At 66.9% G+C, this 54,458-nt stretch carries 57 protein-coding genes and 4 tRNA genes (2 of these 61 running past the window's edge); 26 read left to right on the top strand and 35 right to left on the bottom strand.

Features of this window, described 5'->3' with window-relative positions:
* Together U9J33_RS17385 and U9J33_RS17380 are read left to right on the top strand one after the other, a co-directional pair.
* A protein-coding gene (locus tag U9J33_RS17385) for a murein transglycosylase A (protein ID WP_324697001.1) crosses the window boundary here: on the top strand, positions 1-1,061 show its 3' portion. The gene continues 190 nt to the left of window position 1, outside the view; the window shows 1,061 of its 1,251 coding nt (coding positions 191-1,251); the start codon falls outside the window, past its left edge; the stop codon is at positions 1,059-1,061.
* Between the two features lie 7 nt (positions 1,062-1,068).
* Positions 1,069-1,644, top strand: a complete 576-nt coding sequence (locus U9J33_RS17380) for a Smr/MutS family protein (protein WP_324696999.1) — start codon at positions 1,069-1,071, stop codon at positions 1,642-1,644.
* A 125-nt stretch (positions 1,645-1,769) separates the two neighbouring features.
* On the opposite strand, the gene ahpF is transcribed toward U9J33_RS17380, so the two are convergent.
* Both ahpF and ahpC read right to left on the bottom strand, forming a co-directional pair.
* Positions 1,770-3,359, bottom strand: a complete 1,590-nt coding sequence (gene ahpF, locus U9J33_RS17375; protein WP_324696997.1) for an alkyl hydroperoxide reductase subunit F — start codon at positions 3,357-3,359, stop codon at positions 1,770-1,772.
* A gap of 147 nt (positions 3,360-3,506) precedes the next feature.
* Entirely contained in the window at positions 3,507-4,073 is a 567-nt protein-coding gene (gene ahpC, locus U9J33_RS17370; RefSeq protein ID WP_054439453.1) for an alkyl hydroperoxide reductase subunit C, read from the bottom strand.
* 198 nt (positions 4,074-4,271) lie between these two features.
* Here ahpC and U9J33_RS17365 point away from each other — a divergent pair, with 198 nt between their 5' ends.
* Positions 4,272-4,646 (top strand): hypothetical protein, encoded by a 375-nt coding sequence (locus tag U9J33_RS17365; protein WP_185998549.1) that lies wholly within the window; start codon positions 4,272-4,274, stop codon positions 4,644-4,646.
* Between the two features lie 245 nt (positions 4,647-4,891).
* Complete coding sequence (locus tag U9J33_RS17360) at positions 4,892-6,457, top strand: sulfatase-like hydrolase/transferase (protein ID WP_324696994.1); 1,566 nt, start codon at positions 4,892-4,894, stop codon at positions 6,455-6,457.
* Between the two features lie 18 nt (positions 6,458-6,475).
* On the opposite strand, the gene aroC is transcribed toward U9J33_RS17360, so the two are convergent.
* Entirely contained in the window at positions 6,476-7,543 is a 1,068-nt protein-coding gene (gene aroC, locus U9J33_RS17355) for a chorismate synthase (RefSeq protein ID WP_054439460.1), read from the bottom strand.
* 181 nt (positions 7,544-7,724) lie between these two features.
* On the opposite strand from aroC, the gene U9J33_RS17350 reads away from it, so the two are divergent.
* Genes U9J33_RS17350 through U9J33_RS17335 form a run of 4 tightly spaced genes read left to right on the top strand, consistent with a single transcriptional unit; the run spans position 7,725 to position 9,508 of the window.
* Complete coding sequence (locus U9J33_RS17350; protein ID WP_054439462.1) at positions 7,725-8,030, top strand: antibiotic biosynthesis monooxygenase family protein; 306 nt, start codon at positions 7,725-7,727, stop codon at positions 8,028-8,030.
* Positions 8,031-8,034: 4 nt separating this feature from the next.
* Positions 8,035-8,382, top strand: a complete 348-nt coding sequence (locus tag U9J33_RS17345; protein WP_324696991.1) for an ArsC family reductase — start codon at positions 8,035-8,037, stop codon at positions 8,380-8,382.
* 47 nt (positions 8,383-8,429) lie between these two features.
* Complete coding sequence (gene pnuC, locus U9J33_RS17340; RefSeq protein WP_054439466.1) at positions 8,430-8,996, top strand: nicotinamide riboside transporter PnuC; 567 nt, start codon at positions 8,430-8,432, stop codon at positions 8,994-8,996.
* Positions 8,993-9,508, top strand: coding sequence for an ATP-binding protein (locus U9J33_RS17335; protein ID WP_324696988.1), 516 nt, complete (start codon positions 8,993-8,995; stop codon positions 9,506-9,508). The genes pnuC and U9J33_RS17335 overlap by 4 nt, the downstream gene beginning before the upstream one ends.
* Positions 9,509-9,545: 37 nt before the next feature.
* Here the strand turns inward: U9J33_RS17335 and ubiG are convergent, their stop codons facing one another.
* The gene (gene ubiG, locus U9J33_RS17330) at positions 9,546-10,295 is read right to left on the bottom strand and encodes a bifunctional 2-polyprenyl-6-hydroxyphenol methylase/3-demethylubiquinol 3-O-methyltransferase UbiG (RefSeq protein ID WP_054439467.1); all 750 of its coding nucleotides are present in this window, start codon (positions 10,293-10,295) and stop codon (positions 9,546-9,548) included.
* An 83-nt stretch (positions 10,296-10,378) separates the two neighbouring features.
* Between ubiG and U9J33_RS17325 the strand changes: the two genes are divergently transcribed.
* Positions 10,379-11,638: an aspartate kinase gene (locus tag U9J33_RS17325; protein ID WP_054439468.1), complete on the top strand. Its 1,260-nt coding sequence runs from the start codon at positions 10,379-10,381 to the stop codon at positions 11,636-11,638.
* Between the two features lie 56 nt (positions 11,639-11,694).
* Here U9J33_RS17325 and U9J33_RS17320 read toward each other — a convergent pair whose 3' ends face one another.
* The 5 genes from U9J33_RS17320 to U9J33_RS17300 all read right to left on the bottom strand — a co-directional run bounded on the left by U9J33_RS17320 (position 11,695) and on the right by U9J33_RS17300 (position 15,815).
* A complete protein-coding gene (locus U9J33_RS17320; RefSeq protein ID WP_324699082.1) occupies positions 11,695-11,784 on the bottom strand; it encodes a hypothetical protein in 90 nt (29 codons plus the stop codon).
* 53 nt (positions 11,785-11,837) lie between these two features.
* Complete coding sequence (locus U9J33_RS17315) at positions 11,838-13,133, bottom strand: acetyl-CoA hydrolase/transferase family protein (protein WP_324696986.1); 1,296 nt, start codon at positions 13,131-13,133, stop codon at positions 11,838-11,840.
* A 131-nt stretch (positions 13,134-13,264) separates the two neighbouring features.
* Positions 13,265-15,490, bottom strand: a complete 2,226-nt coding sequence (locus U9J33_RS17310; protein ID WP_324696984.1) for a tetratricopeptide repeat protein — start codon at positions 15,488-15,490, stop codon at positions 13,265-13,267.
* Between the two features lie 129 nt (positions 15,491-15,619).
* A tRNA-Gly gene (locus tag U9J33_RS17305) sits at positions 15,620-15,694 on the bottom strand.
* Positions 15,695-15,740: 46 nt separating this feature from the next.
* Positions 15,741-15,815, bottom strand: a tRNA-Gly gene (locus U9J33_RS17300).
* 224 nt (positions 15,816-16,039) lie between these two features.
* Between U9J33_RS17300 and U9J33_RS17295 the strand changes: the two genes are divergently transcribed.
* Complete coding sequence (locus U9J33_RS17295) at positions 16,040-16,942, top strand: tetratricopeptide repeat protein (RefSeq protein ID WP_324699081.1); 903 nt, start codon at positions 16,040-16,042, stop codon at positions 16,940-16,942.
* Positions 16,943-16,944: 2 nt separating this feature from the next.
* Positions 16,945-17,559, top strand: coding sequence for an LON peptidase substrate-binding domain-containing protein (locus U9J33_RS17290; RefSeq protein WP_054439473.1), 615 nt, complete (start codon positions 16,945-16,947; stop codon positions 17,557-17,559).
* A 91-nt stretch (positions 17,560-17,650) separates the two neighbouring features.
* On the opposite strand, the gene U9J33_RS17285 is transcribed toward U9J33_RS17290, so the two are convergent.
* The 5 genes from U9J33_RS17285 to U9J33_RS17265 all read right to left on the bottom strand — a co-directional run bounded on the left by U9J33_RS17285 (position 17,651) and on the right by U9J33_RS17265 (position 23,333).
* Positions 17,651-19,891, bottom strand: coding sequence for a PBP1A family penicillin-binding protein (locus U9J33_RS17285; protein WP_054439475.1), 2,241 nt, complete (start codon positions 19,889-19,891; stop codon positions 17,651-17,653).
* A gap of 116 nt (positions 19,892-20,007) precedes the next feature.
* Positions 20,008-20,892 carry a dienelactone hydrolase family protein gene (locus tag U9J33_RS17280; protein WP_324696980.1) on the bottom strand — a complete coding sequence of 295 codons (885 nt, stop codon included), beginning with the start codon at positions 20,890-20,892 and terminating at the stop codon, positions 20,008-20,010.
* 95 nt (positions 20,893-20,987) lie between these two features.
* Entirely contained in the window at positions 20,988-21,389 is a 402-nt protein-coding gene (locus U9J33_RS17275) for a VOC family protein (RefSeq protein WP_324696978.1), read from the bottom strand.
* A 58-nt stretch (positions 21,390-21,447) separates the two neighbouring features.
* A complete protein-coding gene (gene purU, locus U9J33_RS17270; protein WP_054439481.1) occupies positions 21,448-22,302 on the bottom strand; it encodes a formyltetrahydrofolate deformylase in 855 nt (284 codons plus the stop codon).
* Positions 22,303-22,313: 11 nt separating this feature from the next.
* On the bottom strand, positions 22,314-23,333 hold the full coding sequence (locus tag U9J33_RS17265) for an NAD(P)H-dependent flavin oxidoreductase (RefSeq protein WP_054439482.1): 1,020 nt from the start codon (positions 23,331-23,333) through the stop codon (positions 22,314-22,316).
* Between the two features lie 142 nt (positions 23,334-23,475).
* Here U9J33_RS17265 and U9J33_RS17260 point away from each other — a divergent pair, with 142 nt between their 5' ends.
* Positions 23,476-23,952: a hypothetical protein gene (locus U9J33_RS17260; protein WP_324696975.1), complete on the top strand. Its 477-nt coding sequence runs from the start codon at positions 23,476-23,478 to the stop codon at positions 23,950-23,952.
* A gap of 142 nt (positions 23,953-24,094) precedes the next feature.
* Positions 24,095-25,630, top strand: coding sequence for a catalase (locus U9J33_RS17255; RefSeq protein ID WP_054439486.1), 1,536 nt, complete (start codon positions 24,095-24,097; stop codon positions 25,628-25,630).
* Between the two features lie 99 nt (positions 25,631-25,729).
* On the opposite strand, the gene U9J33_RS17250 is transcribed toward U9J33_RS17255, so the two are convergent.
* The 5 genes from U9J33_RS17250 to U9J33_RS17230 are packed head-to-tail and all read right to left on the bottom strand — an operon-like array spanning position 25,730 to position 30,179.
* A complete protein-coding gene (locus U9J33_RS17250) occupies positions 25,730-26,983 on the bottom strand; it encodes an adenosylmethionine--8-amino-7-oxononanoate transaminase (RefSeq protein WP_324696973.1) in 1,254 nt (417 codons plus the stop codon).
* On the bottom strand, positions 26,980-27,624 hold the full coding sequence (gene bioD, locus U9J33_RS17245; protein ID WP_324696971.1) for a dethiobiotin synthase: 645 nt from the start codon (positions 27,622-27,624) through the stop codon (positions 26,980-26,982). Before bioD ends, U9J33_RS17250 begins: the two co-directional genes overlap by 4 nt.
* A gap of 7 nt (positions 27,625-27,631) precedes the next feature.
* Positions 27,632-28,372, bottom strand: coding sequence for a methyltransferase (locus tag U9J33_RS17240; RefSeq protein WP_324696969.1), 741 nt, complete (start codon positions 28,370-28,372; stop codon positions 27,632-27,634).
* Positions 28,369-28,989: an alpha/beta fold hydrolase gene (locus U9J33_RS17235; RefSeq protein ID WP_324696967.1), complete on the bottom strand. Its 621-nt coding sequence runs from the start codon at positions 28,987-28,989 to the stop codon at positions 28,369-28,371. Before U9J33_RS17235 ends, U9J33_RS17240 begins: the two co-directional genes overlap by 4 nt.
* Positions 28,986-30,179: an 8-amino-7-oxononanoate synthase gene (locus tag U9J33_RS17230; protein ID WP_324696966.1), complete on the bottom strand. Its 1,194-nt coding sequence runs from the start codon at positions 30,177-30,179 to the stop codon at positions 28,986-28,988. Before U9J33_RS17230 ends, U9J33_RS17235 begins: the two co-directional genes overlap by 4 nt.
* Positions 30,180-30,384: 205 nt before the next feature.
* Between U9J33_RS17230 and U9J33_RS17225 the strand changes: the two genes are divergently transcribed.
* Positions 30,385-31,455 carry a L,D-transpeptidase family protein gene (locus U9J33_RS17225; protein WP_324696964.1) on the top strand — a complete coding sequence of 357 codons (1,071 nt, stop codon included), beginning with the start codon at positions 30,385-30,387 and terminating at the stop codon, positions 31,453-31,455.
* Here the strand turns inward: U9J33_RS17225 and U9J33_RS17220 are convergent.
* Positions 31,446-32,480 carry an MBL fold metallo-hydrolase gene (locus U9J33_RS17220; RefSeq protein ID WP_054439493.1) on the bottom strand — a complete coding sequence of 345 codons (1,035 nt, stop codon included), beginning with the start codon at positions 32,478-32,480 and terminating at the stop codon, positions 31,446-31,448. The two genes, U9J33_RS17225 and U9J33_RS17220, sit on opposite strands and share 10 nt — an antisense overlap.
* 233 nt (positions 32,481-32,713) lie before the next feature.
* On the opposite strand from U9J33_RS17220, the gene U9J33_RS17215 reads away from it, so the two are divergent.
* Positions 32,714-33,205 (top strand): hypothetical protein, encoded by a 492-nt coding sequence (locus U9J33_RS17215; RefSeq protein ID WP_132469162.1) that lies wholly within the window; start codon positions 32,714-32,716, stop codon positions 33,203-33,205.
* Between the two features lie 4 nt (positions 33,206-33,209).
* Here U9J33_RS17215 and U9J33_RS17210 read toward each other — a convergent pair whose 3' ends face one another.
* Genes U9J33_RS17210 through U9J33_RS17200 form a run of 3 tightly spaced genes read right to left on the bottom strand, consistent with a single transcriptional unit; the run spans position 33,210 to position 35,095 of the window.
* On the bottom strand, positions 33,210-33,416 hold the full coding sequence (locus U9J33_RS17210; protein WP_324696961.1) for a hypothetical protein: 207 nt from the start codon (positions 33,414-33,416) through the stop codon (positions 33,210-33,212).
* Positions 33,416-33,607 (bottom strand): DUF4169 family protein, encoded by a 192-nt coding sequence (locus U9J33_RS17205; RefSeq protein ID WP_324696959.1) that lies wholly within the window; start codon positions 33,605-33,607, stop codon positions 33,416-33,418. The genes U9J33_RS17210 and U9J33_RS17205 overlap by 1 nt, the downstream gene beginning before the upstream one ends.
* A gap of 9 nt (positions 33,608-33,616) precedes the next feature.
* Entirely contained in the window at positions 33,617-35,095 is a 1,479-nt protein-coding gene (locus U9J33_RS17200; RefSeq protein WP_054439586.1) for an ATP-binding protein, read from the bottom strand.
* A 157-nt stretch (positions 35,096-35,252) separates the two neighbouring features.
* Between U9J33_RS17200 and U9J33_RS17195 the strand changes: the two genes are divergently transcribed.
* The gene (locus U9J33_RS17195) at positions 35,253-36,125 is read left to right on the top strand and encodes an NTP transferase domain-containing protein (RefSeq protein WP_324696956.1); all 873 of its coding nucleotides are present in this window, start codon (positions 35,253-35,255) and stop codon (positions 36,123-36,125) included.
* A gap of 198 nt (positions 36,126-36,323) precedes the next feature.
* Here the strand turns inward: U9J33_RS17195 and U9J33_RS17190 are convergent.
* Positions 36,324-36,410, bottom strand: a tRNA-Leu gene (locus tag U9J33_RS17190).
* A 312-nt stretch (positions 36,411-36,722) separates the two neighbouring features.
* A complete protein-coding gene (locus U9J33_RS17185; RefSeq protein ID WP_324696954.1) occupies positions 36,723-37,703 on the bottom strand; it encodes an MJ0042-type zinc finger domain-containing protein in 981 nt (326 codons plus the stop codon).
* A gap of 156 nt (positions 37,704-37,859) precedes the next feature.
* Here U9J33_RS17185 and ftsE point away from each other — a divergent pair, with 156 nt between their 5' ends.
* Genes ftsE through U9J33_RS17165 form a run of 4 tightly spaced genes read left to right on the top strand, consistent with a single transcriptional unit; the run spans position 37,860 to position 40,784 of the window.
* The gene (gene ftsE / locus U9J33_RS17180) at positions 37,860-38,573 is read left to right on the top strand and encodes a cell division ATP-binding protein FtsE (protein WP_054439499.1); all 714 of its coding nucleotides are present in this window, start codon (positions 37,860-37,862) and stop codon (positions 38,571-38,573) included.
* Positions 38,574-38,593: 20 nt separating this feature from the next.
* On the top strand, positions 38,594-39,496 hold the full coding sequence (locus U9J33_RS17175) for a cell division protein FtsX (RefSeq protein WP_132469160.1): 903 nt from the start codon (positions 38,594-38,596) through the stop codon (positions 39,494-39,496).
* Positions 39,497-39,522: 26 nt separating this feature from the next.
* Positions 39,523-40,089 (top strand): YdcF family protein, encoded by a 567-nt coding sequence (locus tag U9J33_RS17170; RefSeq protein WP_054439500.1) that lies wholly within the window; start codon positions 39,523-39,525, stop codon positions 40,087-40,089.
* The gene (locus U9J33_RS17165; protein ID WP_054439502.1) at positions 40,089-40,784 is read left to right on the top strand and encodes a lysophospholipid acyltransferase family protein; all 696 of its coding nucleotides are present in this window, start codon (positions 40,089-40,091) and stop codon (positions 40,782-40,784) included. Before U9J33_RS17170 ends, U9J33_RS17165 begins: the two co-directional genes overlap by 1 nt.
* Positions 40,785-40,786: 2 nt before the next feature.
* Here the strand turns inward: U9J33_RS17165 and U9J33_RS17160 are convergent, their stop codons facing one another.
* From U9J33_RS17160 to U9J33_RS17150, 3 genes are all read right to left on the bottom strand, one after another.
* Complete coding sequence (locus U9J33_RS17160; RefSeq protein ID WP_324696950.1) at positions 40,787-41,566, bottom strand: transglutaminase family protein; 780 nt, start codon at positions 41,564-41,566, stop codon at positions 40,787-40,789.
* 95 nt (positions 41,567-41,661) lie between these two features.
* On the bottom strand, positions 41,662-42,588 hold the full coding sequence (locus U9J33_RS17155; RefSeq protein ID WP_132469159.1) for a prephenate/arogenate dehydrogenase family protein: 927 nt from the start codon (positions 42,586-42,588) through the stop codon (positions 41,662-41,664).
* Complete coding sequence (locus U9J33_RS17150) at positions 42,585-43,703, bottom strand: histidinol-phosphate transaminase (protein ID WP_324696947.1); 1,119 nt, start codon at positions 43,701-43,703, stop codon at positions 42,585-42,587. Before U9J33_RS17150 ends, U9J33_RS17155 begins: the two co-directional genes overlap by 4 nt.
* Positions 43,704-43,914: 211 nt before the next feature.
* Here U9J33_RS17150 and metX point away from each other — a divergent pair, with 211 nt between their 5' ends.
* From metX to metW, 3 genes are read left to right on the top strand one after another with little or no spacing between them, the layout of a single operon-like run.
* A complete protein-coding gene (gene metX / locus U9J33_RS17145) occupies positions 43,915-45,030 on the top strand; it encodes a homoserine O-acetyltransferase MetX (RefSeq protein WP_132469179.1) in 1,116 nt (371 codons plus the stop codon).
* Positions 45,027-45,473, top strand: coding sequence for a GNAT family N-acetyltransferase (locus U9J33_RS17140; RefSeq protein WP_324696945.1), 447 nt, complete (start codon positions 45,027-45,029; stop codon positions 45,471-45,473). The genes metX and U9J33_RS17140 overlap by 4 nt, the downstream gene beginning before the upstream one ends.
* Complete coding sequence (gene metW / locus U9J33_RS17135) at positions 45,470-46,063, top strand: methionine biosynthesis protein MetW (RefSeq protein WP_185998570.1); 594 nt, start codon at positions 45,470-45,472, stop codon at positions 46,061-46,063. Before U9J33_RS17140 ends, metW begins: the two co-directional genes overlap by 4 nt.
* Before the next feature lie 10 nt (positions 46,064-46,073).
* Here the strand turns inward: metW and U9J33_RS17130 are convergent, their stop codons facing one another.
* Both U9J33_RS17130 and U9J33_RS17125 read right to left on the bottom strand, forming a co-directional pair.
* The gene (locus tag U9J33_RS17130) at positions 46,074-46,463 is read right to left on the bottom strand and encodes a VOC family protein (protein ID WP_054439508.1); all 390 of its coding nucleotides are present in this window, start codon (positions 46,461-46,463) and stop codon (positions 46,074-46,076) included.
* 93 nt (positions 46,464-46,556) lie between these two features.
* Positions 46,557-46,943: a VOC family protein gene (locus U9J33_RS17125; protein ID WP_054439509.1), complete on the bottom strand. Its 387-nt coding sequence runs from the start codon at positions 46,941-46,943 to the stop codon at positions 46,557-46,559.
* A gap of 198 nt (positions 46,944-47,141) precedes the next feature.
* On the opposite strand from U9J33_RS17125, the gene U9J33_RS17120 reads away from it, so the two are divergent.
* Entirely contained in the window at positions 47,142-47,813 is a 672-nt protein-coding gene (locus tag U9J33_RS17120) for a glutathione S-transferase family protein (protein ID WP_054439511.1), read from the top strand.
* Between the two features lie 47 nt (positions 47,814-47,860).
* Here the strand turns inward: U9J33_RS17120 and U9J33_RS17115 are convergent, their stop codons facing one another.
* Positions 47,861-48,811 (bottom strand): complex I NDUFA9 subunit family protein, encoded by a 951-nt coding sequence (locus U9J33_RS17115; RefSeq protein ID WP_324696941.1) that lies wholly within the window; start codon positions 48,809-48,811, stop codon positions 47,861-47,863.
* A 247-nt stretch (positions 48,812-49,058) separates the two neighbouring features.
* Here U9J33_RS17115 and U9J33_RS17110 point away from each other — a divergent pair.
* A tRNA-Leu gene (locus tag U9J33_RS17110) sits at positions 49,059-49,145 on the top strand.
* Positions 49,146-49,259: 114 nt separating this feature from the next.
* On the opposite strand, the gene U9J33_RS17105 is transcribed toward U9J33_RS17110, so the two are convergent.
* From U9J33_RS17105 to U9J33_RS17095, 3 genes are all read right to left on the bottom strand, one after another.
* On the bottom strand, positions 49,260-51,686 hold the full coding sequence (locus tag U9J33_RS17105) for a PQQ-dependent dehydrogenase, methanol/ethanol family (protein WP_324696939.1): 2,427 nt from the start codon (positions 51,684-51,686) through the stop codon (positions 49,260-49,262).
* Positions 51,687-51,946: 260 nt separating this feature from the next.
* A complete protein-coding gene (locus U9J33_RS17100; protein WP_054439513.1) occupies positions 51,947-52,174 on the bottom strand; it encodes a DUF2171 domain-containing protein in 228 nt (75 codons plus the stop codon).
* A 118-nt stretch (positions 52,175-52,292) separates the two neighbouring features.
* Entirely contained in the window at positions 52,293-52,553 is a 261-nt protein-coding gene (locus tag U9J33_RS17095; protein ID WP_185998630.1) for a DUF2171 domain-containing protein, read from the bottom strand.
* A gap of 333 nt (positions 52,554-52,886) precedes the next feature.
* Here U9J33_RS17095 and U9J33_RS17090 point away from each other — a divergent pair, with 333 nt between their 5' ends.
* Positions 52,887-53,939 (top strand): ribonucleotide-diphosphate reductase subunit beta, encoded by a 1,053-nt coding sequence (locus tag U9J33_RS17090; protein ID WP_054439516.1) that lies wholly within the window; start codon positions 52,887-52,889, stop codon positions 53,937-53,939.
* 96 nt (positions 53,940-54,035) lie between these two features.
* Here U9J33_RS17090 and U9J33_RS17085 read toward each other — a convergent pair whose 3' ends face one another.
* On the bottom strand, positions 54,036-54,458 hold the 3' portion of the coding sequence (locus U9J33_RS17085) for a thermonuclease family protein (protein WP_324696935.1). Its footprint extends 87 nt past the window's final position; 423 of the gene's 510 nt are visible here — the last part of the coding sequence; the start codon falls outside the window, past its right edge; its stop codon occupies positions 54,036-54,038.

Raw genomic sequence — 54,458 nt, 5'->3', positions numbered from 1 at the left:
TGGCCGGGGTGAAGGCAGGCCCTTCGGTCTCCTCGCTGCCGCTCGGCGCTGCCGATGCCGCCGCCGCGCTTGCCTCGTTCCGTGAAAGCTGCCCGCGCGTCACCGTGCGTCAGGATGCCAGCGGGCTGACCCGCCCGGCCGACTGGCGGCAGGCCTGCGCCGCCGCCGCAAGCTGGGGCGCGAAGCCCGCCGCGCAGTTCTTCGCGAGCTATTTCGAAACCGCGCGCATCGGAGACGGCAAAAGCTTCGCCACCGGTTATTACGAACCCGAAATCGCCGGATCGCGGCTGCCGGTTCCGGGATATGCGGTGCCTGTCTATGCGATGCCGGGCGATCTCGTGCGGGCCAAGGCGGGTGACGCGGCGCCGACGTCAAACGGGCGCATGCCGCTGGGGCGCTACGACGGGAACGGACTGTTCGTGCCCTATTACGAACGCGCGGCGATCGAGCAGGGCGTGCTGGCGGGCAAGGGGCTGGAGATTGCCTGGGTCGCCGATCCGGTCGAATTCTTCTTCCTCCAGGTTCAGGGTTCCGGCCGATTGCGCGCGCCTGACGGCAGCGTGATGCGCATCGGCTATGCGGGGCAGAACGGCCTCCCCTACACCGGGATCGGCGGCGTCATGCGTGACCGGGGGCTGGTCGGCTCCGCGCCGGGGCAGTATTCCGGTTCGATGCAGGGCATCATCCAGTACATCCATGACAACCCGCGCGACGGTCAGGCGCTGATGCGCGAGAACAAATCCTGGGTGTTCTTCAAGGAGCTCAAGGGCGATGGACCGCTCGGCGCGCTGGGCGTGCCGGTTCGGGCCCATGCCTCGGTGGCCACCGATCCGCGATTCGTGCCGCTGGGTGCGCCTGTGTGGCTGCGGCTTGACCGGCGCGAGGCGACGGGATTGTGGGTCGCGCAGGATACCGGCGGCGCAATCAAGGGCGCCAATCGCTTCGATACCTTCTGGGGATCGGGTGAGCAGGCGCGCCTGACCGCCGGCGGCATGAGCGGACGTGGGGAGGCCCTGATCCTCGTTCCCAATGGCACGCTGGCGAGGCTCGGCGCGCGGTGACACCGGCATGAGACGGCCGGGACGGCGCCTCACGGCGGAAGAAGCGGAAATCTGGGCGCAAGTCGCGCGGACGGTGACGCCGCTCGAAAAACGCAGGCCCGTGCCCGTGGTGCCCGTTTCCGTGCCCAAGCCGGTCGTCGCGGTGACGGTGGGGGCGCCTGCGAAGAAGGTGAAGGGCCGTATTCCCGCGCCATTGCCGCCGCGCCCCGCGCCGGTGAAGGCGAAACCCGATGTACCCGTCAATCTGGACGGTTCGTGGGAAAAGCGCATTTCCAAGGGCACGCTTGCGCCTGATTTCAGCCTCGACCTTCACGGATCGAACCTCGATCAGGCCTATGTGCGGCTGATGCACGGCCTCATCCAGGCCAAGGCGATGGGCGCGCGGGTGGTGCTGATCGTCACCGGCAAGCCGCGTCCGGTGGATGCGGCGGATCGCGGCACCGCGCGGGGTGCCATCCGTGCCAAGATCACCGACTGGCTGGCCGCATGCGAACACGCGCACGACATCGTGGCGATCCGGGGGGCGCATCGCCGGCACGGCGGGCAGGGTGCGATCTACGTGGTGCTGAAGAAGCGCAAGTAGCGGCGATCCATCGATTCGCGGGTTCATCTCCGCGCCGATGCCGACTGCTCGGGACGCCGGGCACATGAAAACGGGCGGAAGTCCTGCGACTTTCCGCCCGTTTCATTTTTCGCGCTCGGGAAAGCTCAGGCAGCCTGGGCGATCTCTGCGGGAGCCTCGTTGCGGATCAGATAGTCGAACGCGGAAAGCGCCGCCTTCGAACCTTCGCCCATGGCGATGATGATCTGCTTGTAGGGCACCGTGGTCACGTCACCCGCCGCGAAGATACCGGGCAGGTTGGTGGCCGCCTTGTCGTCGATCACGATCTCGCCGCGGCTCGTGAGTTCGACACCGGAGTCCTTGAGCCATTCGGTGTTGGGCACCAGTCCGATCTGGACGAACACGCCCTCCAGCTCGACCTTGTGCTCCTCGCCGGTTTCGCGATCCTTGTAGACCAGCGCATTGACCTTGTCCCCGTCGCCTTCGACCTCGATGGTCTGGGCGCTGGTGAGGATCACCACGTTCTTCATCGACCTGAGCTTGTCGACCAGGACCTGGTCGGCGCGCAGCTTGCTGTCGAATTCGATCAGGGTGACGTGGCCGACGATGTTGGCCAGGTCGATCGCCGCTTCGACGCCGGAGTTGCCGCCGCCGATCACCGCCACGCGCTTGCCCTTGAACAGCGGGCCGTCGCAGTGCGGGCAATAGGCCACGCCCTTGTTCTTGTACTCGGCCTCACCCGGCACGCCCAGGTTCCGCCAGCGGGCGCCGGTGGTCAGCACGAGGCTGCGGGCCTTGAGCGAGGCGCCATTGGCGAAGACGACCTCGTGATAGCCGCCCAGTTCCTTCGCGGGGATCAGCTTTTCGGCGCGCTGGAGGTTCATCACGTCGATGTCGTATTCGGCGACGTGCGATTCCAGTGCGGCCGCCAGCTTGGGGCCCTCGGTATAGGGAACCGAGATGAAGTTCTCGATGCCCATGGTGTCCTGCACCTGACCGCCGAAACGTTCGGCGACCACGCCGGTCGAGAAGCCCTTGCGCGCGGTGTAGATCGCGGCCGAGGCTCCGGCGGGGCCGCCTCCGACGACCAGCACTTCGAAAGGCTTCTTGCCCGCGAGCACGGCAGCGGCCTTGGCATCGGCGCCGGTGTCGAGCTTGGCGAGGATTTCCTCGATGCTCATCTTGCCCGAACCCCACATCTTCCCGTTCAGGAAGACGGCGGGAACGGCCATGACGCCGCGTTCCTCGACTTCCGCCTGGAACGTGCCGCCCTCGATCAGGGTGGCGTTCACATGCGGGTTGTTGAGCGCGAGCAGGGTCAGCGCCTGCACGACGTCGGGGCAGTTGTGACAGGAGAGCGAGAAGTACATCTCGAACTCGTGCTCGCCCTCGATGGCGCGGGCGATTTCGAGCGCCTCGTCGGAAACCTTGGGCGGATGGCCGCCGGCCCAGAGCAGGGCCAGGACCAGCGAGGTGAATTCATGGCCGAGCGGGAGCCCTGCGAAGCGCACCCAGGCGCTGGCGTCGCTCGCGCGGCGGATGATGAAGCTGGGGCGACGCTTGTCGTCGCCGTCGAAAGTGGCGGTGACCTTGTCCGAGAGCGAGGCGATCACGGTCAGCAGCTCGCGGGTCTCGGTGGATTTCGCATCGTCGCCCAAAGAGGCGACGAGCTCGATCGGCTCGCGCAGCATGGCGAGATATTGCGAGAGCTGTTGCTTCAGGTTGGCGTCGAGCATGGTCTTTGCGTCCTTTGGAAATGCGTTGGGAAAAGGGGCGGCCGGGGCTTCGGTTCCGCGAGGCCGCGCCGTGAGGGCGCGGCACCGGGAGAGGGAAAGCCCCGGGCCGCGCACCTTCACGCGACCCTAAGGGTGTCGCGGGGTGTCTTAGAGCTTGCCGACGAGGTCGAGCGAGGGAGCAAGCGTTTCAGCGCCTTCTTCCCACTTGGCCGGGCAGACCTGGCCGGGGTGCTCGCGCCAGTACTTGGCAGCCTTGATCTTGCGGACGAGTTCGACCGCGTTGCGGCCCACGCCCTCGGGGGTGATTTCGACCAGCTGGATCACGCCGTCCGGATCGACGACGAAGGTGGCGCGGTCGGCCAGGCCAACGCCTTCGCGCAGAACGCCGAAGTTGTTGGTCAGCGCGTGGTTCTGGTCACCGAGGAACGCGTACTTGATCTTGCCGATCTTGTCCGAGGTGTCGTGCCAGGCCTTGTGGCTGAAGTGCGTGTCGGTCGAAACGCCGTAGACTTCGACGCCGAGGCCCTGGAGGGTTTCGTACTGCTCGCCGAGGTCTTCCAGTTCGGTGGGGCAGACGAAGGTGAAGTCAGCGGGGTAGAAGAAGAACACAGCCCACTTGCCGGCGATGTCTGCTTCGGTGACGTCGAAGAAGTCCTTGCCTGCCTGGAAAGCGGTGTTCTTGAACGGCTTGATCTGGCTGCCGACGATACCCATGGATATGATCTCCCTCGATTGGGTGTTGAAGTTCGAGGAGGGAGATAGGCTGCCCGTGTGACGTTGTGTAGGGCGTTGATCCGATTGCCTTGATCGGAATGACCGATCAGTTGCGGTGGACTGAACGTTTCTGCCGATAAAGCGCGCGGCACTGCGAAAACCCGTGCGGCGCTGCGGCAAATCGGGCAACAGCAGGCCATGAAAACGATACGACTTGCGCTGCTCCTGGCGGCCTGCGCGTCGCTGGGCGCCTGCGACTCATGGCCCACTTCGCTGGATAACCGCGCGCCCGAGGATGTGACGTTCCGCTATCACCATCGCCTTTACGATCAGTGGTCGGTCTGGGCGCCCGTCTCGCATGACCGCGCGGTGCTGCTCGCCCGCGAGCACCGCATGCGCGACATTTCCGGTCTGGAAATCACGCAAGGCGGGCTGACCTATCGCTACGCCGAAAACGCGCTGGCCCCGGTACACCGGTTCTGTGCCGGATCTGCGAGCTGTTCGCTCGTCTATCGGGGCGAAGGCAGGCTGGAAGCGCGGACAAAACCGCTGACGGACAGCCAGTTCCAGTAAACGGTGGGTCGCCGGGCGTTCGCAAAGGCGATATTCAGGGATTTTGCGCGAAAAGTCCGGAGTTTACCAATTCCACAACTTTGAACAGGATGTTACGAACCCCCAAGTGGGGGAATACGTAGGGCGGAATGTTCAAGGTCTTTCTTATAATCGTCTATCTGCTCTGCGATTATGAGTCTGTGGTAGAGCGTTTCAGTTCCGCGCCCGGGGCCGCGTTGCTGTTCGTTTTTGCGGCGCTCTATGCAATGCTTGCGGTGGGCCTGCTGGCTTCGGCTTTCATCGGACGGCACTCGGTGCGGATAGCGCTGGCGGCGCTGTTTGCAGCGGCATCGCACTTCCAGCTTTCGTTCGAATGGACGACGGCGGGGCCGATGACCTACCAGTCCTTCGTCAACCTCTACAACGCCGCCGGACAGATCGACCACGCCGTTGCCCAGCACAGTGCGACGATGGCGCGGGCGATGGGGGCGGCCTTGCTGCTGTTCCTGGGCGTGGCCCTGCCGCCCAGGCGGTGGCGGGTGCCGCTGCGCTGGGGCGTTCCGGTTCCGCTGCTGGCGCTCTGCGTGCTGGCGACCTTGCTGTTCGTTCGCGGCGGCGAGGGTTCCAGGGCCTTGCCGCCTGCCTATCCCTCGATCGCGTTCGCGGGGCTGATGGCCGGGGAAGCGATCGCTTCCGTGCCCAAGCCCCGCGCGGCGCCGGCCTTGCCGCGTCCCGATGCGCCGCTTGCGCAGGACATCGTGCTGATCGTGGACGAGAGCATCGCGGGCAATTACCTCGATATCGACAACCCGTCAGGCGTGCGCAGCGGCCTTGCCGAGGAGCGGGCGGGCCTGCGCATCACCAATTTCGGCTATGCCGCCGCGATCCACAAGTGCAGCGCCAATTCCAATGCCGTGCTGCGCTTCGGGGGAACGCCCGACACCTACCGGGAAGCGCTGGCCAGCTGGCCCTCGATCTGGAGCTATGCGAAAGCGGCCGGTCTTCGCACCGTCTACATCGACGGCCAGTCGAACGGCGGCCACCTCCAGAACATGATGACGGCGAAGGAGCGGCGGGAAATTGCCGAATTCGTGCAGTTCGACGGGGTGCCGGCGGCGGACCGGGACATGCGGATAGCCCAGGTTCTGGCCGCTCACGTCAATAACGGGCTCCGGGAATTCATCTATGTGAACAAGGTCGGCGCGCATTTCCCGATTGCCGACAAGTTTCCGGCGGGGAAAGCCCGATACCGTCCGATCCTGCCGCAAGGAGGCGGGACGCTGCTGTCCTGGACCAGCGACCGTGCAGGGTTCGGCGGCACGCCCGGCGAATGGGTCCGCTACCGCAATTCCTATCGCAACACCGTGGACTGGAACGTGGGCACATTCTTCGACCGGCTGCTGGCGGCGCCGGGGGTGGGGAATGCCGCGATCGTCTATACGTCCGACCATGGGCAGGACCTGCACGAACGGGGCAACCCCGGAAACAACACCCATTGCGGCGCCGAAAATGCAGCGCAGGAAGAGGGGCTGGTGCCGCTCGTGATTATCGGAAAGTCCGGGCCTTCCCGGCTGGACTGGTCACGCCATCTGGCCGCCAACCGCAACCGGTCGAGCGCGTTCCGCATCTTTCCCACGCTGCTCGTGCTGATGGGCTACGATCGCGATGCGCTTCGCCCCCGCTATGGCCTGCCGCTGGACGAGGCCGGGCACGACCGCTTCGCCTACAATGTCGACTTCGCCCCGCTGCTGGGAAAGCCGCCCGGCTTTCGCGACATGGACGTGGCCAGCGTGATTGCGCCGCCGCAGTCCGACTACACGGCGGCGAAGTGACGGGCGGACAGCCCGGCTTCAGCCACACTGTCCGCGGTGCAGAAGCTTGTGGTCCGCCAGCACCAGCGCCATCATCGCCTCGACCACGGGAACCCCGCGAATGCCGACGCAGGGGTCGTGACGCCCCTTGGTGAACAGCTCGGTCGCTTCGCCTTCGCGGTTGATCGTGGGCTGCGGCGTCAGGATCGAACTGGTCGGCTTGAAGGCCACGCGCACCAGCACCGGCTGGCCGGTGGAAATCCCGCCGGCAATGCCGCCCGCGTGATTGGCGCTGAATTCGGGGCCATTCGCGCCGGGGTGCATCGGGTCGGCGTTCTGCTCGCCGGTGAGGCGCGCGGCGGCGAAACCGTCGCCGATTTCCACGCCCTTTACCGCGTTGATGCCCATCATGGCGGCGGCAAGGTCTGCATCGAGCTTGCCGTAGAGCGGCGCGCCCCAGCCGGCGGGAACGCCGGTGGCGACACATTCCACCACCGCGCCCACCGAGGAACCGGCAAGGCGCGCATCGTCGACGATCTTCTCCCAGCGCTTCGCAGCCTCCGCGTCGGGGCAGAAGAACGGGTTGTTGCCGATCTCGGCCGCGTCGAAGTTCGCCATATCGATGGCATCGCCGCCGATCTCGGAGACATAGGCAAGGATCGTCGCTTCCGGGATCACCAGCCGTGCCACGCCGCCCGCCGCCACGCGGCTGGCGGTTTCGCGCGCGGAGCTGCGGCCGCCGCCGCGATAATCGCGGAAACCGTACTTGGCGTCATAGGCGTAGTCGGCATGGCCGGGGCGATAGGCCTTGGCGACCTCGGAATAGTCCTTCGAGCGCTGGTCCACGTTCTCGATCATCAGCGAGATCGGAGTGCCGGTGGTCTTGCCTTCGAACACGCCGGAAAGGATGCGGACCTGGTCCGGCTCCTGTCGCTGCGTGGTGAATTTCGACTGGCCGGGGCGCCGCGCGTCGAGGAAGGGCTGGATCACGCTCTCGTCGATGGCGAGGCCCGGCGGGCACCCGTCGACGACGGCGCCGATGGCCGGCCCATGGCTTTCGCCCCAGGTGGTGAAACGCAGCAGGCGTCCGAAGGTGTTCACGCTCATCCGGGCGCTTTGTCGCGCAAGCATCGGTTTGTCCAGCCTCGCGCGCGCGACAGAAGCATGCGCGCGGATCGTCCCGTTATGGGTGCATGACCGGAATTTCAGCGGAAGCGGTTGTTCCTGCGCTTGTCCGGCGCGAACGGTCGGCGCTAGGAGCGGTCAAAATTGAACAACAGGGTCTGCCATGTTTCTTGTCGTTTTCCGTAACCGCAAACGCACCGACATCGACGCGGAGGCCTATGTGGCCGACGCCGACCATATGGAAGTGCTTGCACGGCAGCAGCCGGGCTTCATCTCCTTCAAGAGCTACGTGAGCGACGACGGCGAAGTGATCGCGATGTCCGAATGGGATGACGAACCTTCCGCGCGCGGCTGGGCCCGCCATGCCGAACATATCGTCGTGCAAAAGCGCGGGCGGGAAGGCTACTACGAGAGCTACACCCTGTTCACCTGCGATTCGCCGCGGGTATCCCACTTCCGAAGGACGTGACGACGTGAGCCTCGAATTCTACGGCATCCCCAACTGCGACACCGTCAAGAAAGCGCGGAAGTGGCTTGAGGCACGAGGCGCAGACTACACCTTCCATGACTACAAGAAGGAAGGCGCGGATGCGGCCCTGCTTCAGAAGTGGGTGGCTCAGGTCGGTTGGGAAAAGCTGCTGAATCGGGCCGGGACTACTTTCCGGAAGCTGCCTGATGCCGACAAGGCCGATATCGATGCGGCCAGGGCGGTTGCGATCATGGCCGCCAATCCCAGCTGCATCAAGCGGCCGGTGGTCGAGCTTTCCGGCGGGTTGCTGGTCGGCTTCAAGGAATCCGAATGGGAAGCGGCGCTCGGCTGACGGCGCCGGCGCTCATGACCATCAGGCAGAACGGCTGAAGCATCGCGATGAATCCGATCGAATGGGCGGCGGCGGCACTGGGCCTTGCCAATATCGCGCTCCTCGTGCGGCGCAGCGTGTGGAATTACCCGTTCGGCATGGCCATGGTCGCGCTCTACTTCCTGGTGTTCTGGGATGCGAAACTTTACGGCGAGGCAGGGCTGCAGGTCTTCTTCTTTGCCGCGCAGATCTGGGGCTGGGTGCTGTGGGTGCGCGCGGGCGGCGGTGAAAGCCGGGTGCCGGTGCGCCGCCTGGGGAATTTTGCGCGGCTGCTCTGGGTGATGGGAACGGCCGCGCTCGCGCTCAACCTCGGCTGGGTGATGCACAAGTTCACCGACGCCTCGCTGCCTTATGCGGATTCCGCCATTGCCGGAGCCAGCATCGCCGCGCAGATCCTGCTCGGTTTCCGCCGTATCGAGAACTGGGTGCTGTGGATCGCGATCGACGTGGCTTCGATCGGGGTCTACCTCTACAAGGAATTGTGGCCGACAGCCGCGCTCTACGTGGTGTTGCTGGCGATGTCGGTGCTGGGCCTGCGCGAATGGATCGCGGCGGAGAAAGCCGAAGCCGCATGATCACCGTTTGCCTCCACGGCGCGGAAAGCACCGGCAAGTCGGTGCTGGCCGAGCGGCTGGGCTATCCCTGGGTGCCGGAATACGGCCGCATGTATTGCGAGGAAAACGGCACGGACCTGACGATGGCGGACCTTTTCGCCATTGCCGAGGGACAGGCCGAGGCAAACCGAAAGGCCATGGCGGCCCGCCCTCCTGTGCTCCTGTTCGACACCGATCAGCTCATGACCGCCGCATGGGCGCAGATGTTGTTCGGGGAAGTGCCGGATGTGCTTTTTCGCTATCCCAAGGCGGACCATTACCTTCTGTTCGCGCCGGACGTTCCGTGGCGGGACGATGGCACGCGGTTCTTCGGCTCGGACGAGAGGCGCGCGCATTTTGCCGCCCTGGCGGAGGAGATGCTGGTGCGGGCCGGGGTGCCGTTCTCGCGGATCGGCGGTTCGTGGCAGGAGCGCGAGGCGCAGGCCCGGGCGGTTATCGAGGGCATAGGAAAGCCTGACGCGCGCCCTTGGTAGCAACAGGGTGCAGGGGCGATGGCCCCTGCCTGATTCCTTATTTCTTCCGCGCCGTGGCAATGAAATTCAGCGACAGATCGTCCGACAGGTGCAGCCCCGCCGTCGGCGACCAGGCGATGCCTCTCGGCTCGCCGAGCACCAGCCCGGCGCCATCCGCAAGATCGCGCAATTCGTCGGGCGTGGCGAATTCCTTCCAGTCGTGCGTGCCGCGCGGGACTTTGCCCAGCCGTTCCGCCGCCTCGACCAGCAGCAGGCGCGAGGCCGGGGTGCGGTTGGGGCAGGAAAGGAACATCAGCCCGTCGTCCGCCAGCGCATCTGCGAGCTGGCCGATGAACAGTGCCTTGTCGGTAACGTGCTCGATCACTTCCAGCGAGCAGACGAGGTCGAAGCCGGAGAGGCCGAGCGCGCCCAGTTCACCGTGGCGATAATCGATGGGAAGCCCCATCGCCGCGGCGTGGGCGCTGGCCGCCGCGATGTTTTCGGCGGCCGCATCCACACCCGTCACCGCCGCGCCCAGACGGGCAAGGGGTTCGCACAGCAGGCCCGCGCCGCAGCCCGCGTCGAGCGCGCGTTTGCCCGAAAGCGGGCGCAGCATGCGCGAGTCGGTGGAGAAGTGCCGGTCGATCTCGGCGCGGATAAAGCCAAGGCGCACCGGGTTCAGCTTGTGCAGCATGGCCGAGGAACCCTTGGGATCCCACCATTCCGCCGCCAGCGAACCGAAGTGAGCAGCCTCTTTCGGATCGATTGTTGCGCGAGAAGGCGTGTTCGAAGCAGTTGCATTGTTCATCGCTCCCTCCTAACAGCGCGCCCGACTCTTATCCACACGCGCATCCTTTCTCTGCGCACAAACCGACGGGGAGCAGTGGCACCTTGGCACGTATCGTGATGAAATTCGGCGGCACTTCGATGGCCGGAACCGAGCGAATCCGGCGCGTGGCGGGCATTGTAAAACGCCAGCAGGAAGCGGGCCACGAAGTCGCCGTCGTCGTATCGGCCATGGCCGGCGAGACCGACCGCCTCGTGAACTTCTGCCGCGAAGCCAATGCCCTCTACGATCCGGCGGAATATGACGTGGTCGTCGCCGCGGGTGAACAGGTCACTTCGGGCCTGTTGGCGCTCACGCTTCAGGCGATGGGCTGCAAGGCGCGTTCGTGGCTCGGCTGGCAACTGCCGATCAAGACCGACGATGCCCACGCCAAGGCGCGCATCGAGGACTTCGATTCCGACGCCCTGCTGGCCTCGATGGCTGCCGGCGAGATTGCGGTGATCCCCGGTTTCCAGGGCGTTTCGCCCGATGGCCGCATCACCACGCTCGGCCGCGGCGGTTCGGATACCTCGGCGGTTGCCGTGGCGGCGGCGGTCAAGGCCGACCGCTGCGACATCTACACCGATGTCGACGGCGTCTACACCACCGACCCGCGTATCGTGGCCAAGGCGCGCAAGCTGCCGCTGGTCACTTATGAAGAAATGCTCGAACTGGCCTCTGTCGGTTCGAAGGTCCTGCAGACCCGCTCCGTCTCGCTGGCCATGAAGGAAAAGGTGCGCGTCCAGGTGCTGTCCTCGTTCATCGACGAGAACGCGCCCGCCGCCGATACCCTGCCCGGCACGATGATCGTGAGCGACGAAGAACTGGAAGGAAGCGACATGGAACGCCAGCTGATCACCGGCATCGCCGCCGACAAGAACGAAGCCAAGGTCACGCTGACCCGCGTGCCCGACCGTCCCGGCGCCGTGGCGGCAATCTTCGCGCCGCTCGCGGAATCGAACATCAACGTCGACATGATCATCCAGAACGTCGCCAAGGACAAGGGCGAGACCGACGTCACCTTCACGGTGCCGCAGGCCGACCTCGTTCGTGCGCAGGCGCTGCTGGAAGAGCGCAAGGAGACGATCGGCTACTACCGCATGATCGCCGACAGCAATGTCGCGAAGATCAGCGTCGTCGGTGTAGGCATGCGCAGCCACGCCGGTGTCGCCTCGACCATGTTCAAGACGCTGGCCGATCGCGGGATCAACATCATCGCCATCTCGACCAGCGAGATCAAGGTTTCGGTCCTGATCGACACGGACGAGACCGAACTGGCGGTGCGCGTGCTGCACACCGCATACGGGCTCGACGCTGCCGCCTGACCGGCCGCACAGATCGAACAGGAAAAGGCGGCGCGGCGAGCGCCGCCTTTTTCGTATCAGTCCTCGGCGCGGAGCTGGGCCAGCTCCAGCAGATGATCGCGCAAGTCGGCTGGCCATGGGGCGAGCGCTGCGGCCAGTTCCGCCAGCTTGCCAGCAAAGAGCAGCCGCGAGGCTTCCTCGAAACCGGGAAGATCGCCGCCTAGAGTCCTCTCGCCAATTCGTCGCGGAACTTCGGGTCCGCCAGTCCGATCAGCAATTCCGCCCGTTCGCGCAGGGTCTTGCCCCGCAAGTTGGCGGCGCCGTGTTCGGTGACGATCCAGTGCACATCGTTGCGCGGTGTCGTGACAGGGCCGTCCAGCTTCGGCACGATGCGGCTGACCGTGCCGCCTTGGGCGGTGGAGCGGCAGGCGATGATCGAGACGCCGCCTTTCGATGCGCTTGCACCGCGCACGAAGTCCAGCTGGCCACCTGCGGCGGAATATTGGCGGCCGCCCATGAATTCCGAATTGCAGGCGCCGTGCAGGTCGACCTGGATCGTTGCATTGACGGAGACGACATTGTCGTTGCGGGCGATCTCCGAAGCGTCGTTCACCACGTCCACCGGCAGCGAGTAGACTTGCGGATTGCCGTCCATCCAGCGGTAGAACGGCTCGTCGCCCATCGCGAAGGAATAGACGCTGCGGCCCGGATGCGTCGTCTTGAGGCGGTTGGAGACCGCGCCGGAGTGGACCAGTCCGGCCATGGCGGGGGTGAGCAGCTCGGTGTGGATGCCAAGATCGCGGCGGTCCTCGATACGGCGACAGACGGCGGCGGGGAGATTGCCGATGCCCATCTGCAGGCAGGCACCGTCGTCGATCATCTCGGCGATCAGGGCGGCGATGGCCTCGTCTTCGGGGGAGCCGGCCGCCGCGCCGAACGAAAGCAGCGGCACGTGATTCTCGACGATGGCCGAGACTTGCGAGACATGGAGCGGGGTCGAGCAGGCGACGCGCGGCATCGCCGGGTTCACCTCCACGATCACCGTCCTGGCGCAATGCGCGGCGACCGAGGTGTAATCGTTCGCGGCGCCGAAGCTGAAGAAGCCGTTCTCGTCCATCGGCGATACGGCAAGCACGCAGGCATCGAGTTCGATCTCGTCACGCAGCAGCCGGGGCGAGCCGCTGAAGGCGCATGGCACGAAGTCTATCAGCGCTTCGGCGGCGGGATCGGCCTTGATCAGCGCCCGCTCGACACCGCTCATGAACAGGCACCGGGGGCGGATGCGGGCAAGCAGTTCGCGGCGCAGGATCGTCGATCCGGAATGGACCTGCGAAAGCAGATACCAGACGCGCAAGTCGCTCAGCTTTCCCGCCTCGGCCCGGCGTGCAAGGGCGGCGAGGATCGCGGGTGGTTCGCCCACCGCCATGCCCATCGCCAGGTCGCTGTCGCTTTCGATGGCCATGACTGCCCGGTCGGCCGTCGTCAGCTTCGCCGCGTAGATTTGCCCAGCGTCCATGATCCCACTCTTTTTTGATATTATGCTTGCAGGATCGGGTGTGCCATTCGGCTCGCCGAAGGGGAAGGGGGGAGCTTGGCGCGCGCGCCAGGCGGAGATTTTCCGAAATGGCCGAAGCGCGGGCCTTCCCTTCACGGCACTTCGAAATGATCCGGTGCAAGCCCTGCCAGTCTTCGCCTGTGCATCTCCTCGAAGGCCGCCTCCACCCGCCGGGTATAGGAAACGGTGCGGAACAGCGGACTTGTGAGCCGGTTCGCGGCAAGGCGCTGGCGCAAGTGCCGCATCCCGCGCGGATCGTGCGCGAGCGCGAGGGCCGTGGCTTCGTAGGCGTCGCGGTCCGGCACGGCCAGTTCGGGCAGGCCCACCGCCCGCACGAGGCTTCCGGCAACCCGCGCGGCGAACTGGCGGCCGGGCATCGTCAGCACCGGCAATCCGCCCCAGAGCGCATCGCTTGCGGTCGTATGGGCGTTGACGGCGAAGGTATCGAGGAACAGGTCGGCCAGGGCGAGGCGGCCCAGATGTTCGCCATGCGGCACTCCGGCGGAGAACACCAGCCGCGTCGCATCGATGCCGCGCAGCCCGGCTTCGCGGCGCAGGTTTTCCTCGGCCCAGCGGTTGGAGCGCAGCAGCCAGAGCACGCTGCCTTCGACCTGATCGAGAAGGCGCATCCAGATATCGAACTCGCCCGGCCCGATCTTGTAGGTGTGGTTGAAGCAGCAGAACACGAAGCCGCGCTCCGGCAGGCCCCAGCCGGCGCGGCCTCTGCTGTCCGCCACGATCGAGCGGCGCTCGTCGTTGGCTTGATAGCAATGGGCCAGGCGCACGATCTTCTCCGTGAACCACGCTTCGCCGCCCGGAGGCACGGTTGCGGCATCGGCGATGAAGTAGTCCATGCAAGGGTGGCCGATGGTGCCGGGATAGCCCATGTAGCTGACCTGCACAGGGGCGAGGCGCCCGCCGAACATCGCGGTGCGGGTGCCGCGCGTGTAGCCCTTGAGGTCGACGGCGATGTCCAGCCCGTCCGCTCTTGCCAGCGCCGTGACCTCGGCGTCGGTCAGGTCGCCGATCTCGGTGAAGGCGTCGGCATGGCCGCGCAGGGCTATCCGCGAGGCGTCGCCATCGCAGCGGGGGCCGTAGCTGTAGAGGCGGATATCGAAGCGCGCCCGGTCATGCTCGCGGAACAGGCCGCTCATCAGGTACATCGTTGCATGGTCGTGAAAGTCCGCGGAGAAGTAGCCGACGCGGATTCGGCCGTCCGCCGCAGGGGGCGGTTCGGGCAGTGTCGCCGGGGGCGGTGCGAACTTCACGGCCGCGCAGGCGAGCGAGCGGCGGTACTGGTGCGCGGGGTCGTCCACGAAGGGCAGTGCCGCGAACGGCTGGACGGCTGCGGCCGAGGGGGCGTCGGTCAGCGCGAATTCGGTGCGGTTGCTCCAGTCGCAGATGTGGGCTTCCTCGAACAGGGCCTGGAGCAGCGCGGAGCGGTCGGCAGGATCGAGGTCCCAGCCCTTGCGGAAGGCGGCGATGGCGGCAGGCAGGTCGCCTTTCAGCACGAGCGCCTTGCCGCGATTGACGATGGCCTGCGTATTGCCGGGGTCGGCCTCCAGCGCGCTGTCATAGGCGCCCAGGGCATCGTCCAGGCGGCCCAGCAGCAGGAGTTCGCCGCCCATGTTGTTATAGGCTAGGGCATGGCCGGGCCGCAGCGCCACGGCGCGCCGGTAGGCCGAGACGGCCTCGGCGCGGGCGCCGCGCTTTGCGAGCAGGTTGCCGAGGTTGTAATGGGCCTCGGTATAGCCCGGATCGAGGGCGACGGTTTCGGCGAACTCCGCTTCGGCTTCCGCCGGGCGTTCCTGCGCGTCCAGCAGGTTCGCGAGATTGAAGCGCGCGTCGGCATAGCGGGGGTGGCGGGCGATCAGCTTGCGGTAGATGTCCTCGGCTTCGGAGAACCGGTTCTGGCGGCGCAAGGTGATGGCAAGGTTGTTCCAGCAGGCTGCCGCTTCGGGATCGGCCGCGATGGCGCGGCGGAATGCGGCTTCGGCGGCCGGAAGCACGCCGAGCGCGAGCAGCGCCGCGCCTTGCAGGTTGTGGACGGTGAAGCTCTGCGGAAAGGCCGCGGCGAGCCGGGCACCCTCACGCACCGCATCTTCGAGGCGGCCGGAGCGATAGGCGGATACCATCTGGTCGATTTCGGCGGGCGGCGGATCGGTGTTGGCAGCTTCGAGCGCAAGGAGCGCCGACCTTGCCCGGCCGTTGCGGGGAAAACGGTCCAGCGCCTCGCGGTAGAACGCCCGCGCCGCTTCCGTCTCGCCTCTTTTCGCCGCGCCTCTTGCCTTGATCAGCAGCGCTTCCAGTCCGCTCACGTTCCCCTCCGCGAAAGCCACGGCGAGATTAGGCGAACAGGGTTCACGGCGTATGAGCAGGCGAATCAGGACATCCACGAGGTGTGGATGCAGGTTCCTGGAATGTCTGGATTTTCCACCGAAGGAAACTGGAGCGGGCGAAGGGATTCGAACCCTCGACCCCAACCTTGGCAAGGTTGTGCTCTACCCCTGAGCTACGCCCGCTCTGGCGTTTGGAGACGTCCGGCGAACCGGAAATCCCTATGTGAACTGGAGCGGGCGAAGGGATTCGAACCCTCGACCCCAACCTTGGCAAGGTTGTGCTCTACCCCTGAGCTACGCCCGCTCTGACGTTCAAGACCTGCTGGAGTGTCCGGCAGGTCCGGGGTGGAGGCGCGCCACTAGCAGTGCCTTTTGGAGGCCGCAAGAGGAAAATCGAAAGAATTTTTCGAAGCATGACAGAACGACACCTAAACGGCACCTAACCGGACATGAACCCTTCACAAATCTGTCCCGAGAGACGATCTAGGGGGCCATTCGATTTTCACGGGAGCACATACCTTGGCCAGCATGGGTCTCAACCTCGACGAACAGAAGGCGGTCGACCGGTTCCGCAAGACAGTGGCCGAACCGTCGATGACGCAGCTGGTGATTCTCGATTTCTGGGCCGAATGGTGCGGGCCGTGCAAGGCGCTCACCCCGGTGCTGGAAAAAGTGGCGGCGGACTATGCCGACAAGGGCGTGATCCTTGCCAAGGTGAATGTCGATGAAGAGCAGTTCATCGCATCGCAGTTCCAGGTGCGTTCGATCCCGACGGTCTATGCGATCTTCCAGGGGCAACCGGTGGCGGACCTTACCAGTGCGCGCACCGAATCGCAGCTGAAGGCCACCCTCGACCAGCTGCTGTCGCAGTTGCCGGTCCAGCCGGGCGGGGCCGAGCCGCAGCACGATATCGCGCCGCTGATCGCCATGGGCGAGGAAGCGCTGGCGGAGGGTGACGGCGAGCGTGCCGCCGCGACCTTCATGCAGATCCTCGAACTCGCGCCTGAGAATGCCGAAGTGCTGGCCGGGTTCGTGCGCGCGCTGGTGCTGGCGGGCCGCATCGACGAGGCCGGGCAGGTGCTCGACAGTCTCGAAGGCGAACTTGCCGCCGATCCGCTGCTGGAACGCGCCCGCACCGCGCTGGCGCTGGCGAAGGACAAGCCCGAGGACAGCGAGCTTGCCGCATTGCGCGCCGCCGCTGCCGAGCGTCCCGCCGACATGGAGGCGCAGTTCGCTTTCGCCAATGCCGCATTCGCCGCCGGCGAACGCGATGCCGCGGCGGAGGTGCTGCTGCGCATGGTCGCCGCCGACCGCGAGTGGAACGAAGGCGCCGCCCGCGCCAAGCTGCTCCAGATCTTCGAGGTGACCGGCCTTGAGGACCCCTGGGTCTCCGCCACGCGCCGCAAGCTCTCCACCGTACTGTTCGGTTGACGGTGGCGCGGATCACCATCTTCCCGCTGCCGGGCGCGGTGCTCTATCCGGGGCTGCAACTGCCGCTCCACATCTTCGAGCCCCGCTACCGGGCGATGGTGAGCGACGCGCTCGCGCGGGATCGGCGAATCGGCATGATCCAGCCGCAACGCCCGCAGGAAGGCGCGCCGCTTTACGCGGTGGGCTGCCTCGGGCGGATCGGCGATGTCGAGGCGCTGGAGGATGGGCGGTTCAATATCCTGCTCACCGGCGAATCGCGGTTCCGCGTGCTGCGCGAACTCGATGTGACGACCCCGTTCCGGCAGGTCGAAGCCGAGCTCCTGCCTGACCGCGAGGACGAAGTGCTGGCCCCGATCGAACGCGCCAGCTTCGAGCGCGAGGCCAAGCGCTTCGCCGATGCGCAGGGTTATGCGGTGGACTGGGACCAGGTCGGCCGGCTGGACGACCAGTCGCTCATCAACGGCGTCTCGCAGATCGCGCCGTTCGATGCCGCCGCCAAGCAGGCCCTGCTCGAAGCGGACAGCCTGCCGCTGCGCTGCGAACTGCTGGTCCAGCTCATGCAGTTCTTCGGCCGCCGCAGCGACGACGGCGACGATGAAGGCGTGACGCTTCAGTAAGGCCACGCCCTGCACATGGAAGTGTGCGGCGTCTTCCAACGAAAAAGGCCCGGAGCTGTCTCCGGGCCTTTTTGTTTTCCTGTCGCCAGGGTCAGTTGCCCGGCGTGCGGGTGGCGACCGGGGCGGGGCTGCGCGTGGCGGCGGGGCGGGGAGTGCCGGCGGTTGGGCGGGGCGCGCCCGTCCCCAGTCCCTGTCCGGCGCGAAGGCCCGGATCGTCCTGCTGGCCGCGCCCGGTGGCGCGGTCGAGGAAGTCGCTGTTGGCGGCCGGCGGCGGCGACTGTGCGGGGCCATAGTCGGGCATCTGCGGCTGGCCGGGGCCGGGGCCGGGACCGACCGAACCATCCTCGTAGCGCGGCTGGCCGTCCGGGCCCTGACCCGCGCCCTGGCCATCCGGGCCGGGCTGGACGATATTGCCGTTCTCGTCGACGTAGTAATAGTCGTTCGGGTTGCCCTGCATCGCCTCGTCGTCGGGTTCGAGCTGCCATTCGGGCAGCTTCACCTCGGTGTCGAACTGTTCGACCGGGCGCTTGGCCACCGCGACCTTCATGTAATCGGAGAAGGCGCGTGCCGGGGCATGGCCGCCGGAAAGGCCGCCGACCGGGCGGGCATCGTCGCGGCCCATCCAGACTCCGGTGGTGATGCCGCTGGAGAAGCCGAGGAACCAGCCGTCCTTGTTCGAACTGGTGGTGCCGGTCTTGCCCGCCACGGGGCGCCCGATCTGCGCGGCGCGGCCGGTGCCGGTGGCCACGGTCGTCTGCAGCAGGTCGGTGATCCCGGCGGCCACGTTGGGCGGCACCAGAACCTGTCCGCGCACCGACTTGTGTTCGTAGAGCACTTCGCCCGAGGACGTCGTCACCTTGACGATGCCATAGGGCTCCACCGAGGTGCCGCCGGCGGAAACCGCGGCGAAGGCGCGGGTCATGTCGATCACGCGCACTTCGGAGGTGCCCAGCACCATGGCGGGCTTGGTGTTGATCGGGGTGGTGATGCCGAAGCGCCGCGCCATCGAGGCCACGGTGCCGAAGCCCACCTCGTTGCCGAGCTGCGCGGCGACGGTGTTCTTCGAATAGGCGAAGGCGGTGCGGATATCGATCTGGCCGGCGAAGTTGCGGCCGTCGTTCTGCGGGCTCCAGCCGTCGATCGTCACCGGTTCGTCCACCACGCGGTCGTCCGGCGTGTAGCCGGCTTCGAGCGCGGAGAGGTAGACGAACAGCTTCCACGCCGAGCCGGGCTGGCGCATCGCGGTGGTGGCGCGGTTATAGTTCGAATTCACGTAGTCCGTGCCGCCGACCATCGCCAGCACGGCGCCGTCGCGGTCGAGGCTGACGAGCGCGCCCTGCGCGCCCTTGGGCACGTTGGCGACGATCGAACTGGTGGCCGCCTGCTGCATCTTCGGATCGAGCGTGGTCCAGACCTCGATCGGCTCGTTCGTGTCGGGCAGCAGCGTGTCGAGCTGGGGCAGGGCCCAGTCGGTGAAATAACGGACCGCGTTCTGGCCCTTTTCATGGACCACGTTCACGTCGGCGATGTCGGCCTGATCGGCTTCCTGCTGCGTGATCGCGCCGTTCTTGACCATCAGGCCCAGCACCACTTCGCCGCGGTCCTTGGCGGCCGCGACGTCGGCGGTGGGCGAATAGTTCGAAGGGGCCTTCACCAGGCCGGCGATGATCGCGGCCTCGGCGGTGGAGAGTTCGGTGGCGGGATGGCCGAAGAACTTGCGGCTGGCCGCGTCGATGCCATAGGCGCCGCCGCCGAAATAGACCTTGTTGAGGTAGAGTTCGAGGATCTGGTCCTTGGTGAACTTGCGTTCCAGCGCCAGCGCCAGCACCGCTTCGCGCGCCTTGCGCGTGAAGGAGCGGCTGTTGTTGAGGAATACGTTGCGGGCAAGCTGCTGCGTGATCGTCGAGGTTGCCTTGGCGCGGCCGCCCGTCGTCGTCGAGACGTAGACGGCGCGCAGCAGGCCCAGCGCGTCAACGCCGATATGCTCGCGGAAGCGGCGATCCTCGACCGAGACCATCGCGCCCTTCATGACGGCGGGAATCTGGTCGTAGCTCAGCCACTTGCCGTAGCTCGGCCCGAGCGAGACGAGTTCCGTCCCGTCCCGCGCGCGGACCACGATCATCTGGCCGTTCTGGCTGCTCTTGAGCGAATCGTATTCCGGCAGCTCGCTCATCGTGAAGACGACGGCGGTGCCCAGGAAGATCACGCCCAGAATGGCAAGTGCAGAGCCCCAGATCAGGACGCCGCGAACGATTCGGCGCCAGAGGGGTTTCTTCTTGGCAGGGGAGGAAGGCCCGCTGGAGGAGCGGCGCCGGCCGGAATCATTGGCCATTTTCGAGGTATAAATCCCTTAAGCGGACCAGGCGGCCCGAGCGCTTCCTACACCGTGGACGCGCCTATTGTAACCCGGCGTTAACGGGCAAGTGACGATCGGGCGACGTTCGGCGGCTAGAGCGCGGCGTAGAGCGCGAGCATCCGCTGCCATGCCTTGTCCGCCGCATCCGGGTCCCATGCCGGCGAATCGGGCACGCACCAGCCGTGATCGGCGGGGTAGACCTCGACTTCGGCGGGGCGTCCGGCGGCGGAGGCGGCCTGCTTCAGGTCGGTCTTCTGGTCCGGCTGCTTCGCATCGTCGTTGCGGGCGATGGCGAAGAGATAGGAGGCCTGCGTGCGCGCCAGAAGGCGGTGGGGGCTGTCGTCCTGGTCGGTGACGAGGCCGGCGCCGTGGAAGGAAGCCGCCGCGCGGACCCGTCCCGGTACTGCCGCCGCCGTACGGACGGTGAAGGGGCCGCCCATGCAATAGCCGTTGCTGCCGATCCCGCGCTTCGTATCCACGGCCTTCTGGGCATCGAGGAAGGCGACATAGGCACGGGCATCGCGGGTGATGGCGTCGGGCGTGAGCGCGGCGCGCAGCGGAGCGACCTTGGCCTGCCCTTCCGGCGTGCGGAAGGCGGCGAAGCTTTCGAACACGGGGGCGGGCTCGCCGCGATAATAGGGGTTCACGACAAGCACGGCGTGGCCTTCGGCGGCGAGCGTGCGGGCCATGATCTTCTTCGCCTCGCGCAGGCCGGCGATATCGGGCCAGAGGATGACGGCGGGATGGCTGCCCTTGGCCGGGTGGACGAAGAAGGCGTCGGCCACGCCGTCCGCCGTGGTGATCGAGACCATCCGCTCGTTCAGCGCATTGGCGCCGCGCAGCTTCATCACGTTGGTGCAGCCGGTAAGGGCGGCTCCGGCCGCCGCGCCGGCGCCGATCGCGGCGAACTGCCGGCGATTGAGCCCGCGCCGGGCAAGGTTGGCGTCTTCGGCCTCGGCGGTGAAATCGTCACACATCGAAAAGCGCTCCGGTCTTGAAATCAGGTGGTTGCCGCCAAGGCTACCCAACCGCGAAGGCCATGGCGAGGGCCTGCTTGCCGGAATGCCGGATTTCAGTCTCCGGGGAAGTTGAGTTCGAGGTTCACCGCATTGGGGTCCACCAGGAACACCTGCCGCAGGCCGAGGCCGGGGTGTTCCATCACCCGGTGCGCAAGGCCGAGCTGCTCGATCGTGGCCACCGTTTCGGCAAAGCCCGAGCAGCGCAGGGCGAAATGGTGGAGCGCGTTGGTCGGCTGTCCGGGCCGGTATTCGTCGTAGCGGCCCGGCGCGGTGGTGCGGTCCACGAGGTGGACGATCGCATGGCCCGCCGCATCGCGCATCCAGTAGCCGGCGATGCCTTTGGCGATCGTGGGATTGTCGCTGCGGGTGAGGCCGAGCACCCGTTCGTAGAACGAGGCGGTCGCCTCAAGATCGTCGGTAAGGATATTGACGTGATCGACACCGTTGACGGGCATGGGCTCTCTCCCCTGGCAGAGGCGGCACCATCGAACGATGATCGCCGCCCTGCAAGTGTCAGCTTCGGAAGACCACCGTGCGCGAACCGTTCAGGAGCACGCGGTCCTCAAGATGCAGGCGCACGGCCTCTGCCAGCACGCGGCGCTCGATGTCGCGGCCCTTGCGGACCATGTCCTCGGGCGTATCGGCGTGAGTCACGGTTTCCACGTCCTGGTGGATGATCGGGCCTTCGTCGAGGTCGGCGGTGACGTAGTGCGCGGTGGCGCCGATCATCTTCACGCCGCGCGCATGGGCCTGGTGATAGGGCTTGGCGCCCTTGAAGCCCGGCAGGAACGAGTGGTGGATATTGATGCAGCGCCCCGAAAGGAAGGCCGCCATCTCGTCCGAGAGGATCTGCATGTAGCGCGCCAGCACCACCAGTTCGGCCCGGGTCTCGTTCACCAGCGCACGGATCTGCGCTTCCTGATGGGCTTTGGTGTCCCGCGTGACGGGCAGATGATGGAACGGGATATCGCCGATCATCAGCGAGTTGATCGCCTCGCGCGGGTGGTTGGAGACGATCCCCACCACTTCCATCGCCATTTCGCCGATGCGCTGGCGGTAGAGCAGGTCGGCGAGGCAGTGGTCGAACTTGCTGACCAGCAGCAGCACCCGGCGCGGGCGGTCGCGCCGGGTCATCGACCAGGCCATGCCGTATTCGTGCGCGATCGCGCCGAACCCTTCGCTGAACGCCTCGCGATCCGCGGAGCCCGGATCGAAGGCCACGCGCATGAAGAACTTGTCTTCCTCGAGGTCGTTGAACTGCTGCGCCTCGATGATGTTGCCGCCCGCCTGCGCGAGGTAGCCGGTAACGCGGGCGACGATGCCGGGACGGTCGGTGCAGGACAGCGCGAGGATCAGCGGTTCAGCCATTGGTTCGGGCCTCAGGCAGCGGAGCGGTTGGAAAGCGCCGCTTCGGATTCGGCCAGGAGGGCGGCGATGATGTCCGCGACCGGCTCTTCCTTGCTGACCATGCCCACCGACTGGCCGGCCATGACCGAGCCGCTCTCGACGTCGCCGTCGATCACCGCGCGGCGCAGCGCGCCTGCCCAGAAGTGCTCGATCGAAAGCTGCGCCTGGCCCATGTCCAGTTCACCGGAATCGAGGCGCTTGGCGACTTCGATCTGCTTGGCGGTGAATTCCTCGGTGCCCTTGTTCTTGAGCGCGCGCACCGGGATCACCGGCAGGCGCGGATCGACCTGCACCGAGGCAACCGCATCGCGTGCCGAGGCCCGGAAGAACGCCTTCTTGAAATCGGCGTGAGCGATGGATTCGCTTGCGCAGGCAAAACGGGTGCCGAGCTGCACGCCCGCCGCGCCCATTTCCAGGTATCCGGCCATGGCCTCGCCCCGGCCGATACCGCCCGCCACGAAGACGAGGTTGTCGGCGGCGAGCGCGGGCAGGATTTCCTGGGCCAGCACCGAAGTGGAAACCGGGCCGATGTGGCCGCCGGCTTCCATGCCCTCGATCACCAGCGCGTCGGCGCCGGAGCGCAGCAGCTTCTTGCCCAGCGCCAGCGTGGGCGCGAAGCAGATCACCTTGGCGCCCGATTCCTTGATCGCCTCGACGCTGCCCTTGGGCGGAATGCCGCCGGCCAGCACGACATGGCCGACCTTGTGCTTCGCGCAGACCGCGATCAGCTCGAAGAGCTGCGGATGCATGGTGATGAGGTTGACACCGAAAGGCTTGTCGGTCAGGGCGCGCGTCCCTTCGATCTCCTTGTCGAGGAGCTCGGGGTTCATCGCACCACATGCAATGACGCCAAAGCCGCCGGCATTGCTGATGGCCGAGACGAGATTGCGTTCGGATACCCAGGACATGGCGCCGCACAGGATGGCATATTCGCTGCCGAGAAATTCGCATCCCCGCGCCATCAGCGCCGAGGTCTTGGAGTTGGCGGCCATTGATGCTCCCATAGCCCGCATTCATGAATGAGCGAGCCCATAGGATGCTGCAGCGCCGCGCACAAGCTGGCGCGGCCACCTTCCTGCGCCGCATCGTTCTATAATGCGATTGACGATACTCCCGAATGGAACTGCCTTTCCCATGACCAAGACGCTGACTTCCACCCTCCGTCAGCCCTCCAGCATCGTCATCCTCGTCATCGTGCTGGCCGCCGCGGCGCTGCTCGGCACGCTGGCGTTCGAGAAGATGACCTCTGATCTCCCCGAGGCGCTGGCCGCCGCGCCCGCGCAGCAGGCCCCGATGACGGGCACCTCGCGGCTGGGCGAACAGGACCAGGCCACCCTGATGCAGATCGAGATCGGCGCGGGCAACCTGGCGACCGAACTGGGTAACGGCGATACCGGCACCGCCAATGCCAATGCCAATGCGCTTGCCGGGCTGGCCACGCTGTCCGCCAAGGCTGGCGCGCTCGGCGCAGGCACGCCCGGGGACGTGCGCAAGTTCCTGGCCGCCGAAATCAGGCGCGCGCGCGATGCGGTGCGGCGCGGCGACGTGGCGGACGCCAGTTCGACGCTGATTTCGCTCCAGGCCCGGCTCGCGATCAGCAGGACGCTGTAAGGGCCGTCTGCAGCTGGCCCTGTGCAACTAATCGCCTGAAGCGATTACACTTACGCCTTCGTATAGCTTATTCAATCAGTCTCCTTCGGTTAGAACCGTCTCGCAAGCCCTTAGCGGGACGGACAAGACAAGGAGTGAGACCATGACCGAAACCACACCCGGCGGCGGAAAGTGCCCCTACGCCCACGGCGAGACTTCGCTCACTCCTACCCCTCTCACCACCGCCTTCGGCGCGCCGGTGGTCGACAATTCCAATTCGCTGACTGCCGGGCCGCGCGGGCCGCTGCTGATGCAGGACGTGTGGCTGCTGGAGAAGCTGGCCAACCTCAACCGCGAAGTCATCCCCGAGCGGCGCATGCATGCCAAGGGTTCGGGCGCGTTCGGCACTTTCACCGTCACCGGTGACGTCAGCCGCTATACCCGCGCGAAGTTCCTGGGCGAGGCGGGCAAGCAGACCGAGATCTTCGCGCGCTTCACCACGGTTGCGGGCGAGCGCGGCGCCGCCGATGCCGAACGCGACATTCGCGGCTTCGCGGTGAAGTTCTACACCGAGGAAGGCAACTGGGACATGGTCGGCAACAACACGCCGGTCTTCTTCGTGCGCGATCCCCGCAAGTTCCCCGATCTCAACAAGGCGGTGAAGCGCGATCCCCGCACCAACATGCGCAGCGCCACCAACAACTGGGACTTCTGGACCCTGCTGCCGGAGGCGTTCCACCAAGTCACTTATGTCATGGGCGATCGCGGCATCCCCAGGAGCTACCGCCACATGGACGGCTTCTCCAGCCACACCTACTCGTTCTACAACGAGGCGGGCGAGCGGTTCTGGGTGAAGTTCCACTTCAAGACCCAGCAGGGCCACGCCCACCTGACCGACGCCGAAGCGGCGGCAATCGTGGCAGGTGACCGCGAATCGCACCAGCGCGATCTCTACGACGCCATCGAGCGCGGCGATTTCCCGAAGTGGAAGGTCATGGTGCAGATCATGGCCGAGGAAGAAGCGGCGACCTGCGGGTTCCACCCCTTCGACCTCACCAAGGTCTGGTCGCAGAAGACCTACCCGCTGATCGAGGTCGGCATGATGGAGCTGAACCGCAATCCGGAGAACTTCTTCGCCGATGTGGAGCAGAGCGCCTTCAGCCCTTCCAACCTCGTTCCCGGCATCGGCGTCTCTCCCGACAAGATGCTGCAGGCGCGTCTCTTCGCCTATTCGGATGCGCAGCGTTACCGCCTTGGCGTGAACCACCACCAGATCCCGGTGAACGCCGCGCGCTGCCCGGTCTTCACCAACCACCGCGACGGCCAGGGCCGGGTGGACGGCAACTACGGCGGCCTGCCGCACTACCACCCGAACTCGTTCGGGCAGTGGCAGGGCCAGGGCGAGTACCGCGAACCGCCGATGAAGATCGATGGAAACGCCGATTTCTGGAACTTCCGCGAGGATGATGACGACTACTACAGCCAGCCGCGCGCCCTGTTCGAACTGATCGACGCCGACCAGAAGCAGCGTCTGTTCGAGAATACGGCCCGCGCCATGGGCGATGCGCCGGACTTCATCAAGCAGCGGCACATCGACAACTGCACCCGCTGCCATCCGGCTTACGGCCAGGGCGTGGCCAGCGCACTGGGCATGAGCGTGAACCCCGCGCTCTCGCCCGTGCCCGAGACGGCAGACTGACCAGAGCTACCCCGGCCGCCGTTACCCCCCATGCGGCGGCCACGGTCCCGCCTCCCCGTTTCGCGAATGCCGCGCCGGGGAGGCGGGATTATCCGTTTTTCAGAACGATATCACCGCTTCGCCGATGGCATCCCACACCTGTGCGAGCTGATCGTCGGTCATGCAGTAGGGCGGCATGACGTAGACCGTGTTCCCGAGCGGGCGCAGCAGCACGTCGCGTTCCCGGAAGAAGGCCATGAGGCGCGGAGCGAGGTCGCTCATGTAGCCGCTGGTGCCGGCGGTCCTGAGGTCCAGCGCGGCGATCGTGCCGATCGTGCGGGGATTGTCGAAATGGCAGAACTGGCCGAGCTTCGCGATCCAGCCCGCCTGCTTTTCCGCCAGCGCGGCGATCCTTTCGCGCACCGGCTCCTCGCGCCAGATCGCCAGGTTGGCGGCGGCGGCGGCGCAGGCGATCGGGTTTGCCGTGTAGCTTGACGAGTGGAAGAACATCCGCGCGCGGTCGGCGGAGTAATGCGCCTCGAAGATCGGCTCGCTGGCCATGGTGACGGCGAGCGGGACGGCGCCCCCGGTCAGCCCCTTGGAAAGGCAGAGGATGTCGGGGACGATGCCGGCCTGTTCGCAGGCGAGCAGGGTGCCGGTGCGGCCCCATGCCGTCATCACTTCGTCGGCGATGAACAGGACCCCGTGCCGCGCGCAGATATCGCGCATCGCGGCAAGCGTTTCCGGGCCGTATACCAGCATCCCGCCCGCGCCGAGGATCAGCGGTTCCACGATCAGGGCGGCGGTGTCCGGCTGGCGGCAGAGCGCCTCCAGCGCGTCCAGCGTCTGCTGTTCCGCGCCCGCTGCGGGGAAGGGAATGCGGCCGACGCCGAACAGCAGCGGCTCGTAGGGCTGGTTGAACACGCCGCGCTCCCCCACCGACATCGCGCCGATGGTGTCGCCGTGGTAGGAATTCTCCATCACCACGATCCGGTGGCGGTTCTCGCCCCGCCAGTGCCAGTAGCCGAGCGCCATCTTCAGCGCGACTTCGACACTGGTCGAACCCGAATCGGAGAAGAACACCCGCGTCAGGCTTTCCGGCATGATCTCGCGCAGGCCGGCGGCGACCTGTTCGGCCGGTTCGTGCGTCCATCCGGCGAAGATGATCTGGTCGAGTTTCTGCGCCTGCTCCGCGATGGCGGCGCGGATGCGCGGATGGGAATGGCCGTGCGTCGTCACCCACCACGAGGAAACCGCGTCCACCACCGCCTTGCCGTCGGCCGTGTGCAGCAGCGCGCCCTCGGCATGGGTGACGAGCGGCACCGGCTCGCCAAGCCCGTGCTGCGTGAAGGGATGCCAGACCGATGATGTCATGCCCTGAAGTCCTCGATGCGGAAGTTTGCTGCAAAGGCGCGGGCCAGGGCCTCGGGGGTCAGGGATGCGAGGCGGGGCAGGCGGCCGAGGCGGCGGACATTGCCCATGGCGCAGATAGTGGCCTCGCTGTCTTCCACGGCATCGCCCACGAAAGCCACGCCCAGCACCTCGACGCCGCGCGAACGCAGCGCCTCGATCGAGAGCAGCGAATGGTTGATCGTGCCCAGCACGGTGCGCGCCACCAGCACCACCGGCGCCTGCCACCGCGCGAACTGGTCGGCATAAGTCATGGTGCGGGTGAGCGGGACCATGACGCCGCCCGCCCCCTCGACCACCAGCGGCCCTTCTACCTGCGGCAGGGCGAGCCGTTCGGGATCGATCTCCACCCCGTCGATCTCGGCGGCGAGGTGCGGGGAGCAGGGGGTGGCGAGGCGGTAGGCTTCGGGCAGGATGTGGCCGGCGGGCAGGCCGGACAGCCGCCCCACGCGGTCTCCATCGCCGCCGTCTTCCTCGAGCCCGGCCTGTACCGGCTTCCAGTAATGCGCGCCCAGCGCCCCGGCGAGCGCGGCGGCGAACACGGTCTTGCCGATTTCGGTATCGGTTCCGGTGACGGTCAGGGGTCTGGCGATCTGGGGTCTCATGGGGCGCTCACCTAGCGCGGTGTAAGTGACAGGTCACGACCTCGTAAGTGACTTCGCATCCGCTTTGGGCAAAACGAGCCAGCGTCCGGCGCAACTGGCCGGGAGAAAGCGGGCGGTGCCCGGCATCGGCGGCGTGCGCGCCTATGGCCTTGAGCGCGCGCAGGAAGGCGAGCGGATCGTCATGGCGCTCGATGCGGTTCTCGGCCGTGACGGAGAAGTCGCCGAAGGCCGCGACCGGGGCGAAGCGGGGCGTTCCGGCCGCGAGGCCCTCCGCCGCGTGCGCTTCCCGCCACTGCGCGAAACTGCCGGGGCCGAGCGTCGTCACCATCAGGTGGCCGCCGGGTGCAAGCCAGCCGCCCATGCGGGCGAGCGCTCGCGGGGCATCGTCGAACCACTGCACGGCGAGGCTGGAGCAGATCAGGTCGAACGGGCCGCCGCCGGGATCGCCGTACTCACCGTCGAGCACGGCGAAGCGGCGGTGCGCGTCTTCGCCCAGCCGCGCCCGGCAACGCTCCAGCATCTCGGGCGAGAGGTCGGTGACGAGCCAGTCCCCGCCAAGGCCCGCCAGTGCCTGCGTGAGGAATCCGGTGCCGCAGCCGATTTCCAGCACGCGGGGGCGCCGGGGCAGGGCAAGCGCGGCGATCCGCGCGGCGAGGGCCTGCGCGATGTCGCGCTGGATGCGTGCGTTGCCGTCATAGTCGGCAGCCCCGGCGAAGGCGCGGGCGATGCTTTCACGTGGAACGTTCATGCTCCGTGCCCGATCATGCCGCGCACCGCCCCGGCGCAAAGCTCCGGCGCTTCCAGCGGCAGGAGGTGTCCGCCCGCGGCGCTTTCGATCCGGCTCACGGCCGCGCCCGCGAAAACGGCGGCCCGCATCGCCTCGGGCAAAAGCGGGTCGCGCGCGCCTTGCAGCGAAAGTACCGGCACCGCCGGCAGCGGCGGCTGGGCATCGCGCAGGCGCAGCAAGTCGGTGCGGAGCAGGTCCGCGTCGATTTCGCCGAAGCCATCGCCTGCACCGCACTGGCGGCGGAACTCGGCGAGCACGGCGCGCGGGTCCTCGCCGAAACGGCGCAGCATCCGGTCCACCACGCGCACCGGGACGCCCGCGCGGTCGGGACGGGCGGTGAAGCGCTCGAACCCGTTGATCGCCACGATGCCGACGAGCCCCGGCGGCGGATCGGCCAGCACGCGCATCGTGCCGTAGGAGTGGGTTATCGCAAGGCACGGGCCTTCCACGCGGCAGGCGCGCGGCGTGCCGAAGTAGCCGCAATCGTCGATCGCCTGCGGCATGTCCGCCAGCAGGTTCGCGAGCGGTTCCCAGAATGCGCTGCCGAAACCCCAGCCATGGGCGAAGAGCAGCTTCATCGCCGTTCCCCGGCCTGCGAAATCGGGCCCACCGCATCGCCGATGGCTTCCAGCAGGACATCGATATCGGCTTTGGAATGAGTTGCCCGCAGCGCAAGGCGCAGGCGGCTGGTGCCCGGCGGCACCGTTGGCGGGCGGATCGCCGAGGCGAGCAGGCCGCGTTCCTCCAGCTGGCGCGAGAGGCCCAGCGCCGCTTCTTCCGCGCCGATCACGGCGGGGACGATCTGCGTGCTGGACGCGCCATGGTCGATGCCGAGCGCGGCGAGCCCGCGGCGCAGGCGTTCGCCCAGCGCGGCGAGGTGGGCGCGCTCCTCGTCCATGGCCGGCACGAGGTCGAGCGCGGCGTCGATCGCGCCAAGCACGGCGGGCGGCGGGGCGGTGGTGAAGACGAAGCCGCTCGCCGCGTTGACGAGGTAGTCGATCATCACCCGCGATCCCGCGACATAGGCGCCGAATCCGCCGAGCGCCTTGCTGAAGGTGCCCATCACGAGGTCGATCCCGCCGGGCACTTGCGCCGAAAGCCCCGCGCCGCCGGGGCCGAGCACGCCGGTGGCATGGGCTTCGTCGGCGAACAGGAAGGCGTCGTGCCGGGCGGCGATATCGGCCAGGCGGGCGATATCGGCGCGGTCCCCGTCCATCGAGAACACGCTTTCGGTAAGGATCAGCCGGGCGGGCGCGTCACGGCCCTTGCCGGCCAGCAGCTCCTCCAGGTGATCGAGGTCGTTGTGGCGGAAACGGTGCTGGCGCGTGCCGGAAATGGCGATGCCGGCGTGCATGGAGGCGTGGACCAGCCGGTCGGTGAAGACCATGGCGCCGGGCGCGGCGGCGAGCAGGGCGGGGATCACCGCGGCATTGGCCTGCCAGCCGCTGGCGAAGATCAGCGCCGCCTCGGCATGTTTGAACGCGGCGATCCGGGCTTCGAGCGCGAGATGCGCCTCGCTCGTGCCGGTTACCAGCCGGGAGGCGCCGGAGCCGGTGCCCAGGGCCTCGGTCCATGCGCGGGCGCGTTCGACCAGCAGCGGATGCCGGGCAAGGCCGAGATAGTCGTTGCTGGAAAAGTCGATCAGCTCGCGGCCGCCGCGCCGGATGCGGCCGCCGGGCTCCAGCGCGGCGGGACGCAAGATGCGGCGCTGTCCGGCGCTCTCGATCCGGCCGAGTGCCGCCGCGAAGAAGGAATCGAACCTGCTCATCGCGCCAGCCGGTATGGCAAGCGGGCCTCCGGCACAATGGGGGTGGGCGCGCCTCCGGCACGGTGGGACGCGCGCTTCCGGCAGGTTGGGCGGCAGGCGCGGCGTGAGCAGGTGGCGGCGTGCGGCACAAAAACGCGCGCCGCCGTGAAGCCGGGCGCGGCTTCGCGCGTTGATGGGGAAAGAGGAAAAAAGAAGGATGCCCCGCGTGTTGCGAACCCTGCCGCTTGTCTCCGTCGCCGCGGCCCTGCTGCTCTCCGCCTGCCATTCCGAGCGTGCCCCTTCCGGTGAGCGCACCGGCGCGACATCGCCGGGGCAGGGACTGGCCTTTGCCGACGCGCCGGGCGGCGCCGCCACCGAATCGGCCGACAGCCTCGTGCTGCGCGCGCAAGTCGCGCTCGACCGGCTCGGCTTCTCCTCCGGCGTGATAGACGGCAAGAAAGGCCAGTCCTACCGCCTCGCCCTCAGCGGGTTCCAGCAAGCACGGGGCCTGCCGGCAAGCGGCAGGCTGGACCCGGCGACCCAGCAGGCGCTGCTTTCGGGCAGCGACAGCGCTGGAACGCGCAACGTGGTGATCCCGGCGGACTTCGCGAGAGGCCCGTTCGTGCCGGACCTGCCCAAGGACATGGCCGGGCAGGCGCGGTTCAAGCACCTGGGATACCGCAGCATGGCCGAGGCGCTGGCCGAACGGTTCCACACCACGCCCGAAACGCTGCTGGCGCTCAACGGCGCAGGCACGGTGCTGGGCGCGGGGCGGACGATCCGGGTGCCCGACGTTCGCGATGCCGGACTTGCGACCATCGAGGGGGACGAGAGCGGCTGGGCCGATACCCTCCAGCGCCTTGGCGTCGCGGCGGAGCAACCCAGGGCCGATCACGTCGTGGTCGACAAGTCCGATGGCGCGCTGCGGGTCTATGACGGTGCGAACAAGCTGATCGCGCAGTTCCCGGTGACCACCGGCAGCGGCCACGATCCCCTGCCGCTCGGCACCTGGAAGATCGTGGGAGAGGCGCGCAATCCGGACTATCACTTCAACCCGGACCTGTTCTGGGATGCCAAGAAAAGCGCGAAGGACAAGCTCCTGCCGCCGGGGCCGAACGGGCCTGTCGGCGTGGTCTGGCTGGACTTGTCCAAGGCGCACTACGGCATTCACGGCACGCCCGAACCCCAGAACATCGGCCGCACCGAAAGCCATGGCTGCGTGCGCCTGACCAATTGGGACGCCGCGCGGCTGGCGCAGATGGTTTCGGCGGGAACGAAAGTGGTGTTTCAGGCCTGACGTTCGACCGGATAGCCCGCCTCTGCCCATGCCTTGACGCCGCCGTCCAGCGCGACCGCGCGTAGGAACCCCAGTTCGCGCAAGGTCGCGGCGGCCAGCGTGGAGATCTTGCCGAATTCGCAGCATGTCACCAGCCGGGCGGTGGGATCGCAGAGCATCGCGTTGACCCGCAGTTCGAGCTGGCCGCGCGGCAGGTGGACGGCGCCGGGAATATGGCCGGCCTCGAACGCTTCCTTCTCGCGCACGTCGAGCACGATCATGTCGCCGGCTAGGGTGCCGATCCGCGCGTTCAATTCCTCCAGCGCGATGAAGGGAACGCGCGCGGCGGCTTCGGCGAGAAGCTGGGCAACGGTCCTGCCGCCGTTCATGTTGGTGCGCAGCGCTTCGGTGAGATGGGTGGGCGCGGCCAGGTCCAGATGCTGCATCATCGCCACGAATTCATCCCGGTCGGTCTTTTGCAGGCGCGGATTTTCGGCGATTTCGGCGCCGATGGTGGAATGGCTGCGGCCCTTGTAGTCATGCGCGGGATAGACCAGCGTTTCTGGCGGAAGTTTCAGCAGCTTGCCGAACAGGCTGTCATGAAGGGCGGCGGGATCGCCGGTGGGAAGATCGGTGCGCCCGGTGCCGCCGATCAGCAGCGTGTCTCCGGTGAAGACCCGGTCCGCGGCAAGGATGCACATCGAATCGCGCGTATGCCCCGGCGTGTGCAGGGCGCGCAGGCGCAACTCGCCGACGATCAGCATGTCCCCATCGTCCAGTCGCATCCCGGCATAAGGGGCAGGGCTCAGGCGGTTCATCACCACCGGCGCGCGCAGCAGCCTGCCCAGTTCGCGGCTGGCGGAGAAGTGATCGGCATGCGTGTGCGTGTCGAGCACGTAGCGGATATGGACGCCGAGCTGGCTCGCCAGGCCGACATAGCGATCGATCTGGGACTGTTCCGGGTCGATCAGGATCGCGGCGCGGCTGGCTTCGCAGCCGAGCAGGTATGACTGGCAGCCGCCCGTGGCGATTTGCTCGAAGATCATGCCGTTTCCTTGCGGTGTGACCGGGAAAGTCTGCCTGCCGCCACCTGTCGCCGCAAGCGCCGCGATCCGTTTCGGGTACGTCTCTTTGGAGTAACCGCACCGTTCCGGCCCGGCGGCGCGGGATGGATCGAGCCCTGTCCGGGTTGGAACGAATCGGCCCGTCTTGCGCTTTACCCTGCCGGAATCCTACGCCTCGGCAGAGAATTCCAGATATCGCAATTCAAGGACATATCATGAAAATCCGTCTTGCCGCGCTTGCCGCCGTCGTCGCTCCGGCCGCGCTGTTCGCCGCTGCCACGCCCGCCGCCGCGAAAGTGACGGCCGAGGCCAACGTGGCCCGCGCGGAAGGGGACTGGGGCGGCGAACTGGCGATCGGCGTGCCGGTGATCCAGGACGGCGGCTTCAGCATCACGCCCGGCGCGGGCGTGTTCTTCCACCACCGCGACCATCCCGGCTACTTCACGGACGATTCGCAGTGCTTCAACCGCAGCAGCGGCGCGCAGGTTTCCGACGGCAAGTGCGACAATTCCGGCACCAGGTTCTTTGGAAAGGTAGAGGCGATGTACCGCCTGCCGATGTCGCTCGGCCTGGGTGTCGGCGCGCGGCTGATCGGTGACGACCTGCGGGCCTACGGCACGGTCTCCATGCCGATCCTTCCGCGCATCGACGTGAAGGGCAATATCGGCGACCACTATCTGGCGGCCGGCCTTCAGGCGCGGTTCTGAGTTTCTACCAGCCCTCGATCAGATCGACATAGGCCACCACGTCATTGTCGGTGGCGATGAACAGGCCGTCCTGCACCTCTTCGGGTTGCCGGGCGGCCATGTCCATGGCCTCGGCCAGGGTGCCGTAGAACAGCGTGCTGGCGGCGCCGCCGTCCGGGCCGGAATCGAGGTGGTACAGGCGCACCGTGGCGTCGAGATAAGTCGTGCGCATCAGTCTTCGCCTTGTTCCGGGGTTCGCCTGGCACCGTCCACGATGCGGCCCAGACGCGTGATTTCCGCCTCGGTCGCCCGGCGTTCGTGCTTGGTGCGGCCATGCTGCGCGCGGGCGGTGTCCGCCTGGGTCCGGGCGGCGTCGCGCGCCTTGGCCTTGCGGGCCATGCGAAGGTTGATGATCTCGGCCATGACGGCCTTTTACCCCTCGACGGGCGCGGTTGTAACCCCGAGATCGGGCAGTCCGACCGAACGCTTGCCCGAAAAGTCCGTGCGCACGACGATGAGCCCGTCCTTTTCCAGATAGTCCAGCAGGCGCTGCACGCGGCGGGGGCTGCTGGTGCCGTAGACGCGGGCCAGGACCATGTCGTCTGGGCAGGGCTCGTCGTTCATGGCGGCGCGCGCGATCATGTAGAACGGCGCCAGCGCATCGTCGGGAACGTGCTTGGCAAGGTTGACCAGATCGAACCAGCGTTCGTCGTCGGGGTCCTCGATACCGGCGATGGCGGCGGCGAAACCGCGGCGGAACATCGTCGCATCGAGCCCGCGCACCGAGATGCCCTTCATGCGGCAGCGAATGGTGAAGTCCTGGAACAGCGTGGTCGCGGACTGGAACGTGCAATCCGGGTCCTGCGCCATGGTGTTCAGGATTTCGAGCATGGCCGCCCGGTTTTCTTCCGGCTCCGGCTCGGGCCGTTCGGGGCGCGGCGGCGGTGCGGAAGACGGGCCGGCGGAGGGGCCGTGCGCGATCGATTCGCTCAGTTCCTCGACGTCGATCGCGGGGCGCGGGGCGGGACGCGGAAAATCGGGGCGTTCCGGCTCGACGTGGAGATTGTCGTGCAGCAGTTCGCGCAGTTCCTCGGTGGTCGCCGTGGGCAACGGGGTGAGGCCGGGGGTGACCGACTTGGCACCGGTCAGGACCGTGCCGATGTTCACCGCCACCGGGCGGCGGCTGATCGCCGGGCCGAGGCCGAGGAACTGGCCGCGCGCCAGGTCGCGGATCTGTTCCGCCTGGCGGCGCTCCATGCCCAGCAGGTCGGCGGCGCGGATCATGTCGATGTCGAGGAAGGTGCGGCCCATCAGGAAGTTCGAGGCTTCGGCCGCCACGTTCTTGGCCAGCTTGGCGAGGCGCTGGGTGGCGATGACCCCGGCAAGGCCGCGCTTGCGGCCCCGGCACATCAGGTTCGTCATCGCCGCGAGGCTGACGCGGCGCGCCTCCTCGGACACTTCGCCGGCGGCGGCGGGGGCGAACATCTGCGCCTCGTCCACCACGACCAGCGCGGGATACCACTGTTCGCGCGGGGCATCGAACATGGCGTTGAGGAACTGCGCGGCGCATTTCATCTGCTGGTCGATCTCAAGCTCGTCGAGCGCGAGGACGACCGAGGCGCGGTGTTCGCGGATGCGCGCGCCCAGCCGGACGATCTCGCCTTCCGCATAGGCGGCGCCGTCGATCACGACATGGCCGAATTCCTCGGCCAGGCTGACGAAGTCTCCCTCGGGGTCGATCACCACCTGTTGCACGATGGAGGCGCTCTCCTCGAGCAGGCGGCGCAGCAGGTGCGACTTGCCGGACCCGGAATTGCCCTGCACCAGCAGGCGGGTCGCCAGAAGTTCCTTGATGTCGATTTCGATCGACTCGCCCTGCGGGGTCTGGCCGATCACGATATTCGCGCTCACGCCGCATGCCTTGCGCAAGCCGGGCGCGAGAGGCAAGGCAATGCTGCGGCTTTATCCATAGCTTGTGCGCATCGGCTTGCGGCGCGTCATGCGAAAATCGCGGATTTCCGCGCCGGTCACGGGGCTGTCACACGCGCGCGGCATAGCGACGCAGATTATGGCTTCACCGGTTTCTCCTGATAGCGACGGTATCGAGCGCCTGCCCCTGCGGCTGGTGGTGCTGGCGGGGCATGGCCTCGGCCCCGGCGGAATCGATCCACTGGCAGAGCGTTTCGGCGAAAGGCACCGCTGCCTCGTGCCGCTGGCGGGGCGGCCGCTCATCGCCCATGTGCTGCAGACGGCGGCGCAGCATCCCCGCGTCGCCAGCCTTGCGGTCTGCGTGGAGCGGGAGGCGTTCGACCCGGTGTGGGACGTGCTGACGCGGCTGCCGGGGCGCGGCAGCGTGGCGCTGGTGGAAGCGCGGCAGGATATCGCGGCAAGCGTGCGCGCGGCGGCGGAGGACTGGGATGGCCCGCTGCTCGTCACCACCGCCGACCACGCCCTGCTCAGCGCGGAATCGATCGACGCCATGGCCGATGCGCTGGAAAGCTGCGATGTCACTTTCGCGCTGGCCCGGCGCGAGGCGGTGGAAGCCGCGCATCCCAATGCGCTGCGCAGCTATATAGCCTTGCGCGACGGCGAGTTCGCGGCGTGCGACCTTTATGGCATGGCGGGGACGCGTTTCGTCCACGCGGTTGACGTGTTTCGCGGCCGGGGCGCCTCCGACCGCGAGGGCGCCCGGATCTGGCGGGCACTGGGCCTTGCCGGGCTGCTCATGGTCAAGCTGCGGCTGGAGACGCTTTCGGGTGCGGTGGTGCGGGCTTCGCGCCGCCTGCGGCTGCGCGTGCGCGCCGTGGTCATGGCCGACGGCACCCAGGCGATCGACGTGGACAATGACCGGACATATGCAGTGGTGCGGGACCTGCTGGGCGAACTGCCGCCGGAAACGCCCGGCAAGACCGCCAGGCCGACAGCGCGCGCCGTAGCCTGAAAAGGGTGCTCGGGTAGCCTGGATTTCAGGCGCCTGATCGAAGTGCGGGATGGCAGTGGCCGATCGGCGGAGGCCGGGTCGTGCGGATCCGTTTTTTCCCGGACCGTTTTTTCCCGGACCGTATTTTCAAGGCCCCAAACGACTTTCGGGCCCCCTTGCGGGGGCCCGAAGGCTTTACCAGATCTCTTGCGAGAGTGATGGTGCGGTCAAGAAGACTCGAACTTCCACGGGCTTTCGCCCACAACGACCTCAACGTTGCGCGTCTACCAATTCCGCCATGACCGCTAAATCACCGGGGGGGCTTCGAAGCCGCCCCGTGGCAGGAGCGCGCCACTAGCAAAGGGTTCCTGACCCGGCAAGTGGCTTCGGCCAATTATTTTCAAAAAGAGCGAATTTTTTTGCACCGCACGGAATTTATGGCGGATTTGCGTGGCTCGGCCGATTTGATGCGGGTGCATGGCCGGATCGGGCCGCGTCACGGCATGGTGAAGCGGGCCGCGCATGGCGGCGAACAGGTAAGCGAAATCCTGCAAAAAGTGCAGGGCCGGTGCGGCGCTGCAAAGGAGCCCGGGCTCACGCGGGGTGAGCCGGCCCGCCTCAGTCGGGCTTCCAGCCGATCTCTGCGGCCGATGCTGCCTTGGGAATGTCGGTCAGCGCTTCGTTGACGGTGATCGCCTCTCCCGGCGCGAGCTTGCGCTTCGAGGGGACGACTTCCTTTTCGTAGACGATGCGGTCGCGCTTGTCGCGCAGCACGACCAGTAGCGAGGGCACGTAGCGGGCCTCGCTGCCGATATTGCTGATGGTGCCGCTGACCGAGAAGAATTCGGTGCCGTCGGGCAGGGGCTTGCGGTCCTGCCGCTTGCGCGGGAAATCGAGCTGGAGGTCGGGCTGGGCGGGAGAGAAGGTCTGGCGCGGGATCGGCAGCCAGTCCGGCAGGCCGCCCCAGGCGACGGCGCCGGTAAGGCCTAGGGTCACGACCGCGAAGATCGCCGAGCCGAGCGTCGCGATCCGCGTCCAGTTGCGGCGCGGGCGGAACGGCGGCGAGAAATCGAAGTTCGACGCGTTTTCGTCCGCATAATGGACGCTTGTCGTATCGTCGTAGATCGGCGCGGGCTTGCGCGCGGGCTGCGGCGCCTGCGTGGGCGCGGAAAGCGGGCCGGCCTCATCGGTCGGCGTGCTTGCGGGGCGGGTGCCGGGAATGTCGGCAGCGCTCGCTTCGCGGCCGGGGGCGCGGCCGGGCACGCGAATGGCTTCGCGCGGCGGCGGGGCCTGCACCGGGGCGGCCTGCACGGGGGGTGCCTGAATGGGGGCGGCCTGCGCGGGAGCCGGCTGGACCGGCGGCGGCGCGGCAGGCCGTGGCGGCGCTACCGGCGCTTGCTGCGCGGGGGGAGGAGGAGGCGGTGCGGCAACTGTGCCTGCTGCCCCTTGCGCAACCGGGGCTTCTTCCGCTGCGGCTTCGGGGCCTTCCTGGAACCAGCTGTGGCGGCACTTGGCGCAGCGTACCGTGCGCCCGTCCACGCCCAGCGCGCTGTCCGGGACCGCATATCGCGTAGAGCAGGCGGGGCAGGCGATTATCATGATCGCAATCTATAAGCACGAGTGACTCTCATGCGACAAGACATGGACTTGTGGGCACACGCCGGAACGCCCTTTTTTCCACATTCAATGCTCGCTATAGCGTCTCGTCGCCCGTTCGGACCCGAACATGCCAGGCCGTAAACCGATTAGACGAGTATGACCGCGGACGGGGAAATCATCCATTTCGACAATGTCGGGCTGCGTTACGGCACGGATCGGGAGATCCTGTCCGACCTGACCTTCACGTTGTTTCCGGGGCGGTTTTACTTTCTCACCGGGGCCAGCGGCGCGGGCAAGACTTCGCTGCTGCGGCTGCTCTATCTTGCCCAGCGCCCCTCGCGCGGCGCTATCCGCATGTTCGGAACGGACGCCATCACCCTGCCGCGCAGCCGGTTGCCGATGTTGCGCCGCCGGATCGGCGTGGTGTTCCAGGACTTCCGGCTGATCCCGCACTTGTCCGCGTTCGACAACGTGGCCTTGCCGCTGCGGGTTGCGGGGCACCAGGAGAAGGATATCGCCGGCCCGGTCCGCGACATTCTCGAATGGGTCGGCCTGACCGAGCGGATGGATGCGCGTCCCGCCACGCTTTCGGGCGGTGAGCAGCAGCGCGTCGCCATCGCCCGCGCCGTGATCGCGCGTCCGGCGATGCTGGTGGCGGACGAGCCGACCGGCAACGTCGACCCCGAGATGGCGCTCAAGTTGATGCGCCTGTTCGAGATGCTCAACCGGCAGGGCACGACCGTGGTGGTCGCCACGCACGATCTGGACCTGCTGCGCAAGGTGCCCGAGAGCCTTATCATGCGGCTCGATCGCGGGCGTCTGGCCGATCCCACCGGGGCCCTGCGCTACCCGCCGCGGCAACTGACATGAGCGCAGAAGGAATGCCGCGCATGGCATGGCGCCGCCTTGGTGCGCGCGGGGCCGAACTGATCCCGCAGATCCGCATGTCCGGGCCGATGCCCTGGGTCATCGCGATCATGGTGGCGATGACGGCGATCGCGCTTGCCGCCGGGCTCGCGCTCGGCAACGCCATCTCTTCCGCGCGCGCGGAAATCGAGGGCGGCGTGACGGTGCAGGTGCTCGAACCGCGTGACGACGTTCGCGCCCGGGAAGCGGCGGCGGCGGTCGAAGCGATCAAGCGCGTGCCGCATGTCGCCGGGCTTCGCCAGGTTCCGCAGGCCGAACTCGATGCCCTGATCGAACCCTGGCTGGGCAGCGGGATCGCCGCTGCCACCGGCGCGGCGATCCCGGTTCCCGCGCTGATCGACGTGCGCCTCGACGGTGCGGCGAGCCCGGACCGGCTTGCGGCGATCGAGCGGGTTCTCGTCCGCGCCGCGCCTTCCGCCCGGGTGGATGCGCAGTCGACATGGCTGAAGCCGGTATTCGACGCGATGCTGTCGCTGCAGGTGCTCTCGATCTCGCTGGTCGTTCTGCTGGCAGGCGCGCTGGCCGCGGCGGTCCTGCTGGCCGCGCGCTCTGCACTGGGCGCCAATCGCGACACGATCGAGATAGTCCATCTCCTGGGCGGAACCGATACCCAGGTCGCGCAGGTATTCCAGCGTTCGATCGGCTATGACGCGGCGGGCGGCGGAACGGTCGGGCTGGCGCTTGCGCTGGTGGTGATCCTGTCGCTCGGCCGCCGTTTCGCGGGGCTCGGGGCTGGACTGGTGGACAGCGGCGCGCTGGTCTGGACCGACTGGCTGCTGCTGGCGCTGGTCCCGGTGCTCTCCACCCTGCTGGCGATGCTGACCGCGCGGCTGACCGTGCTCCATGCACTTCGCAAGATGCTATAGTACGCACAAGACGCTATAGGCATCTCATGTTCCGTCGCACCGCCGCCTTCCTGCTGCTGATCTGGCTGTTCGGTTTCCTCTGGTTTGCCATCGCGCTTCCGGGGCCGCTGGACGATGCGGTAAAGACCGACGCGGTGATCGTGCTGACCGGCAGCCGGGGAAGGATCGAACGGGCCATGGCCGTGCTGGAGGCCGGACGTGCCCCGCGCGTGCTGATCTCCGGCGTCGACCGCGAAGTGAGGCCCGGCGAACTCGCTGCCGAATTCAAGATTCCCGACCGGCTGATGAAGTGCTGCATCACGCTCGGCTACGAAGCTTACGACACCCGCTCCAACGCGCTTGAGGCGGCGGACTGGGTGGGGCGCCGCAAGGCCCGCACGGTGCGGCTGGTGACGGCGGACTGGCATATGCGCCGCGCCGCCTACGAGCTTGCACGCGAATTACCGCAGGGCGTCACCGTTCTTGAGGATGCGGTGCCTTCGCATCCCAGCCTCGGCACGTTGTTCCTCGAATACCACAAGTTCGTGGGCCGCATGGCGCTGGACTTCTGGAACAGGCCGCCCTGGAAACGTCATACTGGAACCTCGAAATAATGCGCACGAATGCGATCGACGTCATCCGCAGCCTGCTGTTCTACCTGGTGTTCTATCCGGGCACGCTGGTGTTCGTCACGATGGTCTGGGTGGCTTCGCTGTTCGGGCAGGAGCCGATGCGCCGCTCGGTCCGGGGCTGGGCCAGGTTCCACCGCCTGTGCTGCCGCTGGCTGCTGGGCATCCGGCTGGTGATCGAGGGCGAGATGCCGGAGGAAGGCGTGCTGGTGGCGATGAAGCACGAGAGCTTCTTCGAGGCGATCGACCTGCCGGCGCAGATGCAGTTTCCCGCACCGTTTCCCAAGGCCGAACTGATCGACATTCCGGGCTGGGGCTGGGCCGCGCGCCAGTACGGCGCGGTCGTGGTGCAGCGGGACCAGGGCGCCCGGGCCTTGCGGGCGATGGTGGCCTCGGCGCGGGGCTTTGCGTCGCAGGGGCGGCCGCTGGCGATCTTCCCCGAAGGAACGCGGGTTCCCCATGGCCAGCGCGCGCCGCTGCAAGCGGGATTCGCCGGGCTCTACAAGCTGCTCGGCCTGCCCGTGGTCCCCGTCGCGGTGGACAGCGGCAGGCTCTATCATCGCCGCTGGAAGAAGCCGGGCACCATCACCCTGCGCGTGGGCGAGCGGATCGAGCCCGGCCTGGCGCGTGACGAGATCGAGGCCAGGGTCCAGACCGCGATCAATGCGCTGAACCCCTGAGGTCAGCCGATCTCGCGGACTTCCACGGACTGGCTCCGCAGTTCCACCGGCCCGTAGCTGGTGAGGAACGAAACCGCCGCCGCATCGACGCCGACCCCGATCTTCGCCATCGCCTCGGGGCGGCTCATGCCGGTGGCATCCACCAGATGCCAGGTATCGTCGAGGAAGACTTCGGCCACGGCATGAAAGTCCTGCGGCTTGACGCCCAGGCCGTAGACGCTGGCGAAGCGCGCCGGAATGGCCGAGGCGCGGCACAGGCTGATGACGAGGTGGGCATAGTCACGGCATACGCCCTCGCCCGAATTGAAGCTGTCGGCCGCGCTCGTCTGCGCATTGCTGGAGCCGGGGACGTAAGCCAGGTGGCCGGCCACCCAGTCGCGGATCGCGGCCACCTTGTTTCCGCCTTCGAACATGCCGAACTGCGTTAGAGCAAAGTCCTGGAAGGTGTCGGAAGGGCAGAAGCGCGAGGGCAGCAGGTAATCGACCGTCTCGGCAGGGAGCATGTGCGGCGGCACGGCGGGCAGCCCCTCGATCGGGGTCACGATCCGCTGCGGTTCCACGACGGCCTCGTAGCGCACGGTCAGCGCATTGGCGACATGGAGCCAGATCCGGTCGCCGATCTGGTCATGCCCGGGCAGGCGGGCGAAATGCTCGACCGGAGGCAGCGAAATATGGGCGCTGTGGACCAGCTGCTCGGGAAGGATCGCCGCCTCGAGCTGGAGCAGCACGTCGGTGGGCGCGGGCAGCGCGTAATCAAGTTGGGCCAGAATCGAGAGTTTCATGGGACGCGCGGCTTGTCCATGGGCAGTGTCCTTGGGAAGAGCTTCGGGAGGTCTTACCCGCTCAAAGCCCGAGAAGCGTGCCGGCTCCCGCGGGATCAGCGATTCTTTTGGCCGTTCTCGTGATCGCCGCGTCCGAAGTCGGGGCGGGAATCGTCCTGCCCTTCCTCGATGATGGAGCGGCGGATTGCGCGGGTGCGGGCGAAATGCTCGAACAGGGCATCGCCGTCACCCACCCGGATCGAGCGCTGCAGCGCGGTCAGGTCCTCGGTGAAGCGCTGCAGCATGGTCAGCACCGCGTCCTTGTTCGACAGGAACACGTCGCGCCACATCGTGGGGTCCGAGGCGGCGATGCGCGTGAAGTCGCGGAAGCCGCCGGCCGAATACTTGATGACCTCGCCCTGCGTCACGTCCTCGAGGTCGGAGGCGGTGCCGACGATGGTATAGGCGATGAGGTGCGGCAGGTGGCTGGTGACGGCGAGCACGAGGTCGTGATGGCCGGGGGTCATGATCTCGACATTGGCGCCGAGCCCTTCCCAGAAGCCGACCAGCTCGCTGAGCTTCACCATGTCCGTCCGTGCGGGCGGGGTGACGATGCACCAGCGATTGCGGAACAGGTGCGCAAAGCCCGCGTCGGGGCCGGAATTCTCGGTGCCGGCAACCGGGTGCGCGGGGATCACCAGGTGATCGGGCAGGGCATCGCCCAGCGCCCTGGAGATCGCTTCCTTGCTGGAGCCGACATCGCTGACGAGGCAATGCGCGGGCAGCGCCTCGCGCACTTGCTCGGCCGCCATGCCCATCACGCCGGGGGGCACGCAGAAGATCACGAGGTCGGCATTCGCGACGGCTTCGGCCGGCGTCTCGCAGACCGTGCCGACGAGGCCGCGCTCGGCCGCGCGGGCGCGGTGGGCGGGGCTGAGGTCGTAGCCGGTGGTGGCCACGCCGGGCAGGTATTCCTGCACGGCAAGGCCGATCGATCCGCCCTGAAGGCCGAGGCCGATGATCGCGACGCTGTTTATGCTCATTGCGCGGCTTCCGCCATTTCGCGCAGCGCGACGGCGATCGCGTCCATGTCCTCGGGCTTGCCGATGGTGAAGCGCAGGGCCTGCGGCAGGCCCTGTCCCGGCAGCCAGCGCACGATGTAGCCCCGGTCGGCGAGGCCGTCGAAAGCGGCTTCGGCGGTCAGCGCGCCTTCGAACAGGACCAGCACGAAGTTCGCCTGGGTGGGCAGGGCACGCAGACCGTGGTTGCCCAGCGCTTCGAGCTTGCCCACGAAGCGCGCGCGTTCGTCGCGGTTGTGGACGCGGCTGGCCTCCACGAAATCGGCATCGCCCAGCGCGGCCAGCGCCATGGCCTGGCCGGTGGCGGAGACGTTGAACGGTCCGCGAATACGGTTGAGCGTGGCGACGATCCCCGGCGCGCCGGTGGCCCAGCCGATCCGTTCCCCGGCAAGGCCGAAGATCTTCGAGAAAGTGCGCGTCACCAGCACATTGTCATGCGCCCGGGCCAATGCCAGCGATCCATCGTCGTCCTCGGGCGCGACATATTCGCCGTAAGCCTGGTCGAGCACCAGCAGCACGTCGGCGGGAAGCCCGGCGTGAAGCCGCGCGATCTCGCCCTTTGGCAGGTAGGAGCCGGTCGGGTTGTTGGGGTTGGCGACGAAGACCACGCGGGTCCGGTCCGTCACCAGCGCGAGCAGGGCGTCGACGTCGGTGCCGTAGTCGGCGTCGGGCGCGATGACCGGGGTTGCGCCGCAGCGCCGCGCGGCGATGTCGTAGACCGAGAAGCCGTAGCGCACGTAGATCACTTCGTCGCCAAGGCCCGCATAGCCCTGCGCGGCAAGGTTGAGCAGTTCGTCCGAGCCGGTGCCCATGACGACGCGTGCCGCATCGAGGCCGTGCCTGGCGGCAATCGCCTCGCGCAGGGCGGTACTGTCGGGATCGGGATAGAGCGCCGGCGCCTGCGCGCGCGCTTCCAGCGCATGGCGGCTGGTGCCGAGCGGGTTCTCGTTGGCCGACAGCTTGATCAGCGGCTTGCCGTCCTTGCCCTTGGACTTGCCGGGCACATAGGCATGGATCGCGTCGATCCACGGCTTGGGCTGCGGGGCTTGGCGGGTGCTGATGGTCTGGCTGTCAGTCATGATGCGCGGCCTATTAGCTTAGCGGCGGCGTGAAGGACAGGGGGCGATTTGGGCGATCGGTGCCGCGCCGCAGGGGCGGCGGCCGGCTCAGCCCGAGCGGGATTCGCGCGGTGTAACGAAAATACCCAGCCGCGCACTTTTCAAACCGGCGCCGGCAACCGAGCGAGTAATTGACAGGGCGCGGGCGGTCCCCCACTTGGCACAGTTCATCATGTCCACCACGCCCATCATCGACTCCAGTCGGGTTCTCGAACTGGCCCAGCCGCTCCCGCTCGACGGCGGACAGAGCCTGCCGGGCGTCCGCATCGCCTATGAGACGCACGGCACGCTCAATGCCGCGCGCGACAACGCGATTCTCATCACCCATGCGCTGACCGGCGACCATCACGTGGTCTCGGATCATCCCAAGACCGGCAAGCCCGGATGGTGGGTGCGCATGGTCGGACCGGGCAAGCCGATCGACACGGACCGGTTCTTCGTGATCTGCGCCAATGTGATCGGCTCCTGCATGGGCTCCACCGGCCCGGCCAGCCTCGCGCCGGACGGCAAGCCGTGGGGTATGCGCTTCCCGGTCATCACCATCCGCGACATGGTGCGCGGCCACGTCGCCCTGCTCGATGCGCTGGAGATCGATTGCCTCTATGCCGTCGTCGGCGGGTCGATGGGCGGAATGCAGGCGCTCAGCCTCGCCTCGAACTTCCCCGACCGGATCCGCGCAGCGCTGGTGATCGCCTCCACCGCGCGCCATTCGGCGCAGAACATCGCTTTCCACGAAGTGGGCCGCCAGTCGATCATGGCGGACCCGGAGTGGCGCGAGGGCGACTATTACGATCACGGCAAGGGCCCGGAAAAGGGCCTCTCGGTGGCGCGCATGGCCGCGCACATCACCTATCTCTCGGAAGCGGGCCTGACCGAGAAGTTCGGCCGCCGCCTCCAGAACCGCGAGGAGAAGACCTTCGGGTTCGACGCCGATTTCCAGATCGAGTCCTACCTGCGCTATCAGGGCCTGGCCTTCACGGACCGCTTCGATGCGAACTCCTACCTCTACATCACCCGCGCCATGGACTATTTCGACCTGGCCGAGGAGCATGGCGGCTTGCTGGCCAATGCCTTCGCGCAGTCCAAGGCGCGCTACTGCCTCGTCAGCTTCGACACCGACTGGCTCTACCCCACCGCGGATTCGCGCGGCGTCGTCCACGCGCTGAATGCGGCGGGCCTGCCGGTGAGCTTCGTCGAACTGTCCGCGCCTTACGGTCATGACAGCTTCCTGCTCGACGTTCCCGCGCTCGATCGCGTGGTCGAGGGATTCCTGGGAGAAGGCCGGTGACGGCATCGCATATCGAACTGTCAGACGATCCCGCCCGGCTGGATGTGGCCCGCATCCACGGCTGGCTGGCCACCAGCTACTGGTGCCCCGGCATCGAGCGCGCGCAAGTCGAGAAGCAGATCGCGGGCTCGCACTGCCTTGGCGCCTATCGCGAGGACGGGGCCCAGATCGGCTTCGCCCGCGTCATTTCCGACCGCGCCAGTTTCGCCTGGCTGGCGGACGTGTGGGTGGATGAAAGCGTGCGCGGGCAGGGGATCGGCCGGCGCCTTGCCGGCTGGTTCGTGGAGCATCCCGACTATGCAGGCATTCGCCGTTTCGGCCTTACCACGGCCGATGCCCACGGGGTCTATGCGGCGCTCGGCTTCAAGCCGCTGGCGCGCCCGGACCGGCTGATGGAGCGGCTTTCCCCCGCCTTTGCGGCGATAATGGAGGCAGGCGAATGAACGGCCTGCGTCCCGATCTCGCGGTGATCGCCGCCAATGTCGATCCCGCCGCGCGGGTGCTCGACGTGGGCTGCGGCGACGGCACGCTGATGCAGGCCCTTCGCGAAGACAAGCGGTGCGACGCGCGCGGCATGGAGCTCGATTCCGCCAATGTCGGCCTTTGCGTCGCCAAGGGCCTGTCGGTGATCCAGGGCGATGCCGACAAGGACCTGGCCTTCTACCCGGACCAGTCGGTGGACTACGCGATCCTGTCGCAGACCCTGCAGACGACGATGCGCCCGGACATGGTGCTGGAGCAGCTTCTCCGCATCGGCCGCCGCGCCTTCGTGAGTTTCCCCAACTTCGCGCACTGGCGCGTGCGGCTGTCGCTGCTGTGGGGCGGGCGGATGCCGGTTACGCGCCTGCTGCCGGTCGCCTGGTACGAGACGCCCAACATCCACCACCTTACCGTGGACGATTTCCGCGAACTGCTGCGCGAACGCGGCATCAAGGTGGAAGGCGCCTGGTTCCTCTCCGGCGACCAGCAGTGCAGCGCCGCCGCCGCGAATTTCCGCGCCGAACATGCGGTGTTCCTGCTGTCGCGCGGATAGGCGCGGCGTTTCAGCCGCCCATGGTGAGCCCGCTGTAGATGCCCAGCTTGTGGCCGTCCGGGTCGCGCATATAGGCACCGAAGGCGCCGCGCGCCTGCGGCTTGGCCTCGGGCTGGCCCTCGCAAGTGCCGCCGTTGGCGAGACCGGCGGCATGCCAGGCGCGCACGGTGGCCTCGTCGTTCGCGCCGAAGATGATCGTTCCGCCGTTGGCATGGGTGGCGGGCTCGCCGTCACGCGCCGGGCCGAGCAGGAACTTCAGGCCGTCGAGATCCCACATCACCATCGGATATTCGTTCGAGATCGCGCAGGGTTCCACGCCGAGCGCGGCGAAAGTGGCGTCATAGAAGGCGCGGGCCTTCTCAAGGTCGTTGGTGCCGAGGCGCAGGCTTTTCAGGATCATCGTTCTCTCTCCAGTTTTTTGTCGTCAGGGTCGAAGATGTTCTGAGGGCGCCTCGCCATGCTGCCACCGGCAGCACGGTGAGGCGCGGTGGGATCAGGCCTGGACGTGATGCATCGCGCAGAGCTTGTTGTTCTGCGGATCGCGCAGATAGGCGAGATAAAGCTTGCCGAACGGGAATTCGCGCAGGCCCGGCGCATCCTCGCAGCTCTGTCCGCCGGCCGCGCACCCGGCTGCATGCCAGGCATCCACCGCGGCGGTGCTGTCCATCGAGAAGCCAACCGTGCCGCCATTGGCGAAAGTGGCCTCGTTGCCGTCGATCGGGGTGACGATCATGAAGTTCGAGCCGTTGTGGGTATAGGCGAGGCGGCCTGCCGCAGGGTCGGCCATCAGCGGGGTGGCGCCCATCGCGGCGAAGATCGCGTCGTAGAAGGTCTTCGCGGCGACGAGGTCGTTGCTGCCGACGCAGATGTGGCTGAACATGCTTGGGCTCCGTGGGTGGTGAATGCACGGGGTTTGGCGGGCTGCCGCAGGCCGGTCAATCGCAGGCGGTCCGCTGCGACGATGATTGCCGGCGATGCGGCGAAAACGGGACTTATCCACGCGTTTCGCCCCCCGTGGCGGCATGGCCATTTGGCTCCGGGTGGACGCTGGAAGGCAGGTTTGGCATTCGAAATTGCCATGTGGCACATCTTCCAGTTTCCGCTCTGCCCCTTCAGCCGCAAGGTTCGGCTTCTCATGGCCGAAAAGGGCATCGCCTACGAACTCCAGACCGCGCGCCCGTGGGAGGGTGAGGACCGGCTGTTCGAGATGAACCCGGCAGGGCGCACCCCCGTGGTCAAGGAAACCGAACGCGGCACCGTCATCGTCGATAGCCGCGCCATCTGCGAATATTTCGAGGAAACCGTCGATCGCAACCCGCAGATCAGCGGCACTGCCGTGCAGCGCGCGGAAATCCGCCGCTTGATCGCCATGTTCGACGAGAATTTCTATCACGACGTATCCGGTCCGCTCCTGCATGAGCGGATGAAGAAGCGCCTCGTCCTGCGCCAGTCACCCGATGCCAAGGTGCTGCGCGAATCGATGAAGCTCGCTCACGACTATCTCGACTATATCGATTACCTGATCGACAACCGTCCCTGGCTGGCGGGCGCGACGATGACACTGGCGGATCTTGCCGCGGCGGCGCAGATCTCGGTGGCCGATTACCTCGGCGGTCTCGACTGGTCGAGCCACGAGCAGGCGCGGGGCTGGTATCTGGTGATGAAGTCGCGGCCTTCGTTCCGGCCGCTGCTCAGCGAGCGCATGGAAGTGATCCAGCCGCCCAGCCACTACGCCGAAGTGGACGCCTGAACGGATAGAGGCGGCGCAGGAAGCGAGAAGCTCCCTGCGCCGGTCGATCAGGCTGCGGCGGTCTTGGTGCCGAAGCGGCCGTGGTTGCGGAACGGCACCATCCAGCGGTCGAGGAACAGCTCCAGCGGGCGCGGCGTGATGCCGAGCTGGGCAAGGCCGGGCAACGTGCCGCTTGCGGTATTGCCGGCCTGGAGCAGCTTGAGCTGGTCGGTGCTGATCGGGGTGCCGGGCAGGGCGGCAATCAGTCCGGAAATGCCGTCGGGCAGTTCGATGAAGGTGCGATCACGCTCGGCAGCCCTGGCGATGCGCTGGTTGAGGTCGAGCATCGAGACCACTTCCGGGCCGGCGAGCTCGAAGGTCTTGCCGCCATGTGTTTCCGGGGCGGAGAGGGTTTCGGCGATCGCCTCGGCCACGTCGTCCACGAAGACCGGCTGGAGCTTCGCCTGCGGTGCGAAGACCGGCAGCACCGGCAGGCGCGAAACGAGATTGCCGAACATCATGACGAAGTTGTCGTCCGGGCCGAACATGACCGAGGGGCGCAGGATCGTGGCGGTCGGGAAGGCGGCAAGCACGGCCCGTTCGCCTTCTGCCTTGGTCCGCGCATAGGCGACGCTCGACGAGGCTTCGGCGCCGATGGCCGAGACGTGGACGAACGCAGCGGCGCCGGCGGCGCTGGCGGCAGCGGCGATGCGGCCCGCGGCTTCACCCTGCACGGCGTCGAGATTGCCGTTGAACGCGCCCACCAGGTTCACCACGGCGTCCGATCCGGCCAGCACGGCGGCCAGCGAATCGGGCTTGGTCACGTCCACGCCCGCAAACTGGACCTGCCCAAGGTTGCCGAGCAGCTTGAGGGCGTAGGATTTCTTGGGGCTGCGGCTGGCGATGCGCAGACGCGCGCCGCGTGCGAGCAGGGCCTGGGCCACATGCTTTCCGAGAAAGCCGCTGCCGCCCAGCAGCGTGACGATCTTGCCGTAGAGGGGGTCGGTGGCTTGGCTCATGGTCAGGTCCTTCAGCGGGCGCAGGCGCATGAAGGAAAGGCCGCCTGCGCTCAGGTTTCGCGCATGACCTGCGCCATTGCACAAGGCCGGTTCCGGAGCAACCGGCGGCAGCTCTCCGACGGAGATTTCGCCTTTTTTCGCGCGATTTGAAAAAAGTTCGATGAGGAGCGTTGACAACATTCCGGCAGCCCCTTAGAGGCGCCCTCCTACCCGGCGAGGACGGCACCAAAGGCCCCCTCGCTTCCGTGCCCAGATGGCGGAATTGGTAGACGCACCAGCTTCAGGTGCTGGCGCTCGCAAGGGCGTGGAGGTTCGAGTCCTCTTCTGGGCACCATTTCTCAAGCGATTGAGAATGCAAAGGGACCGTCGCAAGGCGGTCCCTTTGGCGTTTCTGCACTATCAGTCTTCAGCCAATCGAAGATACGCCGGCTATGCTTCGAATGGGCGGTCAGGGGCGAGTGCCGGTCAGCGGGAAGCTGCCGAAGGGGCCGTTTGCATTCTCGCCGCTCATCTTGCCGTCGCGAACGGTGATGTCGTAGCTAATGGTGATGGGCATCGGCATCGAGGCCTTGCCCTGGAATTTCGCACGGCCATTCTTCACGCCGCCCGCGACGTCCACCGTGCCTTGTTCTGCGGTCACCTTTCCGGTCACCACGTTGCCTGCGACCTGGAGGTTCATCACGGCCTTCTGGGGACCGACCGGGGTCTGGATCACGATGTTCCATTTACCCACGAAGTCCTGCGGTTTGGCGTTGCTGGCCTGTGCGGCCCTGGTTTTGTCCAGGAGCGCCTTCTGCTCGGCCGGGGCGGCTTGTGCCCGGGCGCGGAGGTAGAAGCGCAGGGTTTCCAGTTCCTCGTCAGTAAAGTCGGGGAAGGGCGGCATGCCGTTCATCTTCAGTGCGCCGCCCTTCACCACCTGCCGGAACGTGGCGGCGTCGGTGATCATCGGCGAATAGCGCAGGTCTGGTGCGGCGCCGCCGCCGATCGCGTTCCAGCCGTGGCAGACGAGGCAGGCGCGGGTTCCAAAGAGCATCGCGCCGGCCTGGGCCCGGGCGAGATCGGGCTTGAAGTCCGGGTCGGCCGGGGCGGCGAGTTCGGGAAGCTGGAACGGGGGAATGGTGTCTTTTCCGTCCAACGCGAAAGTCAGTACCCGGCGCGGCAGGCGGTAGTCGGTGCGGAAGGCGGCGTTGCCGGGCGAGTTGATTCCGGCACCGTTACCACCGCTTCCGGTGATGACGGTGACATATTGGCGCCCGTTCATCCGGTAGGTTATCGGAGCGCCGACGATCGGGCTTTCGGTCTTGAACGACCAGAGAGCCTTGCCGGTCTGCGCATCGCGAGCCACGAACTTGCCGTCGATCTGGCCCTGGAACACCAGGCCGCCAGCGCTGGCCATGACGCCGCCGGGCCAGTTGCCGGGCAGTTCGACTTCCCAGGCGACCGACTGCGTGACCGGGTTCCAGGCCTTGAGGAAGCTCCTGTGGCTGCCGGGCAGTTCGACCTCGGGGATCAGCGTGACGCCCATTCCGGCCGTGATCTCGCCGCCGCCCTTCTGGCCGTCGCCGATGAGGGCGCCTTGTTCGATGACCGGGATGTAGACGAGGCCGGTCAGCGGGCTGTAGGCCTGCGGCATCCACGAGTGGGCGCCGGTCGGCCCCGGCCAGACTTCGAACAAGCCGGGTTTCCCGGCATAGCGAATTCCGGGATTCTCGACCGGACGACCGGTCTTGCCGTCGATATGATCGGCCCAGGTGACCTTGGCGATCTTTTCCGCGGAGATGAAGGCGCCGGTCGCCCGGTCGATCACGTAGAAGAACCCGTTCTTGGGCGCCTGCATCAGGACCTTGCGGTCCTTGCCGTCGATCTTGAGCGTGGCGAGCGTCATGTCGGTGGTGGCGGTACAGTCCCACTGCTCGGCCGGGCACACCTGATAGTGCCACTTGTAGGCACCGGTGTTCACGTCCACCGCGACGATCGAGGAGAGGAACAGGTTGTCGCCCCCGCCGGGGCTGCGCCTGGCCTGATTGTAGGGGAATCCGTTGCCGATGCCGAGATAGACGAGATTGAGTTCCGGATCGTAGCTGAACGCGTTCCATGCCGTGCCGCCGCCGCCCCGGCGCGTGCCGTCGGGGTTGGTCCAGCCGCTGGGCCATGTCTTGCGCATGATGGCCTCGGCTTTCTCGTTGCCGGGTGAGGCCGGATCGCCGGGGGTGGTATAGAAGCGCCAGGCGAGCTTGCCGGTCTTTTCGTCATAGGCGGTGACGAAGCCGCGCGCCGGGCTGATGTCCGCCCCGCCGAAACCGACGATCACCTTGCCGCCGAAGACACGGGGCGCGCCATTCGAATTGCGCGGGGCTGCGTCCGGATAGTCGTAGGTCTTCCAGGCTTCCCTGCCGGTCTTCGCATCGAGCGATATCACGTAGCCGTCGGTAGTGACGAGGAAGACGTGTCCGGCATCGTAGGCGATGCCCTTGTTGCCCCACGACATCTGGAGCGCCGAGGTCGCGCGTTCGCGGGTGCCGCCGTCATATTCCCAGATCTGCCGTCCGGTGACGGCATCCAGCGCGCGGATGTGCGAGTGGCCGGTGGTGAGGAAGACCTTGCCCTCCGCCATGAGCGGGGTGCTGGCGGTGTAGCCGGGCTCAAGGTCGAAATGCCAGGCGAGCTTGAGTTTGCCGACGTTGCCGGTGTCTATCTCGTCGAGCGGGGAATAGTGCGTTTCGGTGCCGGTGCGGCCCCAACTGGGCCATTCGTCGGGATCGGCGACCATGGCCTGTTCGATCGGCTGGGCGGGCTTGTCGCAAGCGGTGACCACGAGCGGCGAGAATGCCGCGAGGAATAGCCGCAAGGCGGCTGAGCATGGGCGTGCGATCACGGCTTCCTTCCCCGTACTGTCTTCTCGTTGTGAAACAGCGCTATCAGCCCGGCAGGGGCTTGGGAAGATTTACTAGCCTTGGTGTATCATATCTCGCCAGCCCATCGCCTGAGCGAATGGCGACCCGCCAGATGCGAGAACCCCGGCCTCCCGCAAAGGAGCCGGGGTTCTGCATTGGGGCGATCCCTGTGCGAATCGCCCACTGTTGGGGCCGGTTCCTGACGGGTCATCGCTTGCGGGCGATGGCCCTGCAGGGGGTGTCAGTTGGCGCCGGCGCCCATGGGAATCGGGGTGCCTTGCTTCAGGTATACGCGATTGTCTTCGATGCGATCGACATTGTCAAAAGCAATGAAATGGTGCGCGCCATCGGAACTGTCCGAACGCGTAAGCTTGATCTGGTCGTCCTTCACCGAATCGATAGTACCGACATGGGTGCCATTGTAATCAGTGACTTCCATGTGTTCACGGACGCGAAGTTTCTCGAACATAGGGATTCCTCCAGTGTCGTTCAGGACTTGATGATGACTAAACGGAGGTGCGTGATCTTCGTTCCGGCATTGGTCCCATGGCCGCCACGCTTCATGGAAAGAGGCGATCCGCGCTTGCTCAGGGCTGGGCGCCGAGGCCGAAAGTTTCGTCTCCGCGTGGGGAGAGCAGTATCCTCTCGCCGTCTACGCCGTCGATCTGGGTCGTCGCGACGAAGGACGAACCCTCGCCTTCGAGAATGACTTCCTCGCCGTCCACATGGTCGACCGTGCCGAGCACTGTGCCGTCGGCGTCGATCACCGTCATGCCTTTGCGCACGATGCCCGATTCGGTGGACCAGGCGGTCTGGACAGGGTCGAAAGGGGATGGGGAAGGGGGCATCGCAAGTCCTCCGTCAGGGGCCTGAACTGGCCTTGGTAGAGGAAGAATACCCGGCAAACCGGCCCGGTTCCACGATTCGCCGCGAAAGGGGTGGCCTACAAGCCCTAGCGTTCCCATAATGACGAAGGCGCTAGATATGCCTGTTTAAGCTGTGGGAAGTTTTACCAAACCCGCTCCAAAAACGATCAAATTTGAGTATCGTGGCTGGTGTCGGCACCGGGGCTTGCCCCGCGCCCCAGAGATCATGCGTCGGGAAAGGCGCGGAGAGCCGCGCTTCGGCTCTGCGAATCGCCCGGCGCGCCATTTGAATCGAACACCCGGAGTTGTCCGCCCATGTCCCTTCTCGAAGCCCGCAAGACCTACAAGCCCTTCGAATATCCTTGGGCCTACGACTTCTGGAAGACGCAGCAGCAGATCCACTGGCTGCCCGAGGAAGTGCCGCTGGGCGAGGACTGCCGTGACTGGGCGCAGAACATCTCCGAGCATGAGCGCAACCTGCTCACGCAGATCTTCCGCTTCTTCACCCAGGCCGACGTGGAAGTGCAGGACTGCTACCACGAGAAGTATGCGCGGGTCTTCAAGCCGACCGAGATCAAGATGATGCTCACCGCCTTCTCCAACATGGAGACGGTGCACATCGCCGCCTATTCGCACCTGCTCGACACCATCGGCATGCCAGAGAGCGAATACGGCATGTTCCTTGAATACGAGGAGCTGAAGGCCAAGCACGACTACCTCCAGAAGTTCGGCGTCGACAATGACGAGGACATCGCGCGCACGCTGGCCATGTTCGGCGGCTTCACCGAGGGCGTTCAGCTTTTCGCGAGCTTCGCGATGCTGATGAACTTCCCGCGCTTCAACAAGATGAAGGGCATGGGGCAGATCGTCTCGTGGTCCGTGCGTGACGAATCGCTGCACTGCGAGGGCATCACCCGCCTGTTCCACGCCTTCGTGAAGGAGCGCGATTGCCTCAGCAAGGCCGTGAAGGACGACATTGCCGACCAGTGCCAGACCACGGTCCGCCTGGAAGACGCCTTCATCGACCTCGCCTTCGAGATGGGCCCTGTTCCCGGCATGACCGCCAAGGACATCAAGAAGTACATCCGCTACATCGCTGACTGGCGCATGGGCCAGCTCGGCCTCAACCCGATCTACCTGATCGAGGATCACCCCCTGCCGTGGCTGCAGCCGCTGCTCAACGGCGTGGAACACGCGAACTTCTTCGAGACCCGTTCGACCGAGTATTCGAAGGGTGCGACGCGCGGGAACTGGAACGATGTGTGGTCGAACTTCGATTCGCGCCGCAACGTGAAGGCCAACGACGAAGTCCTGGTCGAGGACGGTTCCGAGCCCGACATGTTCGGCGCGACCGAGGCTGCCGAGTAATCGCGCGGCGGCCTTTTGCCAAGGTAACGAAAAAGGGCTCCCGGACGCTGTGTCCGGGAGCCCTTTTTCATGCGGGATCGGTTTGTAGAACCCGCGTCAGCACCAGTCCCGGCGATAGCCCTGCCACTGTTCCGCCAGCCCCTCTTCCACCAGCGCGGCGCCCAGGCTGCGGCCCTGCCGCGTCACCACGCGCAGGGCCCGGCCGTAGCGATCCTTGTCGCGACCGTCGCCGCCGGGCTGGAGCGAGAACGGCCCTTCGTTGAGCAGTGCGGTGAGGCGTTTGGTCGCCATGGCGCCAAGCCGGGCTTCCTCCGCGCACTCCGGCTTGCTGGTCTCCGGCGTATTGATGTCGGCGATGCGGATCTTCTCGCCTTCGTACCAGAAGGTGTCCCCGTCGACCACGCAGGTCCGGCGAACGGGCCCCGAGCAGCGCGCGAACTGCCCCGTTTCGGTATCGGCAGCGGTGGAGAAGGGCGTCTCGCCAAGGCCGGGGGCTGCCGAACGATGGCCGTGCCAGTA

Origin of the sequence: Novosphingobium sp. RL4 (genome assembly GCF_035658495.1) — a bacterium.
Classification (GTDB): domain Bacteria; phylum Pseudomonadota; class Alphaproteobacteria; order Sphingomonadales; family Sphingomonadaceae; genus Novosphingobium.
This window is presented reverse-complemented; position numbering and strand designations above follow the sequence as displayed.

Coding starts and splice junctions, on each gene's coding strand:
- U9J33_RS17380 (WP_324696999.1), top strand. CDS start 1,069: ATGAGACGGCCGGGACGGCGCCTCACGGCGGAAGAAGCGGAAATCTGG.
- ahpF (WP_324696997.1), bottom strand. CDS start 3,359: ATGCTCGACGCCAACCTGAAGCAACAGCTCTCGCAATATCTCGCCATG.
- ahpC (WP_054439453.1), bottom strand. CDS start 4,073: ATGGGTATCGTCGGCAGCCAGATCAAGCCGTTCAAGAACACCGCTTTC.
- U9J33_RS17365 (WP_185998549.1), top strand. CDS start 4,272: ATGAAAACGATACGACTTGCGCTGCTCCTGGCGGCCTGCGCGTCGCTG.
- U9J33_RS17360 (WP_324696994.1), top strand. CDS start 4,892: ATGCTTGCGGTGGGCCTGCTGGCTTCGGCTTTCATCGGACGGCACTCG.
- aroC (WP_054439460.1), bottom strand. CDS start 7,543: ATGAGCGTGAACACCTTCGGACGCCTGCTGCGTTTCACCACCTGGGGC.
- U9J33_RS17350 (WP_054439462.1), top strand. CDS start 7,725: ATGTTTCTTGTCGTTTTCCGTAACCGCAAACGCACCGACATCGACGCG.
- pnuC (WP_054439466.1), top strand. CDS start 8,430: ATGAATCCGATCGAATGGGCGGCGGCGGCACTGGGCCTTGCCAATATC.
- U9J33_RS17335 (WP_324696988.1), top strand. CDS start 8,993: ATGATCACCGTTTGCCTCCACGGCGCGGAAAGCACCGGCAAGTCGGTG.
- ubiG (WP_054439467.1), bottom strand. CDS start 10,295: ATGAACAATGCAACTGCTTCGAACACGCCTTCTCGCGCAACAATCGAT.
- U9J33_RS17315 (WP_324696986.1), bottom strand. CDS start 13,133: ATGGACGCTGGGCAAATCTACGCGGCGAAGCTGACGACGGCCGACCGG.
- U9J33_RS17295 (WP_324699081.1), top strand. CDS start 16,040: ATGGGTCTCAACCTCGACGAACAGAAGGCGGTCGACCGGTTCCGCAAG.
- U9J33_RS17285 (WP_054439475.1), bottom strand. CDS start 19,891: ATGGCCAATGATTCCGGCCGGCGCCGCTCCTCCAGCGGGCCTTCCTCC.
- U9J33_RS17280 (WP_324696980.1), bottom strand. CDS start 20,892: ATGTGTGACGATTTCACCGCCGAGGCCGAAGACGCCAACCTTGCCCGG.
- U9J33_RS17275 (WP_324696978.1), bottom strand. CDS start 21,389: ATGCCCGTCAACGGTGTCGATCACGTCAATATCCTTACCGACGATCTT.
- purU (WP_054439481.1), bottom strand. CDS start 22,302: ATGGCTGAACCGCTGATCCTCGCGCTGTCCTGCACCGACCGTCCCGGC.
- U9J33_RS17265 (WP_054439482.1), bottom strand. CDS start 23,333: ATGGCCGCCAACTCCAAGACCTCGGCGCTGATGGCGCGGGGATGCGAA.
- U9J33_RS17260 (WP_324696975.1), top strand. CDS start 23,476: ATGACCAAGACGCTGACTTCCACCCTCCGTCAGCCCTCCAGCATCGTC.
- U9J33_RS17255 (WP_054439486.1), top strand. CDS start 24,095: ATGACCGAAACCACACCCGGCGGCGGAAAGTGCCCCTACGCCCACGGC.
- U9J33_RS17250 (WP_324696973.1), bottom strand. CDS start 26,983: ATGACATCATCGGTCTGGCATCCCTTCACGCAGCACGGGCTTGGCGAG.
- bioD (WP_324696971.1), bottom strand. CDS start 27,624: ATGAGACCCCAGATCGCCAGACCCCTGACCGTCACCGGAACCGATACC.
- U9J33_RS17240 (WP_324696969.1), bottom strand. CDS start 28,372: ATGAACGTTCCACGTGAAAGCATCGCCCGCGCCTTCGCCGGGGCTGCC.
- U9J33_RS17235 (WP_324696967.1), bottom strand. CDS start 28,989: ATGAAGCTGCTCTTCGCCCATGGCTGGGGTTTCGGCAGCGCATTCTGG.
- U9J33_RS17230 (WP_324696966.1), bottom strand. CDS start 30,179: ATGAGCAGGTTCGATTCCTTCTTCGCGGCGGCACTCGGCCGGATCGAG.
- U9J33_RS17220 (WP_054439493.1), bottom strand. CDS start 32,480: ATGATCTTCGAGCAAATCGCCACGGGCGGCTGCCAGTCATACCTGCTC.
- U9J33_RS17215 (WP_132469162.1), top strand. CDS start 32,714: ATGAAAATCCGTCTTGCCGCGCTTGCCGCCGTCGTCGCTCCGGCCGCG.
- U9J33_RS17210 (WP_324696961.1), bottom strand. CDS start 33,416: ATGCGCACGACTTATCTCGACGCCACGGTGCGCCTGTACCACCTCGAT.
- U9J33_RS17205 (WP_324696959.1), bottom strand. CDS start 33,607: ATGGCCGAGATCATCAACCTTCGCATGGCCCGCAAGGCCAAGGCGCGC.
- U9J33_RS17195 (WP_324696956.1), top strand. CDS start 35,253: ATGGCTTCACCGGTTTCTCCTGATAGCGACGGTATCGAGCGCCTGCCC.
- U9J33_RS17185 (WP_324696954.1), bottom strand. CDS start 37,703: ATGATAATCGCCTGCCCCGCCTGCTCTACGCGATATGCGGTCCCGGAC.
- ftsE (WP_054439499.1), top strand. CDS start 37,860: ATGACCGCGGACGGGGAAATCATCCATTTCGACAATGTCGGGCTGCGT.
- U9J33_RS17175 (WP_132469160.1), top strand. CDS start 38,594: ATGGCATGGCGCCGCCTTGGTGCGCGCGGGGCCGAACTGATCCCGCAG.
- U9J33_RS17170 (WP_054439500.1), top strand. CDS start 39,523: ATGTTCCGTCGCACCGCCGCCTTCCTGCTGCTGATCTGGCTGTTCGGT.
- U9J33_RS17165 (WP_054439502.1), top strand. CDS start 40,089: ATGCGCACGAATGCGATCGACGTCATCCGCAGCCTGCTGTTCTACCTG.
- U9J33_RS17160 (WP_324696950.1), bottom strand. CDS start 41,566: ATGAAACTCTCGATTCTGGCCCAACTTGATTACGCGCTGCCCGCGCCC.
- U9J33_RS17155 (WP_132469159.1), bottom strand. CDS start 42,588: ATGAGCATAAACAGCGTCGCGATCATCGGCCTCGGCCTTCAGGGCGGA.
- U9J33_RS17150 (WP_324696947.1), bottom strand. CDS start 43,703: ATGACTGACAGCCAGACCATCAGCACCCGCCAAGCCCCGCAGCCCAAG.
- metX (WP_132469179.1), top strand. CDS start 43,915: ATGTCCACCACGCCCATCATCGACTCCAGTCGGGTTCTCGAACTGGCC.
- metW (WP_185998570.1), top strand. CDS start 45,470: ATGAACGGCCTGCGTCCCGATCTCGCGGTGATCGCCGCCAATGTCGAT.
- U9J33_RS17130 (WP_054439508.1), bottom strand. CDS start 46,463: ATGATCCTGAAAAGCCTGCGCCTCGGCACCAACGACCTTGAGAAGGCC.
- U9J33_RS17125 (WP_054439509.1), bottom strand. CDS start 46,943: ATGTTCAGCCACATCTGCGTCGGCAGCAACGACCTCGTCGCCGCGAAG.
- U9J33_RS17120 (WP_054439511.1), top strand. CDS start 47,142: ATGTGGCACATCTTCCAGTTTCCGCTCTGCCCCTTCAGCCGCAAGGTT.
- U9J33_RS17115 (WP_324696941.1), bottom strand. CDS start 48,811: ATGAGCCAAGCCACCGACCCCCTCTACGGCAAGATCGTCACGCTGCTG.
- U9J33_RS17100 (WP_054439513.1), bottom strand. CDS start 52,174: ATGTTCGAGAAACTTCGCGTCCGTGAACACATGGAAGTCACTGATTAC.
- U9J33_RS17095 (WP_185998630.1), bottom strand. CDS start 52,553: ATGCCCCCTTCCCCATCCCCTTTCGACCCTGTCCAGACCGCCTGGTCC.
- U9J33_RS17090 (WP_054439516.1), top strand. CDS start 52,887: ATGTCCCTTCTCGAAGCCCGCAAGACCTACAAGCCCTTCGAATATCCT.